At 69.3% G+C, this 44,858-nt stretch carries 44 protein-coding genes, 1 tRNA gene and 1 pseudogene (1 of these 46 cut by a window edge); 24 read left to right on the top strand and 22 right to left on the bottom strand.

Annotated features, from left to right (window positions below; all coding sequences use genetic code 11):
- Positions 1 to 17 precede the first annotated feature (17 nt).
- From BM140_RS19400 to rpsA, 8 genes and pseudogenes are all read right to left on the bottom strand, one after another.
- Positions 18 to 808 (bottom strand): annotated as a pseudogene (locus BM140_RS19400) (IS5 family transposase).
- Positions 809 to 967: 159 nt separating this feature from the next.
- A tRNA-Met gene (locus BM140_RS19395) sits at positions 968 to 1,044 on the bottom strand.
- Positions 1,045 to 1,164: 120 nt separating this feature from the next.
- Entirely contained in the window at positions 1,165 to 2,406 is a 1,242-nt protein-coding gene (gene trpB / locus BM140_RS19390; protein ID WP_091950133.1) for a tryptophan synthase subunit beta, read from the bottom strand.
- A 118-nt stretch (positions 2,407 to 2,524) separates the two neighbouring features.
- Positions 2,525 to 3,172, bottom strand: coding sequence for a phosphoribosylanthranilate isomerase (locus BM140_RS19385; protein WP_091950131.1), 648 nt, complete (start codon positions 3,170 to 3,172; stop codon positions 2,525 to 2,527).
- Between the two features lie 20 nt (positions 3,173 to 3,192).
- Positions 3,193 to 3,558: a LapA family protein gene (locus tag BM140_RS19380; protein ID WP_091950129.1), complete on the bottom strand. Its 366-nt coding sequence runs from the start codon at positions 3,556 to 3,558 to the stop codon at positions 3,193 to 3,195.
- 202 nt (positions 3,559 to 3,760) lie between these two features.
- The gene (gene ihfB / locus BM140_RS19375) at positions 3,761 to 4,069 is read right to left on the bottom strand and encodes an integration host factor subunit beta (RefSeq protein WP_056246699.1); all 309 of its coding nucleotides are present in this window, start codon (positions 4,067 to 4,069) and stop codon (positions 3,761 to 3,763) included.
- A 45-nt stretch (positions 4,070 to 4,114) separates the two neighbouring features.
- Positions 4,115 to 5,083 (bottom strand): signal peptide peptidase SppA, encoded by a 969-nt coding sequence (gene sppA, locus BM140_RS19370; protein ID WP_091950126.1) that lies wholly within the window; start codon positions 5,081 to 5,083, stop codon positions 4,115 to 4,117.
- A 399-nt stretch (positions 5,084 to 5,482) separates the two neighbouring features.
- Complete coding sequence (gene rpsA / locus BM140_RS19365) at positions 5,483 to 7,195, bottom strand: 30S ribosomal protein S1 (protein WP_091950124.1); 1,713 nt, start codon at positions 7,193 to 7,195, stop codon at positions 5,483 to 5,485.
- A 502-nt stretch (positions 7,196 to 7,697) separates the two neighbouring features.
- On the opposite strand from rpsA, the gene BM140_RS19360 reads away from it, so the two are divergent.
- From BM140_RS19360 to BM140_RS19330, 7 genes are all read left to right on the top strand, one after another.
- Positions 7,698 to 8,291: a TadE/TadG family type IV pilus assembly protein gene (locus tag BM140_RS19360; RefSeq protein ID WP_244535512.1), complete on the top strand. Its 594-nt coding sequence runs from the start codon at positions 7,698 to 7,700 to the stop codon at positions 8,289 to 8,291.
- A gap of 107 nt (positions 8,292 to 8,398) precedes the next feature.
- Positions 8,399 to 9,001: a TadE/TadG family type IV pilus assembly protein gene (locus BM140_RS19355; protein WP_425287071.1), complete on the top strand. Its 603-nt coding sequence runs from the start codon at positions 8,399 to 8,401 to the stop codon at positions 8,999 to 9,001.
- A gap of 249 nt (positions 9,002 to 9,250) precedes the next feature.
- On the top strand, positions 9,251 to 10,636 hold the full coding sequence (locus BM140_RS19350) for a pilus assembly protein TadG-related protein (protein ID WP_091950122.1): 1,386 nt from the start codon (positions 9,251 to 9,253) through the stop codon (positions 10,634 to 10,636).
- 193 nt (positions 10,637 to 10,829) lie between these two features.
- Positions 10,830 to 12,161, top strand: a complete 1,332-nt coding sequence (locus tag BM140_RS19345) for a Tad domain-containing protein (RefSeq protein WP_091950149.1) — start codon at positions 10,830 to 10,832, stop codon at positions 12,159 to 12,161.
- Between the two features lie 392 nt (positions 12,162 to 12,553).
- Positions 12,554 to 13,882 carry a Tad domain-containing protein gene (locus BM140_RS19340; RefSeq protein ID WP_091950147.1) on the top strand — a complete coding sequence of 443 codons (1,329 nt, stop codon included), beginning with the start codon at positions 12,554 to 12,556 and terminating at the stop codon, positions 13,880 to 13,882.
- A gap of 121 nt (positions 13,883 to 14,003) precedes the next feature.
- Positions 14,004 to 15,041: an HD-GYP domain-containing protein gene (locus BM140_RS19335; protein WP_091950145.1), complete on the top strand. Its 1,038-nt coding sequence runs from the start codon at positions 14,004 to 14,006 to the stop codon at positions 15,039 to 15,041.
- 16 nt (positions 15,042 to 15,057) lie between these two features.
- A complete protein-coding gene (locus tag BM140_RS19330) occupies positions 15,058 to 17,745 on the top strand; it encodes a hybrid sensor histidine kinase/response regulator (RefSeq protein ID WP_091950120.1) in 2,688 nt (895 codons plus the stop codon).
- 230 nt (positions 17,746 to 17,975) lie between these two features.
- Here BM140_RS19330 and BM140_RS19325 read toward each other — a convergent pair whose 3' ends face one another.
- The 3 genes from BM140_RS19325 to BM140_RS19315 all read right to left on the bottom strand — a co-directional run bounded on the left by BM140_RS19325 (position 17,976) and on the right by BM140_RS19315 (position 20,036).
- Positions 17,976 to 18,383 (bottom strand): hypothetical protein, encoded by a 408-nt coding sequence (locus BM140_RS19325; RefSeq protein WP_091950117.1) that lies wholly within the window; start codon positions 18,381 to 18,383, stop codon positions 17,976 to 17,978.
- A 152-nt stretch (positions 18,384 to 18,535) separates the two neighbouring features.
- Positions 18,536 to 19,195 (bottom strand): 3-oxoacid CoA-transferase subunit B, encoded by a 660-nt coding sequence (locus tag BM140_RS19320; RefSeq protein WP_091950115.1) that lies wholly within the window; start codon positions 19,193 to 19,195, stop codon positions 18,536 to 18,538.
- Between the two features lie 100 nt (positions 19,196 to 19,295).
- A complete protein-coding gene (locus tag BM140_RS19315) occupies positions 19,296 to 20,036 on the bottom strand; it encodes a CoA transferase subunit A (RefSeq protein ID WP_091950113.1) in 741 nt (246 codons plus the stop codon).
- A 403-nt stretch (positions 20,037 to 20,439) separates the two neighbouring features.
- Between BM140_RS19315 and BM140_RS19310 the strand changes: the two genes are divergently transcribed.
- Positions 20,440 to 22,302 carry an AsmA family protein gene (locus tag BM140_RS19310; protein WP_091950111.1) on the top strand — a complete coding sequence of 621 codons (1,863 nt, stop codon included), beginning with the start codon at positions 20,440 to 20,442 and terminating at the stop codon, positions 22,300 to 22,302.
- Between the two features lie 70 nt (positions 22,303 to 22,372).
- Here BM140_RS19310 and BM140_RS19305 read toward each other — a convergent pair whose 3' ends face one another.
- Positions 22,373 to 23,605 (bottom strand): D-alanyl-D-alanine carboxypeptidase family protein, encoded by a 1,233-nt coding sequence (locus BM140_RS19305; RefSeq protein WP_091950109.1) that lies wholly within the window; start codon positions 23,603 to 23,605, stop codon positions 22,373 to 22,375.
- Between the two features lie 177 nt (positions 23,606 to 23,782).
- Here BM140_RS19305 and BM140_RS19300 point away from each other — a divergent pair, with 177 nt between their 5' ends.
- The 6 genes from BM140_RS19300 (at position 23,783) to BM140_RS19275 (ending at position 27,373) form a co-directional block, all read left to right on the top strand.
- Complete coding sequence (locus BM140_RS19300; RefSeq protein WP_425287070.1) at positions 23,783 to 24,133, top strand: hypothetical protein; 351 nt, start codon at positions 23,783 to 23,785, stop codon at positions 24,131 to 24,133.
- A gap of 84 nt (positions 24,134 to 24,217) precedes the next feature.
- Positions 24,218 to 25,378 (top strand): ribonuclease D, encoded by a 1,161-nt coding sequence (gene rnd / locus BM140_RS19295; protein WP_091950107.1) that lies wholly within the window; start codon positions 24,218 to 24,220, stop codon positions 25,376 to 25,378.
- A 155-nt stretch (positions 25,379 to 25,533) separates the two neighbouring features.
- Complete coding sequence (locus BM140_RS19290) at positions 25,534 to 25,821, top strand: hypothetical protein (RefSeq protein WP_091950105.1); 288 nt, start codon at positions 25,534 to 25,536, stop codon at positions 25,819 to 25,821.
- A 28-nt stretch (positions 25,822 to 25,849) separates the two neighbouring features.
- Entirely contained in the window at positions 25,850 to 26,758 is a 909-nt protein-coding gene (locus tag BM140_RS19285) for a DNA-3-methyladenine glycosylase family protein (RefSeq protein ID WP_091950103.1), read from the top strand.
- A gap of 114 nt (positions 26,759 to 26,872) precedes the next feature.
- On the top strand, positions 26,873 to 27,085 hold the full coding sequence (locus BM140_RS19280) for a hypothetical protein (RefSeq protein ID WP_091950102.1): 213 nt from the start codon (positions 26,873 to 26,875) through the stop codon (positions 27,083 to 27,085).
- A gap of 12 nt (positions 27,086 to 27,097) precedes the next feature.
- The gene (locus BM140_RS19275) at positions 27,098 to 27,373 is read left to right on the top strand and encodes a hypothetical protein (protein WP_091950100.1); all 276 of its coding nucleotides are present in this window, start codon (positions 27,098 to 27,100) and stop codon (positions 27,371 to 27,373) included.
- 4 nt (positions 27,374 to 27,377) lie between these two features.
- Here the strand turns inward: BM140_RS19275 and BM140_RS19270 are convergent, their stop codons facing one another.
- The 3 genes from BM140_RS19270 to BM140_RS19260 all read right to left on the bottom strand — a co-directional run bounded on the left by BM140_RS19270 (position 27,378) and on the right by BM140_RS19260 (position 30,298).
- The gene (locus BM140_RS19270; protein WP_091950099.1) at positions 27,378 to 28,295 is read right to left on the bottom strand and encodes a metallophosphoesterase; all 918 of its coding nucleotides are present in this window, start codon (positions 28,293 to 28,295) and stop codon (positions 27,378 to 27,380) included.
- Between the two features lie 44 nt (positions 28,296 to 28,339).
- Entirely contained in the window at positions 28,340 to 28,549 is a 210-nt protein-coding gene (locus tag BM140_RS19265) for a hypothetical protein (protein WP_091950097.1), read from the bottom strand.
- Positions 28,550 to 28,906: 357 nt separating this feature from the next.
- Entirely contained in the window at positions 28,907 to 30,298 is a 1,392-nt protein-coding gene (locus BM140_RS19260; protein ID WP_091950095.1) for an aminotransferase, read from the bottom strand.
- 117 nt (positions 30,299 to 30,415) lie between these two features.
- On the opposite strand from BM140_RS19260, the gene BM140_RS19255 reads away from it, so the two are divergent.
- Positions 30,416 to 30,949 (top strand): CxxCxxCC domain-containing protein, encoded by a 534-nt coding sequence (locus BM140_RS19255; protein ID WP_091950093.1) that lies wholly within the window; start codon positions 30,416 to 30,418, stop codon positions 30,947 to 30,949.
- A gap of 20 nt (positions 30,950 to 30,969) precedes the next feature.
- On the opposite strand, the gene BM140_RS19250 is transcribed toward BM140_RS19255, so the two are convergent.
- Both BM140_RS19250 and BM140_RS19245 read right to left on the bottom strand, forming a co-directional pair.
- Positions 30,970 to 31,338: a hypothetical protein gene (locus tag BM140_RS19250; protein ID WP_091950141.1), complete on the bottom strand. Its 369-nt coding sequence runs from the start codon at positions 31,336 to 31,338 to the stop codon at positions 30,970 to 30,972.
- A gap of 406 nt (positions 31,339 to 31,744) precedes the next feature.
- On the bottom strand, positions 31,745 to 32,548 hold the full coding sequence (locus tag BM140_RS19245) for a response regulator (protein WP_091950091.1): 804 nt from the start codon (positions 32,546 to 32,548) through the stop codon (positions 31,745 to 31,747).
- A gap of 186 nt (positions 32,549 to 32,734) precedes the next feature.
- Between BM140_RS19245 and BM140_RS19240 the strand changes: the two genes are divergently transcribed.
- Positions 32,735 to 32,938: a NepR family anti-sigma factor gene (locus BM140_RS19240; protein ID WP_091950089.1), complete on the top strand. Its 204-nt coding sequence runs from the start codon at positions 32,735 to 32,737 to the stop codon at positions 32,936 to 32,938.
- Between the two features lie 16 nt (positions 32,939 to 32,954).
- Here the strand turns inward: BM140_RS19240 and pdeM are convergent, their stop codons facing one another.
- Genes pdeM through BM140_RS19225 form a run of 3 tightly spaced genes read right to left on the bottom strand, consistent with a single transcriptional unit; the run spans position 32,955 to position 37,242 of the window.
- On the bottom strand, positions 32,955 to 33,668 hold the full coding sequence (gene pdeM / locus BM140_RS19235) for a ligase-associated DNA damage response endonuclease PdeM (protein ID WP_091950087.1): 714 nt from the start codon (positions 33,666 to 33,668) through the stop codon (positions 32,955 to 32,957).
- A 36-nt stretch (positions 33,669 to 33,704) separates the two neighbouring features.
- A complete protein-coding gene (locus BM140_RS19230) occupies positions 33,705 to 36,251 on the bottom strand; it encodes a ligase-associated DNA damage response DEXH box helicase (protein ID WP_091950085.1) in 2,547 nt (848 codons plus the stop codon).
- Positions 36,252 to 36,291: 40 nt separating this feature from the next.
- Positions 36,292 to 37,242 (bottom strand): alpha/beta hydrolase, encoded by a 951-nt coding sequence (locus tag BM140_RS19225; protein ID WP_091950083.1) that lies wholly within the window; start codon positions 37,240 to 37,242, stop codon positions 36,292 to 36,294.
- A gap of 183 nt (positions 37,243 to 37,425) precedes the next feature.
- Between BM140_RS19225 and BM140_RS19220 the strand changes: the two genes are divergently transcribed.
- The 5 genes from BM140_RS19220 to BM140_RS19200 all read left to right on the top strand — a co-directional run bounded on the left by BM140_RS19220 (position 37,426) and on the right by BM140_RS19200 (position 41,788).
- Positions 37,426 to 37,779, top strand: a complete 354-nt coding sequence (locus BM140_RS19220) for a DUF6460 domain-containing protein (RefSeq protein ID WP_091950081.1) — start codon at positions 37,426 to 37,428, stop codon at positions 37,777 to 37,779.
- Positions 37,780 to 37,951: 172 nt separating this feature from the next.
- Positions 37,952 to 39,355 (top strand): heterodisulfide reductase-related iron-sulfur binding cluster, encoded by a 1,404-nt coding sequence (locus BM140_RS19215; protein WP_091950079.1) that lies wholly within the window; start codon positions 37,952 to 37,954, stop codon positions 39,353 to 39,355.
- Between the two features lie 115 nt (positions 39,356 to 39,470).
- Complete coding sequence (locus BM140_RS19210) at positions 39,471 to 39,857, top strand: response regulator (protein ID WP_091950078.1); 387 nt, start codon at positions 39,471 to 39,473, stop codon at positions 39,855 to 39,857.
- 92 nt (positions 39,858 to 39,949) lie between these two features.
- Entirely contained in the window at positions 39,950 to 41,245 is a 1,296-nt protein-coding gene (locus BM140_RS19205; protein ID WP_091950076.1) for an O-acetylhomoserine aminocarboxypropyltransferase/cysteine synthase family protein, read from the top strand.
- A gap of 3 nt (positions 41,246 to 41,248) precedes the next feature.
- Positions 41,249 to 41,788, top strand: coding sequence for a L,D-transpeptidase family protein (locus tag BM140_RS19200; RefSeq protein ID WP_091950074.1), 540 nt, complete (start codon positions 41,249 to 41,251; stop codon positions 41,786 to 41,788).
- 24 nt (positions 41,789 to 41,812) lie between these two features.
- Here the strand turns inward: BM140_RS19200 and BM140_RS19195 are convergent, their stop codons facing one another.
- A complete protein-coding gene (locus tag BM140_RS19195; protein WP_244535511.1) occupies positions 41,813 to 42,682 on the bottom strand; it encodes a hypothetical protein in 870 nt (289 codons plus the stop codon).
- Between the two features lie 341 nt (positions 42,683 to 43,023).
- Here BM140_RS19195 and BM140_RS25955 point away from each other — a divergent pair, with 341 nt between their 5' ends.
- From BM140_RS25955 to BM140_RS19185, 3 genes are all read left to right on the top strand, one after another.
- Entirely contained in the window at positions 43,024 to 43,188 is a 165-nt protein-coding gene (locus BM140_RS25955) for a hypothetical protein (protein WP_165616500.1), read from the top strand.
- A 96-nt stretch (positions 43,189 to 43,284) separates the two neighbouring features.
- Positions 43,285 to 44,304, top strand: a complete 1,020-nt coding sequence (locus BM140_RS19190; protein WP_091950072.1) for a zinc-dependent alcohol dehydrogenase family protein — start codon at positions 43,285 to 43,287, stop codon at positions 44,302 to 44,304.
- A 1-nt stretch (position 44,305) separates the two neighbouring features.
- Positions 44,306 to 44,653, top strand: a complete 348-nt coding sequence (locus tag BM140_RS19185) for a hypothetical protein (protein WP_091950070.1) — start codon at positions 44,306 to 44,308, stop codon at positions 44,651 to 44,653.
- A gap of 3 nt (positions 44,654 to 44,656) precedes the next feature.
- Here BM140_RS19185 and BM140_RS19180 read toward each other — a convergent pair whose 3' ends face one another.
- On the bottom strand, positions 44,657 to 44,858 hold the end of the coding sequence (locus BM140_RS19180) for an RNA methyltransferase (protein ID WP_091950139.1). 533 nt of this gene lie beyond the right edge of the window; 202 of the gene's 735 nt are visible here — the last part of the coding sequence; its start codon lies off the right edge, out of view; it ends in the stop codon at positions 44,657 to 44,659.

The following is a 44,858-nucleotide window of genomic DNA, read 5'->3' as shown; positions in this document are numbered from 1 at the left end:
CTAGGCCGCGTGGACAGTTACCGGAGCCATAGGACGATGGCGGCGAGGGTAACGACGGCGGCGTAGTTGCGGGCGGTCTTTTCGTAGCGGGTGGCCACGCGACGGAACTGCTTGAGCTTGGCAAAGCAGCACTCGACCAGATGGCGCTCTTTGTAGAGCGCCTTGTCGAGGTCGTACTTCGTGGCGCGCGAAGGGTTATTCGGGATCACGGCCTTGGCGCCCTTGTCGGAGATGAGTTTGCGCAGCCGGTCGCTGTCGTAGGCGGCATCGGCCAGGATCACGTCTGCCGGCAGGCCCTTCAGCAGCGCCTCGGCCTGCGGTGCGTCGCCTTTCTGGCCGGCCGTGAGGGCAAACCGCACCGGGCAGCCGAGCCCGCGCACCGCCAGATGGATCTTGGTGCTCAGGCCGCCGCGCGAGCGACCAAGGGCTTGGTCGGGCGCCGGCTCGGACGAGGAGCGATCTCCAGCCCCCCTTTTTTCGCCCCCGCCGCATGTTGGTGGGCACGGACGATGGTGGAATCCACGATCAGGTACTCGAAGTCGGCATCGTCCGACATCGCTTCGAAGATGCGCCACCATACGCCCTTCTGGCTCCAGCGACTGAAGCGGCGGAACACGCTGTTCCACTCGCCGAACGCGTCGGGCAGGTCGCGCCAGGGCGAGCCGGTGCGCACGATCCACAAAACGCCTTCGACGAACATGCGGTTGTCACGCCCGGTCGAGCCGCGCTGGTCGGGCCGGCCGATGATCAGCGGCGCCATCCGCTCCCACTGCACGTCGCTGAGAACCAAGCGATCCTGAATGCTCAAGGCTGCCCTCCAAAAGACAGCCTCGAATCACGCCCGACACCAAACGTGAACCCCAAGAGTCCACGCGACCTAGGCGCTGTTCTAGGATTTAAAGCCGAAGCGCACTGAGAGCAAGGCAAGCAAAAACCCCGCTAAGTGCTTAGCGGGGTTGGATAAATTTGGTAGCGAGGGAGGGATTTGAACCCCCGACACAAGGATTATGATTCCTCTGCTCTAACCAGCTGAGCTACCCCGCCACCGTCGCGGAGGGCGCCTGCGGCGTCCCCCGGTGGGCGGCGGTATAGGGAGAAGGGACCGGGAGTGTCAACGGTCTGCGGCGCCGAGATCCCAGGTTCTTTGCCGGCCCCTCCGTGCGGTCAGAGCGTCTGGCCGAAGATCCTGGCGACCTGCGGGATGTCCTTGTCGCCGCGGCCCGAGAGGTTGAGCACCATCAGGTGGTCGGCGGGCTTGGTGGGGGCCAGTTCCGCCACCTTTGAGAGGGCGTGGGCCGGCTCCAGGGCCGGGATGATGCCCTCCAGCGCCGAGCACAGCTTGAACGCCTCCAGGGTCTCGGAATCGGTCGCCGAAAGGTAGGTGACACGGCCGGCCTCGTGCAGCCACGCATGCTCCGGGCCGATGCCCGGATAGTCGAGGCCCGCCGAGATCGAGTGCGCGTCGGCGATCTGGCCGTCGGCATCCATCAGGAGGTAGGTGCGGTTGCCGTGGAGCACGCCGGGCTTGCCGCCGGTGAGAGACGCCGCGTGCAGGCCACTGCTGACACCATGCCCCGCCGCCTCGACGCCGAAAATCTCGACCTCGCGGTCGTCGAGGAAGGGATGGAACAGGCCCATGGCGTTCGAGCCGCCGCCGATGCAGGCGATCAGCGAGTCCGGCAGGCGGCCTTCCAGCGCCAGCATCTGCTGCTTGGTCTCGTGCCCGATCACCGACTGGAAGTCGCGCACCATCGCCGGATAGGGATGCGGGCCCGCCACCGTGCCGATGCAGTAGAAGGTGTCGGACACGTTGGTGACCCAGTCGCGAAGGGCCTCGTTCATCGCGTCCTTGAGGGTCTTGGTGCCCGACTGCACCGGCACCACCTCGGCGCCCAGCATCTTCATGCGGAAGACGTTCGGAGCCTGCCGTTCGACATCGACGGCGCCCATGTAGACCACGCATTTCAGGCCGAACCGCGCGCAGAGCGTCGCGGTGGCGACACCGTGCTGGCCAGCGCCGGTCTCGGCGATGATCCGCGGCTTGCCCATGCGGCGGGCGAGCAGGATCTGCCCGAGCACGTTGTTCACCTTGTGCGAGCCGGTGTGATTCAGCTCCTCGCGCTTGAAGTAGATCTTGGCGCCGTTCCCCTTCGGCGCTTGACTGCGAAAATGCTCGGTCAGGCGCTCGGCGTAGTAGAGCGGGCTCGGCCGGCCGATGTAGTGGGTGCCGTAGCTCTCCATGTCGGCCTTGAAGGACGGGTCGGCCTTCGCTTCCTCGTACGCCTTCTCGAGGTCGAGGATCAGCGGCATCAGCGTCTCGGCCACGAAGCGGCCGCCGAAGATGCCGAAGCGGCCGCGCTCGTCCGGCCCGGTGCGGAAGGAGTTGGGTGCGGGGTTCACGGTCACGGGATGCGGTCCTTGGCGGGCATCGATTCTCGATCCCGCGTGCTAGACCCATGGGAAGCCGGCTGCAATGCGGCGTCCAGCGCCTTTCGCGGCAACGCTTTACACCCGGAGAGCGCTTTCAGCCCCGGCCGCGGGCGGCGGCGACGAAGGCGGCGATGCGGCCGACGTCTTTCTCGCCCGGGCGGACCTCCACACCGGAGGAGACATCGACGGCGGTGAGCCCCGTGCGGGCGAGCGCCTCGGCGACGTTCCTTGCGTCGAGCCCTCCGGAGAGCATGGTGCCGGCAGGCAGGCTCGCCTGCGCCAGCAGGCCCCAATCGAACGACACGCCGTTGCCGCCCGGCAGGGTCGCACCGGGCGGGGGCTTGGCGTCGAGGAGCAGGCGGTCGGCCACGGCGGCATAGGCGGGAAGTCCGAAAAGATCGTCGGCGGTGGCGATGCCGAGCGCCTTCATCACCGGGCGGCCGGTGGCGCGGCGGATGGCGGCCACCCGCTCCGGGCTCTCGCGGCCGTGCAGCTGGATCAGGTCGGGGTCGACCCGCTCGACCGCGGCGGCAAGCAGAGCGTCGTCGGGATCGACCAGAAGCACCACGCGCGCGGCCCGGCCCCGGGCCCGGCGGGCGAGGCGCCCGGCGTCGTCGAGGGCGAGATGGCGCGGGCTCCGAGCGAAATGCACGAAGCCGACGAGGTCGGCCCCGGCGTCGAGCGCGGCGTCCAGCGTCGCCTCGGTGCCGAGGCCGCAGATCTTGACGCTCACGCGCGACATGGGAGGGCCGTTCTCGCGCCTCAGCGGCCGGCGGGCGCCGGCAGGGCAGCGTGGGTGCCGGCCACGCCGTAGTTCGGTTCGGCGGCGGGGGCGCCGAAGGTCTTGAGGGTCGCGGCCTCCTTGGCGAGGCGGTCGGCCTCGCGGCGATGGTAGCGCGCGCGCTCGCGGGTGCCGCTCTGGCTGAGCCAGCTGCCGATGCCGCCCACCACGACGCCGAGCGCCACCGCGCCGAACAGCACCGCGTAGAGCGGCAACACGGCACTGAACAACGGCTCGGGCGAGAACGGATCGAACGACAGGGTCACGTCCTGCCGGTTGGCGACCGCGAGCAGCACCACCACGACCGCGATCGGCAGCAGCACCAGGGCTTTGAAGAAACGGATCATTCTGACGAGTCTCCGACGGATCGGTCCCGCCGCTCCGGTCGGCCCGATCCGGTCAGGCGCCGGGCCGGGCCGCCGCGGGAGCCAGGACGGCTCGGACGGCGCGATCAAAGATGTGGCGCCTCCGACCGGTACCGCCGGATGCGTTCAAGGGCAGAGGTAGGGCGCGCAACCGCGGCCGTCACGGGGCGAAGACGGCGGAAGGCTACGCCTCCGCGCGCTCCTCGCCGATGCCGGCGCGGTTGAGGCGCAGCCGCATCTCCTTGCCGGTCTTGAAGACGGGGATCGCCTTCTCGGACACGGCCACCGACTCGCCGGTGCGGGGATTGCGCCCGCGCCGGGCCTCACGCCGCTTCACCGAGAAGGCGCCGAAGCCGCGCAGCTCCACCCGGTCGCCCTGGGCGAGGGCGTCGGCGATGGTGTCGAGGATCGCGTTGACGAGGGTCTCGACGTCCCGCTGGTAGAGATGCGGGTTCTGCTCGGCGATCTTGAGGACGAGTTCGGACTTGATCATGCGGCAACCTTCCGGGTGCGAAGCGGGCGCGGCATCCGCGTGGGCTCAGGGAGCCGGGCGCCAAAGGGCGAGCAGGCCCCCCTGCCCCAGGGCCGTCGTCTCGGCGCCGACCGCCCGCAGGCGCGCGGCGAGCCCATCGAACCCGGCGAGGTCCGCGGCGGTGCCGAGCGACGACCACAGGGTCAGCCCGCCCTCGGACTTCGGCTTCCAATCCTTCACCGGGAGCTTCTGCGGGACGTTCCGCTCCTTCTCGAGCCACGCTACCGCCTGCCGTTCGTCGCCGAGTTCGTCCACCAGCTTGAGCGGGATGCTCTGGCGACCGCTGAACACGCGCCCGTCGGCGACCGCGTTGAGCTGCGCGTCGTCCATGCCGCGGCGCTCGGCGACGAGGCCGCGGAACCAGCCGTAGGTGTCCATCACGATCGCCGAGAGCGCGGCGCGGGCCTCCGGCGAGGTCGGGGCGAAGCCCGAGGGCTCGGCCTTGAGCGGCGAGGACTTGACCGTCTCGACCTTCACGCCGACCCGGTCGAGGAGGCCCGAGACTTCGGGGTATTGAAACAGCACGCCGATGGAGCCGACGAGCGCGGTCTCGCGGGCGACGATATGGTCGGCGGCGATGGCGGTGATGTAAGCGCCGGACGCCGCGGTGCCGTCGACGAAGGCCACGACGGGCTTCTTTGCGGCGAGAGCGCGGACGTTGCGGTAGAGTTCCTCCGAGCCCGTCGTGGTGCCCCCGGGCGAGGAGATCGACAGGACGACGCCCTTCACGGAATCGGCCTTGCCGACGCGCTCCATCAGCTTGCGGGTCGCTTCGCTGCCGGCGATGAAGCCGCCGATGGAGATGCGGGCGATCTGATCCTGGTTGGCCGCGAAAAACCGGCCCTCGCCGACACGGGCGCGGTAGCCGACCGCGCCGACCGCGAGGATGAGGGCGCCGACGCCGACCACTCGCCAGACGGTGAGCTTGCGGCGCAGACGACGGCGGTCGATCAGGAACTCGGCGTCTGCGGCCATCCGACGGTCCACTCCCTGGCGCTCGGCCTCGACGGGCCGCTTTTCTTCGATTCGCCACCCGCGAGCCTATGACGGGGGGCGACGAACCGCACTTGGTCCTTCGGGCGAACCGTATCCATTATCGAGGCGCCGGCCCCGGCCGCGTATCGGCCAAGTCCTTGTCGCGCCTGGATTCGGGCGGGTTCGCCAACCTGCGGCCGTGTTTAGACCCGCCGAGCCTGGGGCGGCAAGGGGTTGGGGACGGCAGGCCGGAGGATCGCGGGAAGGCGGACGGCCGGTGTCAGGGGTGCCGAAGCGGCGAACACGCAAAAAAGGCCCGAGAAGCGGGTCTCCGCTCCTCGGGCCTTCGGTCACGCGAGAAGGAAGGTCCCGGAGCGGAAAACTCCGGGGCGCTTCGTCTTACTCCTCGTCGCCACCCTTCTTCTTGTTGAAGGCGGCGCCCAGGATGTCGCCGAGCGAGGCGCCGGAATCGGCCGAGCCGAACTGGGCCATCGCCTCCTTCTCCTCGGCCACTTCGAGGGCCTTGATCGAGACCTGCACGCGGCGGGCCTTGCGGTCGAACTGGACCACGCGGGCATCGACCTTCTCACCGGCGGCGAACCGCTCGGGGCGCTGGTCGGCACGGTCGCGGGCGAGTTCGGCGCGGCGGATGAAGGTCTGCATGTCGGTGTCGACGAGCTTCACTTCGAGGCCCGAATCCTTCACCTCGACGATCTCGCAGGTGACGATCTGGCCCTTCTTGATCTCGCCGGCTTCCGCGAAGGGATCGCCGCCGAGCTGCTTCACGCCGAGCGAGATGCGCTCCTTCTCGACATCCACGTCGAGAACCTGGGCGCGCACGATGTCGCCCTTCTTGTACTCCTCGATCACCTGCTCGCCGGGACGGTTCCAGTCGAGATCCGACAGGTGGACCATGCCGTCGACATCGCCCTCGAGGCCGATGAACAGGCCGAACTCGGTCTTGTTCTTGACCTCGCCCTCGACCTCGGAGCCGACCGGGTGCTTCTCGGCGAAGGCATCCCAGGGGTTCTGCAGGGTCTGCTTGAGGCCGAGCGAGATGCGGCGCTTGACCGAATCGACTTCCAGGATCTGCACCTCGACCTCCTGGGAGGTGGAGACGATCTTGCCCGGATGGACGTTCTTCTTGGTCCAGCTCATCTCGGAGACGTGGATCAGGCCCTCGATGCCCGGCTCCAGCTCCACGAAGGCGCCGTAATCGGTGATGTTGGTCACGCGGCCCTTGAGCTTGGCGCCCTCCGGGTAACGGGCGGCGATGCCCTCCCACGGATCGGCGAGCAGCTGCTTGATGCCGAGCGAGATGCGGTGCGTCTCGTGGTTGATCTTGATGATCTTGACCTTCACCGTCTGGCCGATGGTCACGACCTCGGACGGGTGGTTCACGCGGCGCCACGCCATGTCGGTGACGTGCAGCAGGCCGTCGATGCCGCCGAGATCGACGAAGGCGCCGTACTCGGTGATGTTCTTGACGACGCCGTCGATGACCTGACCCTCTTCGAGGTTGGCCACGAGCTCGGAGCGCTGCTCGGCGCGGCTCTCTTCGAGCACGGTGCGGCGCGAGACGACGATGTTGCCGCGGCGGCGATCCATCTTGAGGATCTGGAACGGCTGGGGCGTGCCGAGCAGCGGGGTCACGTCGCGGACCGGGCGGATGTCGACCTGCGAGCGCGGCAGGAACGCCACGGCGCCGTCGAGATCGACGGTGTAGCCGCCCTTGACCTGGTTGAAGATCGTGCCGGTGACGCGCTCGTTGGCCTCGAACGCCTTCTCGAGCTTGACCCAGCTCTCCTCGCGGCGCGCCTTGTCACGCGAGATGACGGCTTCGCCCAGCGCGTTCTCGATGCGGTCGACATAGACCTCGACCTCGTCGCCGACGGCGAGATCGCCGTCACGGCCGGGGCCGTTGAACTCCTTGAGGGCGACGCGACCTTCGGTCTTGGCGCCGATGTCGATGACGGCGACGTCCTTCTCGATCGCGACGACGCGACCCTTGACGACCGAACCCTCGGTGATCTCGTGATTGAGGAAGCTCTCCTCGAGCAAGCTCGCGAAATCCTCGCGGCTCGGCTGGGAAACGTTCAGACCAGCGGACATTCTCTCTCCTAGATGGCCTCCCTCGGGAGGCCGCGCCGACGGCAAGTGTGGCATGGACCCCCGTCACCGCCGGCCGCCGGATGGAACGATCCGGTCGAGCCAACCTCCTCGCGGAGGGCCGACGCATGCTGGAACAAGCGATGGCCGAGGGCCGACGACCCCGCCGGGAACGAAGGAAGGACCGGGGGTGCGCGAGGCACCGGCGATCCTGCACGGTTACCGAGAGGGAAATCGGGGGCAGCGTTAGCCGATCCGGCCCGCGGGCGCAACGCCGGAACGCGCGTCGCGGCAACGCCTTCCCTCCCGTCTCGGGCCGGGCTTCCGGCAATCGTCGTTTCCGATCCTGTCGCGAGACGCCCCGAAAATCCGGGCATCGGTTTCACCCGGCGTAAAGAGGGTGTCGCTAGGCTGATAAGACGGTCGCGGTGCCCGAAGGCCCCGGCCGTCCCCTCCTCTGCCGCCCCCGACGGGCGGCTGCGAAGCACGACGAAGACCGGACAGCGTGGGAGAGCAGCACACCATAGCAAGCGCCGCCCGCGCCAGGACCGGGATCGCCACGAGGCTCTCGGGCCTGCGCCGCGACGAGCGGGGCATCGCCGTGGTGGAGTTCTCCCTCGTCGCCCTGCCGCTCTTTGCCCTCATCGCCGTCATCATGGAGGCCTCGCTTCTCGTCTACGCTCAGCATCGCCTCGACGTGGCGGTGGAGCGCGGAACGCGGTTCCTGCGCATCGGCGTGATTCAGGGCGGCTCCACGAGCGAAGGCCCGTCCAAGCAGCTTCTCTCGGCAATGTGCGGCGGCGGCTTCAACATGTTCCGCTGCGAGGACGTGAAGATCGACCTCGTCAGCACTCCGAGCTTCAGCCCGTCTCAGATCGCGGCTCCGTACGATTCCGAGAACCACAAATGGGCCGCGGGCTTCGGCACCCGCTTCGACTGTCCCAACGGCAGCAGCGTCGTCAGCCTGCGGGCCGCCGTCGCGGTCCTGCGTCCCTTCTACTTCCTCGACTTCACCGGCCAATCGATGCCCGAGCGGCGCCAGCTGCTGACCTCCACGATGATCTTCCGCACCGAAGGGTTCGAGGGACGCGCGTGCTAGAGCATCGGCCCGGACAGTGGGAGCCGGCTTTCGGAAAGAAGCCGATCCGGCCCGATACGCCAAGCCCTCGGTCCGAGCGCCAACCGCCGACGCGTCGGGCAGCGCCGGTGCCACCGGGCGATCCGGCGCCAAGGCCGCGTCGATGGGCGTTCGCGCGCTTTGCCGTCGCCGAGGGCGGGGCGACGGCGGTCGAGTTCGCCTTCGTCGCACCGATGCTGATGCTTCTCCTCGTGGCGGCGATCGAGATGCCGCGGGCGGTGGCGACGCAGAACCGCCTGTCGCAGGCGACCACCGCCATGGCGGACCTGATCTCCCGCCAGGACCAGACCCGGATCGACGATGTCTACGCCGCAGCCCCCCTCGTGGCCGCCCCCTACAGCGTGGCGGGTCTCGGCATCCGTCTGACCGCGGGCGGGGTCTACCAAGTCGGCCAAGACTTCGTCGCCCGGGTCTGTTCCAGCGTTCAGCAGGGGATGCCGGCCCGCGCGGTCGATTCGGATCTCGGACCGCCCCCCTCCGGCACCGGATTCAAGGGCGATCGCTTCGTCATGGCGGAGACGCAGCTGACCTACCGGCCGCTGTTCTCGTTCTTTCCCATCCTCAACAACCTGACCTTCACCGGCAAGGCGGTCTGGCCGGTGCGCGACGGCGTCTCCTACAACGGGCAGCCCGAAGTGGTGCTGCCCAACGGAAAGCCCTGCCGGAGCTGATCGGCCCGTCGCTTTGTCCGGCCCTCGCGTGAAGCCAATCGGGCCCAGGCCCCATCGCCGATGGAAGCGATCAGACGCCAATCCGCATTTCATGAAGCCTTCATCACGATGAGAATTCGAATGTATCGGCACGGCCCCGAGGCCCGTCTGATCGTTTTCTTATTAGACCGCCTTGAGTAAACTTAAGGCTTGGAGTTCGCGGGGCTGACGGTCGCGATGGCGGCGAAGGTGGTTCGAATTAACGCGAGAATGCGCGAATGGTGGGCGGCCGGCCAGCGTTTGCGCGCTGCGGATCGGGGATCGGTCGCCGTGATCTTCGGCCTGTCGGCCACCGCCCTCGTCGGCATGGTCGGCGGGGCGGTGGATTACGCGCGCCTCGTCTCGTCCCGCAGCAACCTCCAGAGTGCCGTCGATGCCGGCGTGATGGCGGGCGGCAACGCCCTCAAGCTCGTGGTCTCCAACACCGAGTCCATCGTCGGCCTGACGACGCAGACCATCCAGGCCGAGGCCCGGGCGAACCCCGCCTCGCCGGTCGCGATCCAAGTCACCGTCGCGCCCGACAAGACCAGCGTGACGGCGCGGGCGGAGCAGAGCATCAAGTTGATGTTCGGCCCCCTCGTGGGTCTCGGCACGATGTCGATCTCGGCGCAGGCCAAGGCGAGCGTGGTGGGCAAGATGCGCCTGTGCATGCTCGCCCTCGACCCGACCGCCGCCGGTGCCTTCGCCCTGCAGCAGAAGGCCCAGGTCACCGCCAACGACTGCGCGCTCTACTCGAACTCGTCGGACAAGTCCGGCATGATCGGCCGCAACGCCGCGATGGCGCGCGCGCAGACGATCTGCTCGGTGGGCGGCTTCGAGAACCTGAGCGCCAACTTCACCCCCAATCCGCAGACCGGCTGCCCGGTGATCAACGATCCGTTGCGTGACCGCCCGGCTCCGCAGATCGGGCCGTGCACCTCGCTCGCCGCAATCCTCAAGGTAATCGATATCGCCACCGGCCCGAGCAAGGGGCTCAACGTCATTCCCACGAACGTGACCCTGCAGCCGGGCACCTATTGCGGCGGGCTCAAGATCACCAAAAAAGCCGTGGTGACGATGAAGCCCGGCATCTACGTCTTCAAGAACGGCCCGTTGATCGTCGACAAGGAGGCGACGCTCTCGGGCACCGATGTCGCCTTGTACTTCACCGGCCAGAATGCCGGCCTTCTGTTCGACAAGAAGACCACCATCAACCTCGCCGCCCCCACCACGGGGCCGATGGCCGGGGTGCTGATGTCCGAGGACGCCACCGTCTTCGCGCCGATCGACCCGGCCGTCGAGGTCGATACTCTGCTCGGCGACACCATCACGCCGACCCCGCCGCCGATCGCCGCCCCGCAACCGATGCGGATCTACCGCATCATCAGCGACAACGCCCGCACCATGCTCGGCACCATCCACCTGCCGCACGGACGCCTCGTGATCGATGCGCAACGACCGGTCGCGGACATGTCCGCATACACCGTCGTGGTGGCACGCCAGATCAACCTCTACGAGGGGCCGAATCTCTACCTCAACGCCAACTATTCAGGCACCAGCGTGCCGGTGCCGAAGGGGGTCGGTCCGGTCTCCGGACGCCTGCTGCTCAGTCAATGACTTTACGGGAACGCTGCGGTTTTGACGGCCGGCGATAAATATATGTTAGTTTCATTGCCCGATACGTTCCGCTGAGATGGAGGCGGAACGGACAGTGACGATGACGGCACGAACGGACGACGCGCGGGGGAAGGCACCCGCGCGATGGCTTCGGATGCGTCGTCTGCGGAGCGACGATCGGGGATCGGTGGCGATGATCTTCGGCCTGGCCGCGACCGCCCTCGTCGGCATGGTCGGCGGGGCGGTCGACTACGCGCACCTCGTCTCGTCCCGCAGCAACCTCCAGAGCGCGGTCGATGCCGGCGTGATGGCCGGCGGCAACGCCCTCAAGCTCGTGGTGTCCAACACCGAATCCATTGTCGGCCTGACGACGCAGACGATCCAGACCGAAGCCAAGGCAAGCTCCGCCTCGCCGGTCGCGATCCAAGTCACCGTTGCGCCCGACAAGACCAGCGTGACGGCGCGGGCGGAGCAAAGCGTCAAGCTGATGTTCGGGCCGTTCGTCGGCATGAGAACGATGGCCATCTCGGCGCGGGCCGAGGCGCGGATCGTGGGCAAGATGCGCTTGTGCATGCTCGCGCTCGATCCGGCGACCGTCGGCGCCTTCGCGCTCGAGCGGAACGCTCAGGTCACTGCCTACGACTGCGCTCTCTACTCGAACTCATCGAATGCGGGCGGGATGGTCGGCCGAGACAATGCGCTCGCCCGTGCGCAGACGATCTGCTCGGCCGGCGGCTTCAGGAACGAGCGCGCCAACTTCACGCCCAACCCGCAGACAGGCTGTCCGGCCATTCCAGATCCCTTGCGCGATCGCGCGCCGCCGACCGTCGGTGAGTGCATCAAGCTACCGCTGCTGAACAATGTGAAAGCGCTCGGCGGATTGTCCGTCGGCATCAACATCGTGATCGATTCGAGAACCTTGGAGCCGGGGACTTACTGCGGCGGCCTGCTCATCACCGGTAACGCCGTGGTCAACATGAAGCCAGGCATCTACGTGTTCAAGGACGGCCCATTGCTGGTCGATGCAGTGGCTCAGCTGAAAGGAACCGATGTCGGATTGTATTTTATCGGCGACCGGTCTGGTCTCCTTTTCAATCGGGCCACGACGATCAGCCTGAGCGCGCCGAACTCCGGTCCCATGGCCGGTCTGCTGATGTCCGAGGCGTCCAACGTCGGCACGCCGCTCGACCCGGCCCTTCTCTTGAATGCCCTGACATCCGGGGCCAGCCTCGTGACCCCGACTCCTCTGCCGCCCGGCTTGATGCCGCAGCCCCTGCGGATCTACCGGATCATCAGCGACAACGCCCGCAACATTCTCGGCACCATCCACCTGCCCCACGGGCGACTGGTGATCGACGCCTCCAAGCCGGTGGCCGACATGTCGGCCTACACCGTCGTCGTGGCGCGCCAGATCAATCTCTACGAGGGGCCGAACCTCTACCTCAATGCTAACTATTCGGGCACCAGCGTGCCGGTTCCCAAAGGTGTCGGCCCGCTTTCCGGACGGCTGCTCCTGAGCCAGTGACCGCATCGGGTGGCGCAGCGCGTCGCCCGCCCTTCCGCATCGAAAACCCCGCAAAGGGGGCGGACCCTTCCGGAATCACCTTGAGTGCTGCGCCTGCCCTACGACTCGAACCACGCTTTCGAAAGGAGAAAGCGGCGTTTGGGGCGAAGCCAAGAGGAAGGCCGGTGCCCGAAGAGACACCCTCGGCATTCCAGCCATGCGCCGAGGGGACCGAGTTTCACGCTTCCGTGATAACTTACATTAATCCTGTGATCCTTACGGTTTCACCCTGACGCGGGTCGAAATCGGCGGTGGCGATGGCTGTGGGGGCGAACGATGGGGGGGCACGGCGGTCGCCGCGCTGGCGGTGGGCGGCGCGGCGCCTGCCGGGCAACGATCACGGATCGGTCGCCGTGATCTTCGGTCTCGCGGCGACCACCCTCGTCGCGATGGTCGGCGGCGCGATGGATTACGCCCGGCTCGTCTCGTCCCGCAGCAACCTCCAGAGCGCGGTCGATGCCGGCGTCATGGCCGGCGGCAACGCCCTCAAGCTCGTCGTCTCGAACAACGATTCCATCATCGGCCTGACGAGGCAGACCATCGAGACCGAAGCCAAGGCGGGCCAGGATGCGCCGGTCGCGGTCCAAGTCAGCGTCGCCCCCGACAGGACCAGCGTCACGGCGCGGGCGGAGCAGACCATCAAGCTGATGTTCGGTCCCTTCGTCGGCCTGCGCACGATGGCGATCTCCGCGCAGGCCAGGGCCAGCGTGGTGGGCAGGATGCGTCTGTGCATGCTCGCCCTCGAACCCTCGGCAGCCGGCGCCTTCGCCCTGCAACGGGATTCGCAGGTCACGGCGCGCGGATGCGCGCTCTACTCCAACTCCGTGAGCGAATCGGGCTTGGTCGGCCTCGACAACGCGAGGGTCCGCGCCGAAACGATCTGCTCGTCGGGGGGGTATCTGAACGCCCGCGCCAACTTCACGCCCACTCCGCAGGTGCGCTGCCCCGCCATCCAGGATCCCCTGCGCGGCCGTCGCCCTCCCGAGATCGGGGAGTGCCAGGCTCTGCCCGGACATCCCGGACATCCCCACCAGCAGGTGCGGCCGAACGGAGCTGTGCCCAACACGGTGACGACATCGACCACCCTGGAACCGGGGACCTATTGCGGCGGGCTTCACATCTCGGAGAATGCCGTCGTCACGCTGAAGCCGGGCATCTACGTGATGCGGGACGGACCGCTGCTCGTCGAGATGCAAGCGACGCTGCAGGGAACCGGTGTCGGCTTCTATTTCACGGGCGACAGAGGCGGCTTGCTGTTCGACCGCGGCACCACGATCAGCCTCACGGCCCCGACGAGCGGACCGATGGCCGGTATCCTCATGTCGGAAGTGCCTTCGGTCGAGCACCCGGTCGATCCGGCGCTGAACACCTGCCTTCACGATCATAAGCACATCACGCCGACGCCCCCGCCGCTGGGCGCCACGAGTCCGATGCGCATCTACCGCATCATCAGCAACAACGCCCGCACAATGCTCGGCACCATCCACCTGCCGACCGGACGGCTCGTGATCGACGCCGAAAAACCCGTGGCGGACATGTCGGCCTACACCGTCGTCGTCGCTCAGCAGATTAATCTTTATAAAGGACCGAACCTGTATCTCAACACGCAGTACTCGAGCAGCAACGTGCCGGTGCCTGCCGGAGTCGGCCCGGTCTCGGGGCGGCTCCGGCTCACCCAGTGACCAAGCCAGCGACGGGCCGGTTCGCCGGCCGGAGGCGACCATGGACCAGCCGTCATCGATGCGGACCGACGCCCTCCCGGCCGAACTCGGTCATGAGGCCAGCCTCGACGACGGCGAGCCGCTGATCGCGCTCATCCTCGACGATTCGGAGATGAACAACCTGCTGCTGGCCCGCGCGCTCGCTCCGGTGCCGGGTTGCCGCGCGGTGGACTTCACCGAGCCGGCGCTCGCGCTCGCCTATCTGCGCGCGAACGTGGCCCGGATCGGCATCGCCATCACCGATTACGACATGCCGGGCATGACCGGGCTCGAATTCATCGCCGCCGCCCGCGCCGTGCCGGGCTTCACCCACGTGCCGGTGGTGATGGTGACGAGCCTCGACCAGCAGAGTCTGCGCCGCGAGGCGCTCCAGCGCGGCGCCACCGACTTCCTCGGCAAGCCGACCGATCCGGTCGAGATCCGGGCACGGGTGACGAATCTGCTGCGCCTGTCCCGCGCCCACCGCCGGGAGCAGGAGCGCTCGGCGATCCTCGCCCGCGAGGTCGCCGCCGCGGTCGCCGCCTGCGAGGCGCGCGAGCGCGAGATCATCGCGCTGCTCATGCGCGCCGCCGAGCACCGCGACACCGATACCGGGGACCACATCGCCCGCGTCGCCGCCTACGCCACCGTGATCGCCCGTAATCTCGGGCTCCCCTCGGCGGAGGTGGCCCGCATCGGCCTCGCCTCGACCATGCACGACGTCGGCAAGATCGGGCTCTCCGATTCGATCCTCCTCAAGAACGGTCCGCTCTCGGCCGAGGAGCGCCGGGAGATGGAGAAGCACGCCGACCGCGGCCGGCGCATCCTGCAGGGCAGTTCGTCCGAGGTGGTGCAGCTCGCCGCCGAGATCGCCGCGAGCCATCACGAGCGCTGGGACGGCACCGGCTATCCCTCCGGGCTGAAGGGCGAGGCGATCCCGCTCGGCGGACGCATCGTCGCCGTGGCCGACGTGTTCGACGCCCTCGTCTCCGAGCGGCCCTACAAGAAGCCGTGGACGCCGGAAGCCGCGGCGGCCTTCCTTCGGGAGAACGCCGGCAGCCATTTCGATCCGGCCTGCGTGAACGCCTTCCTGGCCGGCTGGGACGACGTGCAGGCCCAGTGTCGCAGCTTCGCGGCTTGACCGGACGGTTCGGTCGATGCGCACCTCCCTCAATCCGCTCCGCTCGCTGGCGGGCCGGCTCGCCCTGATCGTCGCGGGCGCGGTGACGGGAGCGCTCCTCCTCGCCACCGGCCTGTCGGCGTGGCGCGAGGTCGATCGCTACGCCGCCGACAAGCGCGACGCCCTGCGCATGACCGCCCAGGTCATCGCCGCCGCCGCCGCCGAGGCGACCGCACGGAGCGACGAAGCCGCGGCGCTCGCGACGCTCCGCGCGGTCGCGGGTGACGGCGCGGTGATCTACGCGGCGATCGAGGACGGCAACGGAATCCTCGCCGAGCAGGGCATCGGGCTGCGCCTCTCGGACGACATTGATCTCGACAAGGGCTCGGTCTCGCCCCTCGACCTGATGACGACCCGGACGCTCCGCGTCAGCGTGCCGGTGATCGAGACCGCCCGCGCGGTCGGACGCGTCGTCATCGTCTCGGATTCGCGCGATCTCGCGGCCCGCATCGGGGAGGTCGCCCGCACCGCGCTCGTCGCCGGACTCCTGGCCCTGGGCCTTGGCCTCGGCGTGTCGCTGCGGCTGCAACGCTCGGTCACGCGCCCGCTGGCCGCGCTCGCCACCACCATGGACGGCGTGCGCCGGCACCACGACTACACGCAGCGCGCAACGATCCAGGGCGGCGAGGAGGTCGAGGGGCTGGCCAAGACGTTCAACGCCTTGCTCGGCGCGGTCAACGAGCGCGACCGTGCCATCGCCGAGCATGGCGCCGGGCTGGAACGCGAGGTGGCGCTCCGCACCGCCGACCTGTTCGAGGCCAAGCAGAGCGCGGACGCGGCCAACGCCGCCAAGTCCACCTTCCTGGCCACGATGAGCCACGAGATCCGCACGCCGATGAACGGCATGCTGGTGATGGCCGAATTGCTGGCCAACGCCGAGTTGCCGCCGCGCCAGCAGCGCTACGCCAAGGTCATCGCGCGCTCCGGCCAATCGCTGCTGGCGATCATCAACGACATCCTCGACTTCGCCAAGGTCGAGGCGGGCAAGCTGGAGGTGGAGCGTATCCCGGTCAGCCCCCGCGACGTGGCCGACACCGTCGTGACGCTGTTCGGCGAGCGCGCCCGCGTCGCCGGCCTCGACCTCGCCGCGCAGGTAGCGCCGGATGTCCCCGCGACCCTCCTGGGCGATCCGGTGCGCCTCGGGCAGGTGCTCGGCAACTTCGTCTCGAACGCCCTCAAGTTCACCGGCGCCGGCCACGTCCTCGTCCGGATGGCGATGGAAGGCGATGCGCTCCGCATCAGCGTCAGCGACACCGGCATCGGCATCCCGGAAGACAGGCTCGGCCAGATCTTCACCGCCTTCTCCCAGGCCGACCAATCGACCACCCGCCGGTTCGGCGGCACCGGGCTCGGCCTGTCGATCGCCGAGCGGCTGATCGCGGCAATGGGCGGGAGCGTCGGCGTCGAGAGCCGGATCGGCGAGGGCTCGACCTTCTGGGCGCGCATCCCGGTGGACGGCGCCGTACCCGCCGAACCGACGACGCGCCTCGCCACGGGTCTGCCCGATGCGATCAGCCTCGGCGCTGTGGGCAGCGCGACCCGCGCGGTGATGGAAGCCGACCTCTCCGTCGCGGGCTTCCGGCTCGGGAGCGGGGCGGGCGCCCACCGCATCGCGCTCGCCTCCGAACTCGCGGCGCTGGGCCGCCGCCCGGACGCGGCTTCCCGCATCGTCGCCCTGGTGCCGATCGGCGATCCCGCCGGTCCCGACCTTCTGGAGCGCGGGCTCGCCGACGAGCTGATGCGCTGGCCTCTCGTCCAGTCCGAATGGCGCCCGGTACTCGCGGCGTTGTCCAGCGGCACGCCCTTCACCGCGGTCGCACCCGTTCGCGAGGCGGAGGCGCGGACCGCCGCCCTCCCCTCCTTCGCCGGAGCCCGGGTGCTCGTGGCCGACGACAGCGCGGTCAACCGCGAGGTCGCGACCGAGGCCCTGTCGCGGCTCGGCGTCACCGACGTGACCTGCGTGGAGGACGGCGCGGCGGCCGTGACGGTGAGCGCGGCGAACGCGTTCGACCTGATCCTGATGGACGGCAGCATGCCGGTCCTCGACGGCTTTTCCGCATCCGCCGCCATCCGCGCCCGCGAGGCCGAGAGCGGCGCGGCCCGCGTGCCGATCGTCGCGCTCACGGCCCATGTCGTCGGCGACGGCGCGGTCGCGTGGCAGGCGGCCGGCATGGACGGGATGCTCGCCAAACCCTTCACCCTCGCCCAACTCGCCGCGGTGCTGGCCCGTCACGTCGCCCAGCAAGAGGTGACGGCGCAGCCCCCATCGCCCGAGACCGAACCGGCACCGGCCGCCCCCGTCGGCGCGCTGCTCGACGAGCAGACACTGGCCAACCTCGACGAACTCGGCGACCGCGATTTCGTGGCCCATGTCCTGCGCCTCTACGCCCGACAGGCGCCCGGGGCGCTGGCCGATCTGGAAGCCGCGCTCGGCAGCGGCGACGCCCCGGCCGCGGCGCGTGCCGCCCACAGCCTCAAGTCGATGAGTGCCAATATCGGCGCGGCGCGGATGAAGGACACGGCCGGTGCCATCGAGGCCTCGGCCCGGGCCGGCGCGGCGACGGGCGACGCCAAGGCCCTGCCGGCGCTGCTTGCCGAAACGCTGGTGGCGCTGGCGGCCCGGATCGGATCCCCGGAGGTGCGGGCGACCGGAACGGCGGGCTGAGCCCGTTCGGTGCAGCCGGGCCTACGCAAACCATGAAGAGCGCGGGGCCCCTCCCCCTCGGGTGAGGAGAATGCCACATCCTGTTCCCGGGCGATGTCTCGCGGCGATCGCGCCGGGAAACGCGCTCTCGATCCGGTTCGCACGAAACGCATGCGCGGCCGCCGCCCGGCGCCGTGAGCGCCGGCCGACAGCCGCGGAAAGAGCGAGTCAGCGAAAGGGCGGCGGTCCGGTCAGACCGGCATTCCCGTCGGCTCGAACAGGAAATCGTCCACCGACGGGATCGTGACGGCGAGGTTCGCGCCGCCGTAGCTGGCCTTCGACAGGCGCCAGGGGCGCTCGGCGCGAGCGCGGATCGATTCCGAGGGGCGCAGGCGGCGCAGGGCGCCGTCCTCGTCCATCTCCTCGATGATGAGGAAGCCATAGACCTGCAGGCGGGAGGCGATCAGCTTGGTCTCGCGGTCGCCCGCGGGCACCCGCAGGCTGCCGGTGGCGTAGACCGCGTCCATCAGGCTGCGCTGGTCCGCCCGTGAACGGCTGCGCGGCCCGGCCTCAGGCTCGAAGCCTCCGAAATCCGTCGTCCGAACCGGCGCCGGACGGCGGAAAGGAATGACGTTGTCCGTTCCCGCAACGCTACGCATACGCGAAAAGCCTCTCGTCGTTGCAAACTCACGGCCGGGGCGCTCTCGAGGCGCCTTGCCGGCCGGTGCGCAGCATTCGACGAAACGGCTTAATGTCGGCTTAGCCATAGCGACCCGCAGGGTCGCCGGAATCGTCCCGAAAAGGGCCGGCCTCAGGCCAACGCGACCTTGAAGGCGCCCTCGGTCTTGGCGCGGATCTCGTCCTCGGTGACGCCGTCGGCGAGTTCGACCAGGGTCATGCCGCCCTCGCCCTTCTTGTCGATGGTGAAGACGCCGAGATCGGTGATGACCATGTCGACCACCTGTGTGCCGGTGAGCGGCAGGTCGCAGGCCTTGAGGAGCTTGGGCGCCTCGGTACCGTCCTTGTTCTTGGCGACGTGCTCCATCACCACGACGACCTTCTTGACGCCGGCGACGAGGTCCATGGCGCCGCCCATGCCCTTCACCATCTTGCCGGGAATCATCCAGTTGGCGAGGTCGCCGTTCTCGGCAACCTGCATGGCACCGAGGATCGACAGGTCGATATGCCCGCCGCGGATCATCCCGAACGAATCGGCCGAGGAGAAGTAGCTCGTCGTCGGTAGGGCCGTGATGGTCTGCTTGCCGGCGTTGATGAGGTCGGGGTCCTCCTCGCCCTCGAACGGGAACGGGCCCATGCCGAGCATGCCGTTCTCGGACTGGAGCTGCACCGACATGCCGTCCGGGATGTAGTTCGACACCAGCGTCGGAATGCCGATGCCGAGATTGACGTAGAAGCCGTCCTGCAGCTCCTTCGCGGCGCGCTCCGCCATCTGCTCGCGGGTCCAGGCCATTTTTGCGGTCTTTCCTCGTTGGCACCATCGGGGCGACGCGCCCGGCCATCCGGCGGCGGCATCGCGCGAAAAGGCCTCTCGGCCGAATTTCAAGAAAGAATCAGATCTGGCCGCCGCCAGCGGCCGCCGCCGTATCGGGCTCCTTGCGCTTGCGCACTGTGCGCTGCTCGATGCGCTTCTCGCGGGTCGGCACGTGGATGATGCGGCCGATGAAGATGCCCGGCGTGTGGATGTGGTCGGGGTCGATCTCGCCCGGCTGGACGAGGTGCTCGACCTGCGCCACCGTCACCTCTGCGGCGGTGGCCATCATCGGGTTAAAGTTGCGGGCGGTCTTGCGGTAGACGAGGTTGCCCTCCGTATCGCCCTTCCAGGCGTGGACGATGGCGAGGTCGGCGACGAGGCCGCGCTCCATCACGTAATGCTCACCGTCGAACTCGCGCACTTCCTTGCCTTCGGCGACCTTGGTGCCGACGCCGGTCTTGGTGAAGAAGGCCGGGATGCCCGCGCCCCCGGCGCGGATGCGCTCGGCCAGCGTGCCCTGCGGATTGAACTCGATCTCCAGCTCGCCGCCGAGATACTGCCGGGCGAACTCCTTGTTCTCGCCGACATAGGACGAGATCATCTTCCGCACCTGGCGGGTCTCCAGCAGCTTGCCGAGGCCCACGCCGTCGATGCCGGCATTGTTGGAGACGACGGTCAGGCCCTTCACGCCGGATTCCCGGATCGCCTCGATCAGCTCGTCCGGGATGCCGCACAGGCCGAAGCCGCCGCACATGACCGTCATGTCGTCGCGCAGCAGGCCCGCCAGCGCCGCCTTCGGGTCCGGATGTACCTTCTTCATCGAAACCGTCCTTCCGTCGTCGTTCGACGTCGCTCGCCCGGGTTTCGTGGCGCTGGAGCCGGCGCGGTCATGTCCCCGCGGCGGGCCGGGGCCCCGATCGGTGCATATCGGGGGATGTGCACTGCAACAGGGCGTTCGTCAAACCGGCGACGCAATTGCCGGGAAGAGACGGTGGCGGGGGCGCCCGAAGAGGTGTCAGGAAGCTCTGCATATCCGGTCCGTGCCGCCGCACGGCGAGAGACAACCCGCCGATCGACCGCTAGACGTTGATCTCCGACGACCTTCTTCCGCGATGACGCGGTGGCGGTCCTTCGTGGAGACGTCTTCGAGCGGGCGCGGACCCACTCCCTCGCCGATCCGGTCCAGGCCGCACCCGATTCGTTTCCTCCCCACCCGGAGTATCATGTCGCCGCGCCGCACCCTCTCCGCACTCGGTCTCGGATGTGTCGCCGCCGGGCTGATCGCCGCCTGCCTGCCCTGGACCGTCGAAGCGCCGGGCGTCGCCCGCTTCGTCGGCCGCGGTCTGGAAGAGAGCTGGGGCGTGTCGCTGAGCGCGGGCGGTCCCGCCGAAATCGTGCTTCTTCCGCTGCCCCGGATCACCTTCTCCGATGTGCGCCTGTGGGCCGGCAAGGACGAGGGCAAAACGTCCGGGGCCGTGCTCGCGGAAGGCGGGCGGCTCGCACTCCAACTCGACACCGCGGCCCTGCTGACCGGGCGCGTGTCGGTCGAGTCGCTGAGCCTCGACGGCGCCGAGATCCACCTCCCCGAGGGCGACGACGACACCCGTTGGAGCGGGGCCGCCGCGCGTCTGGCCGGGGGGCTCGCACAGAACGGCGCCCATCCCCGCCGCCTCGTCCTGACCCGCACCACCGTGACCGGGCGCGACCCCCGCGACGGTTCCCGTCAGACCGCCCGCGACGTCGAGTTGACGGTGGCGTGGCGCGCGAGCCTCGCGCTGTCCGGCGCGCTCACCTGGAACGGCACGCGGGCGCGGTTCGCCCTTTCCGAGCTTCAGCCGCGGGCCCTGTTCGCCGGCCAGACCAGCCCGTTCTCCGCCAACCTCGCATGGCCCGCCGGCTCGCTCGCCGCGGAGGGCAGCGGCAGCCTCGGTGAGGACGGCCTCAAGGCGACCGGGAACGGTGCCCTCCGTATCCGCTCGCTCGCCCAGACCCTGGCCTGGACCGGAGGCGACATCGCCCTGGCGCCGCTGGCCGAGGACCTCGCCGTGGACGGCACCTTCGAGGCCGCCTCCCGCGAGATCCAGTTCCCCAGAGTCAAGGTGACCACCGGCGGCAACGTGCTGGAAGGGGCGGGCTCGGCGGATTTCGGCCCCGGCCGCACCGCCGTGCAGGCGACGCTGGCGGCCGACAGCCTCAACCTCTCGCCGCTGCTCGCCGGGCTGTTGCGGCTCACCGGCTTCGACGGCAGCGCCGACCCGCAGGCCTGGCGCGCCCAATCGCTCGCGCTCGCCCCGCTCACCAGCGGCGATCTCGACCTGCGGATCTCGGCGAGCAACGCCCGGATCGGCCCGCTCCCCATCACCGACCTCGCCTGCGGCGTGATGGTGCGCGAGAGCGGGATCGAGGCGTCCCTCGGCCGGGCGGCCCTGCGCGGTGGAACGGCGAAGGGCCGCATCGTCCTGGTCTCCGACGAGGACGACCGCGCGACGACCCGCGTGAAGGCGCAGGGTCAGGTGGAGGACATCGATCTGGGCGCCCTCATGGACGATCTCGGCACGACGCCCTGGGTGCAGGGTGCCACCCGCGGCAGCCTCGTTCTGGAGGGGTCGGGCCGTGACGCCGGCAGCCTCGCCGCCAGCGTGACGGGTCGCCTCGCCCTGCGCAGCGAGGACGGCGTGATCACGGGGCTCGATCTCGCCGACACGCTCCAGCGCAGCGGCGCGACCGCCCGCCATAATGCCCGCACCCCCTACGAGCACGCTGCCCTGTCGCTGCTGTTCTCCGACGGCGTCGGCGAGGTGGTGGAGGGAAGCGTCGCCGCCCGCGGGGTTACCGCCTCCCTCAGCGGCCGCCTCGACCTCGCGCGCCGCCGCGTCGAGGCGCGGGCGGAGGTCGCGCCGCGGTCGGTCGGCCAGGGCACGACCCGCACAGCCGCCTCCTTCGCACTGACGGGTCCGTGGGATGCCGTGCGGGTCGGCCCCGCGATCATGGCCCGCGCCGCCGAGACCACCGACGACCGGTTCCGCCGCCCCGGCGCCGACCTGCCGCTCGGCATCCGGGCCTACGCGCCGGCCTCGGCGCAATAACCTTCGCGTCGTCTCCCGGACAGGGGCCTGTCGGTCCCCGCCGTTGGCGGGAGCGAGGCGTCGACGGAAATCAGGAATTCCCGTTCGGCGTCCCAGCCTGCGAGCCGCCCTTCGCCTTCTCGAATGCCTTGCGGATCAGATCGGTGCCGACTTCCATGGCCGCGTCCATCGCCCGCTGGGTCAGCGTACCCTCGGCCACCGCTTCGCCCGCATAGAGCGGCTGCTCGAGCGCCAGCGTGTCGCCGCGGGTGACGCGCAGGCGGGCGACTTCGCGGCCCTGCTCCACCGGCGCGGCGAGCGGTCCCTGATAGACGACGCGGGCCGAGACCTTCTCCGAAGAGCCGCGGGGCAGCAGCAGGCGCACCGGCTTGTTGGGAACGACCGGGACCGAACCCTTTTCGCCGCCGAACACCGACACGTCGGCCACCGTCTCGCCCTGCGCGAAGACCTGCCGCGGCTCGAAGGCACGGAAGCCCCACTCCATCAGCTTGCGCGTCTCCGAGGCACGATCGCGGGCGGTCTTGAGGCCGGACACCACCATGATCAGGCGCTGGCCGTTCTGCACCGCCGAGCCGGTGAGGGCGTAGCCGGATTCCTCCAGATAGCCGGTCTTGAGGCCGTCGGCGCCGATGTCGAGGGTGAGCAGCGGGTTGCGGTTCTGCTGCTTGATCTTGTTCCAGGTGAATTCGCGCTCGGAATAGATCTTGTAGTATTCGGGATAGGTGTCGATCAGGTGCTGGGCGAGCCGCGCCATGTCGCGGGCGGTGACCTTCTGGTCCGGCGCCGAGTAGCCGGTGGCGTTGCGGAAGGTCGAGCGCGTCATGCCGATCTCCTTGGCACGACGGTTCATGATGCCGGCGAACGCCTCCTCGGTGCCGGCCATGTTTTCGGCGATGGTGATCGCCGCGTCGTTGCCCGACTGGACGACCAGGCCGCGCAGGAGGTCCGACAGCTTGATGCGGCTGTTGACCTGAGCGAACATCGACGAGCCGCCGCCGCCCGCGCCGCCGCGGCGCCACGCGTCCTCGGTCACCGTGAACTCGGTGTCCATGGTGAGCCGGCCCTCCTTGAGGGCGCCGAACACGATTTCCGCGGTCATCAGCTTGGCCATGCTGGCCGGGGAAAACGGCTCGTCGGCGGCCTTCTCGAACAGGACCGAGCCGGATTCGGAATCGACCAGGATCGCGTGCGGCGCCGCCGTCTGGAAGCTCTGGGCGGAAGCCGAGACGGCCCCGAGCCCGAGCAGCAGCGCCAGCATTGCCGGAACCGCGAGGAACGCCGTCCGGAACCGTCGCGTCACCATGGTCGCCTCTCGAAAGGGTTCGGGCCCCCGCCGCGGGAGCGCACCCTCCATTAGAACAAGCGTGACCATAACTTGGTTCGATGACGATTTCGAAGGGCAAAAGCGCGCGCCGCCCCTGCGGGAACCCGGCTGTCCACGGCGCCGGCTCCGCTTGTTGCCGGACGAAGCCGATCCCATATGAAGCTCATGGATTTCCACAACTTTTCTCGCCCGCCGACGGCGCCTTCGGCGTGGCGGGTCGTGCCGCTTTCCGGCACCTTCGAGGTTGTCTACGAGGATGCCCGCGGCGCTTGGACGACCCGCACGCTGGATGCGCGCGAGCTTAAGCTCGGGCCCGGCCGCACGCTGCTCGGCGGCACCGACCGGGCTCATGGGCTCTACCGGGGGCTGCGCGCCGACCGTATCCGGCGCCTCGTCGACGTTCGAACCGGCCAGCGGATCGAGACCGGCATCCTCGACTGGCTGCTGACGCGGGCCGAGGCCCAACGGCGCGCCGACCCGTCCCGTGCCTCGCGCCGGGCCGCCTGAGATCGGTTCATAGCCGTGAAATCGGCCGGAAAATCCGCCTAGCCTCGTCTCGCGGCGGCGGCGGAGGTTCGGTATAGCCGTGCAATGGAATTGATCGCCACCACTCAGGCCCTCGCCGAGACCTGCACCCGCCTCGCCGCTCAGCCGTTCGTCACGGTCGATACGGAGTTCATGCGCGAGACGACCTATTACCCGAAACTCTGCCTGATTCAGATGGCGGGGCCGGACGGCACGGCCTGCCTCGTCGATCCGCTCGCCCAGGGCATCGACCTCCAGCCCTTTCTCGACCTGATGGCCGACGAGAGCGTGGTGAAGGTGTTCCACTCGGCGCGCCAGGATCTCGAAATCATCTGGCTGATGGGCGGGCTGCTGCCGCACCCGTTCTTCGACACGCAGGTCGCCGCGATGGTCTGCGGCTACGGCGATTCCGTCTCCTACGAGCAGCTCGTGAACGACGTCGCCAAGGCGCGCATCGACAAGTCCTCGCGCTTCACCGACTGGTCGCGCCGCCCGCTCTCGGAGGCGCAGCTCGCCTACGCCCTCTCCGACGTGACCCATCTGGTCACGATCTATCAGGTGCTGGCCGCCGAGCTGCTGCGCACCGACCGCGGCCTGTGGCTCGACGAGGAGATGGCGGTGCTGACATCGCCGGAGACCTACCGGGCCGATCCGGCCTTCGCCTGGAAGCGGCTCTCGGGCCGGATGCGCAAGCCGCGGGAGATCGCGGTGCTGATGGAGGTGGCGGGCTGGCGCGAGGCCGAGGCGCAGAGCCGCAACGTGCCGCGCGGGCGCATCCTCAAGGACGAGGCGGTGATCGACATCGCCACCGCCGCCCCCCGCAGCGTCGAGGCGTTGGGGCGCCTGCGTACGATCCCGGCCGGCTTCGAGCGCTCGCGCACCGGCGGTGAAATCCTGGCGGCGGTCGAGCGGGGCTTCGCCCGCGACCTGTCGCAGATCGCCATTCCCGAACGGGCCCGCACCCGCGGCGGCAACAACGGCGCCCTGGTCGATCTCCTCAAGGTTCTGCTGAAGGCGGTGGCCGAGGCCGAGGGCGTGGCGCCCAAGATCATCGCCACCGTCGACGATCTGGAAGCGCTCGCCGAGGACGGGACCGACGACCTGCCGGTGCTTCAGGGCTGGCGCCGCGGCCTGTTCGGCGACAAGGCGCTGGCCCTGAAGGCCGGGCGCATGGCGCTCTCGGTCGAGCGGGGCCGCGTCGTCGTGCGGGACGTGCCGGCCCCCTAGGTTCGACGCAGGCGTGTCGACCGCGCCGGACATTCACCGAAAAGCCACGCACGCCGTCGCCTCCCCCTTGGCGGGACTGGTCCGATGCCGTACCTCGGGATTAACAGGCAATTCCGTTTGCCTCTTGATCCCGTTTTGCGTAGCGGCACGCGCCCATGTTCGAGCCGAACGAAGTCCTGCAGGTCGCAAGCGGACGCGGCACGGTCTCGGCCGAGGGCGTGGCGACGGCCAAGGTGCGCTACAAGCTGGTGATCGAGCGCCGCTCCGGCGCGGTCGCCGCGCACGGAACGCTGACCGGCACCTACGCGGCGCTCCGCCCGATCTGGCTGGTGCCGGACTCGGTGCTGACCCTCAAGAACGGGCGCGCCGTGGCTATCTCGGTCACCGACCTCGTCGGCGACACCGCCGAGTTCGAGGCGACGGAGCCGGTGGCGCTGGTCTGAGGTTTCTTGGGGCAGCCGTCCTGTGCCGATGACGGTCCACGCCCTCCCCTTCCGTCCGCCCTACGATGGGACGCGGCTCGCGGCCTTTCTGTCCGACCACGCGAGCCCCGGCGTCGAGACCGTGGCGGGTGGAGCCTACCGTCGTACGGTCCGCTTCGGCGGCGGGTTTGGAATCCTGCACGTCGAACCGGCCGCGGAAGAACCGGCCCTGCACGTGCGCCTCGACGCACCGGGCTTGGACAGGGGCGCCCGCGACGCAGCGCTGGCGCGGCTCCGGACGATGTTCGACCTCGATGCCGATCCGGCCGCCCTCTCCGACGGCCTGGGCGACGACCCGTTCATGGCCGATCTCGTGCGGAGGCGACCGGGCCTGCGGATACCGGGCGCCTTCGATCCGTTCGAGCTGACCGTGCGGGCGATCCTCGGGCAGCAGGTCTCGGTCGCGGCGGCGACCCGGCTCGCCGGACGCCTGGTGGCCGCCTTCGGCACGCCGCTCCCCGGGGAAGTCTCCGCGCCCGGGCTGACCCACGCCTTCCCCGAGCCGGCGCAACTCGTCGATGCGGACGTGTCGCTCATCCTCAACATGCCGCGCGCCCGCGGATCGGCGATCCGACGACTCGCCGCCGCCGTCCTCGATGCGCCCGACCTGTTGGCGCCGGGGCCCGATCTCGAGGCGAGCGTGGCGCGGCTCACGGCGCTTCCCGGCATCGGCCCCTGGACGGCGCATTACGTCGCCATGCGGGCGCTGGGCCAAGCCGACGCGTTTCCGCCGGGCGATGTCGGCCTGATGCGCGCCCTCGATTCCGGAGCCGGGCGCCCGAGTCGCGCCGGGCTGCTGGCGCGGGCCGAGGCGTGGCGTCCGTGGCGGGCCTACGCCGCGCTCCATCTCTGGGCGGAGGATGCGGATCGCCGCGGTGCGCCAGCCGTCCAGATCTGATTTTTTTCAAGCACTTAGCGGAGATTGTCCGCCCCGCTTGTCGTTCGGGAGCGGCCTCGGTTAACGTGCCGTTTACCATGGGCCGGGCACATTCTGCCGAGCGCAGGAGGAGCCATGACCCGACGAGCCGGCCGTAGTTTCGATGTCCTCAGCGAGGCGCAGATCGTCGCCGGCCGCACCGCCGGCCGCCGCGTCGCCCCGCAATCGCTCACCCCTGCGGACGGCCCGCGGCCGATCGCGCAGCTGCTCGACACGATCCAGCACGTCGCCGAGGCGGCGACCGGCGAGCGCAGCTTCCTGCACGTCCCGCCCCACGGTCGGCGCTGAGGTTTTCGCGGCGTGGCGGTCCTCGTCTTCACCCGGCTGCAGGACCATCCGCGGGAGACCTATTTCGCCACCAGCGGCGCGCTCATCGTCGGGCGCATCGACTGCATCAGCGCCGCGCCCGGCGCGGAACAATGGTCCTGGGGGATGAATCTCGACATCGGCGGGCTGCCGTTCCGCCGCGGCGGCGTCGCCGGGGACAGACCGGGCGCGGTCGCCGCGCTGAACGAGGCCTGGGGCGACTGGAAGACATGGGCGGGGCTACGCGACCTCGACGCCCTGGAATCGTAGGGTCTCAAGCCGCCGGCGCGGCCTGCCCGAGAGTGAGCAGCACGATCTCCGGCGGCACGCCGAGGCGCACCGCCACCTTGCTGACCCCGAGGCCGCCCGAGACGATGAGGTGGCGCCCGTCCTCGACCACATGGCCGTAGGCATAGCGCTCGCGGGACGAGCCGAGCAGAGCCGGCGACACGCCGAACAGGCGAATCTGCCCGCCATGGGTATGGCCCGACACCGTCAGCGACACCCGCTTCGGCACCGTCGGAAAGATATCGGGCTCGTGCGCCATCAGCAGGACGGGCGCGTCGTCGGTGACCTTCGCCAGGGTTGCCGGGATGTCCGCGAGGCTGCGCCGGTCGCCCATCGGCAGGAACGGCTCTTGGTCGGCCAGCCCCGCGAGCCAGAACGGATGCCGGTCCTTGGTCAGACGCAGCGCGTCGTTCTCCAGCACCGGAATGCCCCGCGCCTCCAGCAGGCGGCGCGATTCGACCGGTCCGCGCCGCGCTTGCATCGCGTCTCGGTCGTCCCACCAATCGTGGTTGCCGAGCACCGCGTAGGTGCCGAGCGGCGCGCGGAGCCCCTCGAACAGGCGGACGAGATCGGGCAGCGGCACCCGCTTCCACGTGACCGTGCGGGAAGCCGGATAATCGCCGAGCAGCAGGATGAGATCGGGCGCGAGCGCATTGGTCGCGTCGACGATCTCGGCGGCGCGGTCGAGGGGCATCCACGGCTCGCAGACATGGATGTCGGCGATGATCGCGATCCGCAGGGCGAGCCCCGGCGTCCAGCCCGGGGGCGTCAGCGCATAGGGCGTGACGGCGAGCCGAAAGCGCGGCTCGATCACGAAGGCGTAGGCGCCGGTCGAGGTACCGAGGCCCAGCGCGGAGGCGCCCAGGCCCGTCAGCACCTGACGCCGTGTCGGGAGGATCAGCATGCCGCCAGAGCCACCGGGCCGGCGGCGGCGTCAAGCCCCGCTTCTCAGTCTACGGGCTCGTCCTCGTGGACGATCCGAAACACTTTCCCGGCAGCCTTGGCGCGAGCCGCCTTCACGGCGGCGGCGTTCACGTGCACGGCGGCGGCGAGCGCCGGCAGGGCCACGGGGCGGAAGCTCTCGCGATCCTCGGTCACCGACACGCGGGCGGTGCCCGACTGTATCGCGAACGACGAGGTGCGGCTGGGGGCGTACATGTGTCCTGTCCTGGTTCGATGGCGGGACGGCCGGGCGCGGCCGGTTCGGCTCGAAATCCGCCCGGCATCAGGGCCGGGCTCGGGCCCACTCAACAATCCGTTTTTGGCAAGATTGCGAAGTCGGCGACATAGTGATCGATCCCTTCACCTGAACGGAAGCTTAAGGTTCCGGTGGAGGCTGATTTTCGAGCAGGCTGCCGAAATGAGCAGGACTCCGCTGTGCCTTTTTTCCCGGCCTGATACTGCCCTGCAACATTCGCGGTCTTGCGGCGCACTCAGCAGAATTTTACCGGATGAAGGCGCAGCTTCGACCGTGTCGTCCGCGACACGCAGAATTCAAAATTCAATTGTGACACCTCAGGCGGGCGGCATCGACTCCAGGCCCTCATGGGCGATCCAGGCGGCGGTGCGGTCGAGGGCGCGGCGCAGGCGCTCGAACAGGGTGTCGATCTCGTCGGTCTCGATGACGAGCGGCGGGCAGACGGCGATGCGGTCGCCCATGAGGAAGCGCACGATCAACCCCTCGTCCTGGGCGAAGGCGACGCAGCGGGCCGCGACCCCGGCCTTGGGAGCATATTGCCGCTTGTCGCCCTTGTCGGCCACGAGTTCGATGCCGCCGATCAGGCCGATCCCGCGGGCCTCGCCGACGAGCGGATGGTCGGCGAGCGACGCGAGTTTGGCCTGGAAATGCGGGGCCTTCTCGGCGGCGCGCTCGACGATGCGGTCGCGCCGGTAGATGTGGAGCGCGCGGTTGGCCACCGCGCAGGCCACCGGATGCCCGGAATAGGTGGTGCCGTGGCCGAAGCCGCCGAGCTTGACGCTCTCGTCGAGCATGGCGCGGTAGAGCGGCTCGTCGATGCTGATGCCGCCAAGCGGCAGGTAGCCGGAGGTCAGCGCCTTGGCAAACGACAGGGTGTGAGGCCGGATGCCGAGCGCCTCCGAACCGAACCACGTGCCGAGGCGGCCGAAGCCGCAAATCACCTCGTCGGCGACGAGGCGCACCTCGTAGCGCTCCAGCACCGGCTGGATCGCGGCGAAGTAGCCGGCCGGCGGCACGATGGCGCCGCCCGCCCCCATGACCGGCTCGACGAAGAAGGCCGCGACCGTCTCCGGGTCTTCGGCGAGGATCTGCGCCTCCAACTCGGCGGCGAGGCGTTCGGAAAAGGCTTCCTCGCTCTCCCCGGGCTCGGCGCCGCGATAATGGTGCGGGCAGGCGGCGTGCAGGAAGCCGGGGATCGGCAGATCCCAGTCGGTGTGGTTGGCCGGCAGGCCGGTGAGCGAGGCGGTCGCCACCGTGACGCCGTGATAGCCCTTGCGGCGGCCGATGATCTTCTTCTTGAGCGGGCGCCCCAGCGCATTGTTCATGTACCAGAGCAGCTTGATCTGCGCGTCGTTGGCCTCGGAGCCCGACGAGGTGAAGAAGATCTTCGAGGTCGGGACCGGCATCAGCTCCTTGAGCGTCTCGGCCAACTCGATCGCCGGATCGTGGCTACGGCCCGAGAACAGGTGGGCGAAGGGCAGCTTGCCCATCTGCTCGGCGGCGGCCTCGACCAGTTCCTCGTTGCTGTAGCCGAGCGCGGTGCACCACAGCCCGGACATGCCTTCGAGGTACGGGCGCCCGTCCGAATCGTAGACCCAGACCCCATGCCCGCGCTCCAGCACCAGCGAGCCGGTCTCCCGGAAGGTGGAGAGGTTGGTGTAGGGGTGGATCAGGGTCTCGACGTCGCGGGCGGCGATGTTCGACAGCATGGCGGCGGACCGGCGGCTTCGCCGACGGGAACGGCCGGCACGCCCGCCACACTAACGACCGCAATCCCGCTCAGGAAGGCGCCGCCCCCGCGCACGCCGCCCGGAATTTCTAAATCGATGCTCGACCCCGCCGCCATCGTCGCGACGCCCGCCGCGGGCCGGGAATGCGGCCCCTGCACCCTCTGCTGCAAGGTCTACGAAGTGCCCGCGGTCGAGAGCCCGGCCGGACGCTGGTGCCGCCACCTCAAGCCGGGCGCCGGCTGCGGCATCCACGCGTCGCGGCCGGACCATTGCCGGGCGTTCCACTGCCTCTGGATGACGGAAAGCTGGATGGGGCCGGAATGGCGCCCGGACCGGGCCAAGATGGTGCTCAGCCTCGATCCGGTGACCCGGTTCATGAACGTGCAGGTCGATCCGGGTCAGGCCAATGCCTGGAAGCGGGCGCCCTACCACGACCAGCTCCGGCGCTGGGCCGCCTCGTCCCTGCCGCTACAGCGCTATGTGCTCGTTCATGTCGGCAGCTTGACCACCGTGGTGCTGCCGGACCGGGACGTGCCGCTCGGCCCCTTCGGCCCTGGCGACCGGCTGGTCGCCCGCGAGCGGATGGGCCCGGGCGGTCTGACGGCGGATGTCGAGAAGGTGTCGGGCTGAGGCCGATCGGGCCAGACAGCTCAGGCCATGCAGCGGCCGGGCACCATGCGGCGGGCCTCGGGGCCGGCGAGCGAGCTGATCGGCGTCTCGCAGCCCTCGCGGGTCAGGCGCTTGGGCTTCACCGGCATCTCCTGCACTTCGCGGGTCGATGGGGTGGGCTGGAGGCGGTGGAGCGGACGCGGCGCGGTGGCGACGTGAATCGGGCTGATGGCGGTGTCGTAGGGGCGCAGACCCGGCAGCGGCGTGGCCGCCGGCGCCTCCAGGGCGAGCCGCGGCGCGGAGGCCGGTGCGGCCAGGGCATCGGCGCCGTGGCGTACCATCGGCAACACCAGAAGGGTGAGGATCGCAGCAGGACCAGTCACGCCGAGAACGAAGCCGGGCCGAAGCATCTTTGCGATCTCCGAAAGGGAGCTTGACAGGATGTCGGCACAACGCGGCCACGCGTTCTGCGGTTCCTTCACTGTGCCGCTTCGATGCAGGACAGTATTGCGCGCGTTAACCGATTGGCGATTCGCGGGGTGCGGGGTCGCCTCACCGGCCTTGAAGCGTTGCCAAAATGCCGCGCGCTTGAAAAAAGCGACTGATCCGGAACCCTGCTCCCGGCGAACCGTTGAGACAGCAACCCGGCCATCTGGTCCTCCCCGCATTCCCCTTGTGCATCGGCCGGAACCTTCCCAACGGGTCGGACAGCAGTCCGGCCCGTTTTTTCGTGCCTGCCTTCCGCCGATCCAGAACGCGAAAAGGGCGCCGATCCGGCCGGATCGGCGCCCTTTTCGTTTGAACCCGGAAGAGAACTCAGGCGCTGCGGGCTTCGCGGCGGCGGGCGCTCTGCTGGAAGAACAGCGCTTGGCTGATGACCGCCGAGACGTTGGCGGGCTGGAACGGCTTGGCGATGAGGAAGGCCGGCTCCGGACGCTCGCCGGTGAGGAAGCGCTCGGGATAGGCGGTGATGAAGATCACCGGCACCTCGAAGGTCTTGAGCAGGTCGTTGACGGCGTCGAGGCCCGACGAGCCGTCGGCGAGCTGGATGTCGGCGAGGATCAGGCCGGGGCGGTTGCCCTCGGACGCGATCTTGATCGCCTCGGTGCGGGTGCGGGCGACGCCGATGACGTTGTGGCCGAGGCCCTCGACCAGGGCTTCGAGATCCATGGCGATCAGCGGCTCGTCCTCGATGATGAGGATCTCGGTCGCCATGTCGGCGGCGAGTTCGCGGCCGGCCTCGTCGACGAGGTCGCGCACCTTCGCGACGTCCACGTCGAGGATCACGCCGGCATCCTCTTCCGAAAACCCTTCGAGGCAGGAGAGCAGGAAGGCTTGGCGCGGCAGCGGCGTGATCTGGCCGAGGCGGACTTCCGCCGGGAGATCGTGCTGCACCTGCTCGCTGTGGCCGTTGACCGAGAGCGAGTTCCAGATCCGGGTGAAGACGCGGAACAGGTCGGCCTTGACGTTGGTCGAGCGGCCGAGCGTCTCGGGCTCGTTGACCAGGGTCTCCAGGGTCGCGGCCACGTAAGCGTCGCCCGCCACCTGGCTGCCGGTGAGGGCGCGGGCGTAGCGGCGCAGGTAAGGCAGGTGCTGCACGACCAGTTGTGCTGTCGACATGGATTCCCCTGAGCCTCTGCGCTCTTCGTCGTTATCGATGCGCCGCTAACGCGGCGGCGCCCCGTCCGTTCCTGACCCTGCCCGGAACCGAACCCGTGTGGCGGCGTTGCTGCCGAAGCCATGACTCATGTCAAGCCGCAACACAATCGCGGCGAGTCACTGCGGCGCCAAGGGGATCGACGACGGATGAACGAGGACGAGCCGGCCGGCGACCTTACCGGCGACCGGCCCGCTGCGACGCGCGGTGGGTTGAACGATCAGACCCAGCAACGCATCGGCCATCAGCTGCGCGCCCTCTACGATACCGTCCTCCAGCAACCGGTTCCGGACCGCTTCCGCGATCTGATCGCCCGCCTCGACGACACGCCGGATCCGGCCGGATCCGAATGACGCGGGCGGCGCCTGATCAATCCCGGCCGAGCATCGACTTCCCGATGGCGAAGACCCGCCCATCACCCAGCAGGTAGGCAGTGAAACCCTTCGGGAACAGGGGCTCGAAGGCGGTGTCCCGCACGTTGAGCCCACCGGCATAGGCGCCGAAGGCCGGCATGACGAGGCGGTGACCGTCGCTCACGAAACAGCGGCGGCGCACGGACCGCCCGCGCATCGAGACCTTGCCGCAGGGATGAAGATGGCCGGCGACCTCGCCCGCCTCCGCCCCGGCCAGGGGCTCGTGCCGCAGGGTCAGGCCGCCGACCGAAACCGTCTCGCAATAGCGCCCGCCGACGCCCTCGCTCACCGCGGCATCGTGGTTGCCGGCGATCCAGACCCAGTCGCGCCCCTCCTGCAGGGCGGCGACCAGGGCGCGGTCGCCGGGCTCCATCCGCTCGGGGCCGCGGGCGTCGTGGAAGGAATCGCCGAGCGCGACGACGCAGGCCGGATCGAGCCGCTGCACCGCCTCGTGCAGTTGCGCCAGCGTCTCCCGTGTATCGTAGGGCGGCAGGAACTGGCCGGAGCGGGCGGCATAAGCCGAGCCTTTCTCCAGATGGAGATCGGACACGACCAGCGTGCGGTGTTCGGGCAGCCACAGGGCGCCGCTGCGGTCGAGGCTCAGCGCCTCTCCGGCGAGCGACAGGTCGGTGCCCTTCACGGTCTTCTCGAGTCGTTGGCTCTGGGCCAAGGTCGCATCCTCAAACGGGTTGGGAGGGGCGAGCCTTTAGCCGAGCGCCTCTTCGAGCAGCGCGGCTTCGGCCTCGGCCAGGATGTCGTCGGCCCCCTCCCCGTAGACCCGCTCACGCCCGATTTCGAGCATGACGGAGACGGAGAGCGGCGAAACCCGGTCGAGGGATCGGTGGATGATTCGCCCCCGGATGCGCCTCAGCATCATGCCGAGGCGGGTCACGTCGAGGAGTCCGGTTGCCGCATCCTGCCGCGCGGCGCGCAGCAACAGGTGGTCGGGCTGGTGGCGGCGCAGCACGTCGTAGATCAGGTCGGTCGAGATCGTGACCTGCCGTCCGGTCTTCTTCTGCCCCGGAAACCGCCGCTCGATCAGCCCCGCGATCACCGCGCATTGGCGGAAGGTGCGCTTCATCATGGCGGATTCATCGAGCCAGGCTTCGAGATCGTCGCCGAGCATGTCCTCGTCGAACAGGGCCTCCACGAAGTCCGGCGAGAGGGCGATGCGCTCGCTCACGTCCTTCGTCATCCAGATGGCGATGCCGTAATCGTTGGCGGCAAAGCCCAGCGGACGCAGGCGGGCGCGCTCCAGCCGGCGGGTCAGCAGCATCCCGAGGGTCTGGTGGGCGAGCCGTCCCTCGAACGGGAAGGCGGTGAGATAGAAGCGGCCGGCGCGCGGAAAGGTCTCGACCAGAAGATCGCGCTCGCCGGGTAGGATCGAGTGGCGGCGCTGCTGCGCGAGATAGGTGGCGAGTTGGGGCGGCAGCCGGTCCCACTCGAACGGGTCGGCGATGATCGCCCGCACCCGCGCGGCCAGGAAGGTCGAGAGCGGAAATTTCGAGCCGGCATAGGAGGGAATCGCCGGATCGGTGCCGGGGCCGGCGCGGGTGGCCATGCACTCGTCCTCGGCCAACCCCTCGAAGCGCAGCACCTCGCCGGCGAACAGGAAGGTGTCGCCGGGCGTCAACGTCTCACAAAAATCCTCCTCGATCTCGCCGAGCACCCGGCCGGTCTTCGGCAGGACCGTGCCGGGCTTGCCGCGGAGCTGCCGCGCCAGCCGGACCTTGACGTGGGTCGATTCGACGATGGTGCCGACATTCATGCGGTATTGCTGCGCGACCCGCGCGTCGCGCACCCGCCATTTGCCGTCGGCTCCTTTAAGGATCTTGGCGAAGCGCTCGTAGGCCCGCAGGGCGTAGCCGCCGGTCGCGACGTAATCGACCACCGCCTCGAAATCCTCCCAGGACAGGCCGGCATAGGGGGCGGCGGAGACGATCTCGTCGTAGAGATCGAGTGGATCGAAGGCGTCGGCGCAGGCCATGCCGAGCACGTGCTGGGCCAGCACGTCGGGGGCGCCGATGCGGGCATCCGGCGTGTCCTGCGCGGCCTCCTCGACGGCGTCGAGGGCAGCACGGCATTCCAGCATCTCGAAGCGGTTGCCGGGCACCAGATACGCCTTGGACGGCTCGTCCATGCGGTGATTGGCCCGGCCGATGCGCTGCATGATCCGGCTCGCCCCCTTCGGCGCGCCGACATTGACCACGAGATCGACATCGCCCCAGTCGATCCCGAGATCGAGCGTGGCGGTGCAGACGATGGCCCGCAGCTGCCCCGCCGCCATCGCGGCCTCGACCCGGCGGCGCTGCGAGGCGTCGAGAGAGCCGTGATGCAGGGCGATGGGGAGGGTGTCGTCGTTGAGGCGCCAGAGTTCCTGGAAGGTGTACTCCGCTTGAAGGCGAGTGTTGACGAAGACCAGCACGGTCCGGTGGGAGCGGATCAGGTCGTAGATCGCCGGCATGGCGTGCTTGGCGGTGTGGCCGGCGAGCGGCAGCGTGCGGCCGATGTCCAGCATGTGCAGGTCGGCCTTGGCGCCGCCGGTGGCGACGACGAGGTCGGCCATCGCCGGGGCTCCAACCCCTCCCTCCCCCGCAGAGGGGGGAGGGCTTTGGCGTTGCGCCACGAGGTACTTCCGCAGTTCATCCGGCTCGCGCACCGTCGCCGACAAGCCGATGGACCGTAGCCCCGGCGCCAGCCGGCGCAATCGCGCCAGCGCCAGCGCCAGCAGATCCCCCCGCTTCGACGTCACCAGCGCGTGAAGCTCATCGAGCACCACCGTCCGCAAACCGGCAAAGAATGCCTCGGCCTCGCGATGCGCCAACAGCAGCGACAACTGCTCCGGCGTGGTCAACAAAATATCCGGCGGGCGGGCGATCTGGCGGGTGCGCTTGTGGGCCGGGGTGTCGCCTGTGCGGGTCTCGACCGTAACCGGCAGGCTCATGCCGGCGATCGGCGCATCGAGATTGCGGGCGATGTCGACGGCGAGGGCCTTGAGCGGCGAGACGTAGAGCGTGTGGAGCCCGCGCTTGCCTTGCCCCTTGTCCTGCCCCTTGCCCCGCCCCGCCTCGGACAGCTCGACGAGGCTCGGCAGGAACCCGGCCAGCGTCTTGCCCGCTCCGGTCGGGGCCACGAGGAGCGCCGAGCGGCCGGCCCGTACGGTTGCCAGAAGTTCGAGCTGGTGCGGGCGGGGCTGCCAGCCGCGCTCGGAGAACCAGTCGGCGAAACGCGGCGGGAGATCGGAAGGGGGCACACCGCTCAGGTAAGGCGCCGGGCCCGGCCCGCCACCCGCCTCACGCCAGCGCCATCAGGAACCGGTCGATCAGCTCCAGGGCGCGCTCGGTAATCTGCCCCGGATAGCGCACGAAGACGTGGCAGCCGCCGGCATAGACCGCCGTGTGGCCACCGTTGCCGGCCGCCGCCCAGCGGGCCGACATGTAGAGCGTGTCGTCGAGGAGCGGGTCCGCCGTGCCCACGGTGAAGAGCGCGGGCGGCAGACCCTTGAGATCGGCATAGAGCGGCGACACGTCGGGCCGGCGCCGGTCGATGCCGTCGCGGACATAGCCGTCGGCGAAGCGCTCCAGATCGGTGCCGTTGATGACGAGGCGCTCGCTCCCCCAGAGCCGCACGCTCGGGGTCAGGCCGAGATCGTAGAAGCCGGCATTGAGGTTGGCGCCGCGGAAGGCGCGGGTGAGGTTGTGCCGGTCGCGCAGGCGCAGCAACACCATGACGGCGAGATGCGCGCCGACCGATTCGCCGCCGATGGTGAGAGCGGTGACGCCGAGCTCGGCCCGGCCCGGGCCGGCGAGCCAGAGGGCGGCGGCTTCGCAATCTTCGAGGGCGGCCGGATAGGGATGCTCGGGCGCCAGCCGGTACTCGACCGAGAGGCAGACGAAGCCGCAGGCGTCGGCGATGCGCTCCAGCCACGGATCCTGCTCGTCGGCCGCGCCCCACACCCAGCCGCCGCGGTGGATATGGAGATAGGCGCCCCGCGCCTTCCCCTTCGGCCGGATGACGCGCAGCGCCAGCGGACCGCCGGGGCCGTCGATGGTGAGCGTCTCGGCGCGGGCGCTGCGCGGCATGGCCGGCGAGGCCTTGGTGCCCTCGCGGCGGCGGGCGCGCACCTCCGCGATCGGCAGCGACCACGGGTCGGGCTGCGCGGCATGGGCGGCCACGATCTCGGCGTTGAGGGCCTTGGTCTCCGGATCGATCGTCGCCGGGTCGAACAGGGCGTGGTCGATCATGGGCCTTTCTCGGGTTCGGGCGTGCCAGCAGCCCGCCATCTTGAGCGGAACGCGCCCCGGTGCCATCTGGCAGAGGCCGCGAAAGCATCCAACGACGGATCGGGGCGCGCGGTTTCACACGGCTGTGGCGGCGGAGCAACGCTCTCACGGACCGGCGGGTGGGGATTGAGGGACCGGAACGGCATGATCGGCGATCACGACACGCGGCGCGGCTTGCCCCCGGGACAGGGCGGCTACGTCGATCCGCGCTACGGTGCCCCGCGCCATCGCTCGGCCCTCCACCGCTTCCTCGGCGGCTCGCCCGCCGCGGTGGCGATCAAGCTGCTGTTCCTGTCGGTGCTGGTCGGCGCCGTGATGGCGATGCTCGGGCTCACCCCCGGCCTGCTGTTCTGGCAGCTCTACGACCTGTCCCGGCAGCTGATCGATCTCGGCTTCGACACCTTCCACGATTTCGGCCGCTGGGTGCTGGCCGGTGCTGCGGTGGTGGTGCCGATCTGGTTCGTCGCCCGGCTTCTCTCGTCGTCGCGCGAGCGCTGAGGCTCCAACGACACGCCGCATTCCGGGTTCGCCTGCGGCGCCCCGGAATGACGGTGGCGGGTGTGGCCGCGCCTGCGACGCGGAACCGATTGCGCGGCGATCTGGTACGGTTCTAAGAACGACGCCCTAACTAGCCGCCAGCCTCAAAGAAAAATCAGTCCGAGGACGCGCCGTGCAGACCAGCTTCTCCCCCGAGCAGCTCGCCGATCCCGCCATGGCGGCCTCGGAGAAGATCCTGCGCACCTGCGTGCATTGCGGCTTCTGCACCGCGACCTGCCCGACCTACCTGCTGCTCGGCGACGAACTCGATTCACCGCGGGGCCGCATCTACCTCATCAAGGACATGCTGGAAGGCGGAAAGGCGGCGACCCGCGAGGTGGTCAAGCACGTCGATCGCTGCCTCTCCTGCCTGTCCTGCATGACGACCTGCCCGTCGGGGGTGCATTACATGCACCTCGTCGATCACGCCCGCACCCACATCGAAAAGACCTACAAGCGACCGCTCAGCGACCGGTTGCTGCGTTCGGTGCTGGCCTTCGTGCTGCCCTATCCGAACCGCTTCCGCCTCGCCCTTCTCGGCGCCAAGATCGGCGCGCCGCTGCGCCCGCTGATGGCGAGGGTGCCCCGTGTGGGCAACCGGCTCGCGGCCATGCTCGACCTCGCGCCGGCCGAGTTGCCGAACCGCAACCGCTTCGACCGGCCGGGCGTGTTTCCCGCCGACACCTCGGCGCAGGAAGTGAGCGACCTGTTCCAGACCGGCCGCGATGCCGGCCCCGTCAAGCCCCGCGGCCGGGTCGCGCTGCTGCGCGGCTGTGCGCAGAGCGTGCTGCGGCCGGACTTCAACGAGGCGGCGATCCGCCTCTTGAACCGCCACGGCGTCGAGGTGGTGCAGCCCAAGGGCGAGGGCTGCTGCGGGGCGCTGACCCACCACATGGGCAAGGAGGAGTCCTCCCACGCCCACGCCAAGCGCACCATCGACGCCTGGATCGCCGAGATGGATGGCGGCGGCCTCGACGCGATCATCGTGACGGCCTCGGGCTGCGGCACGACGATCAAGGATTACGGCTTCATGTTCCGCGACGATCCGGCCTATGCCGAGAAGGCCAAGCGGGTGTCCGGCATCGCCAGGGACGTGACCGAATACATGGCCGAGATCGGCCTCCTGCCGCCGGTGGAGGACACCGACCTCGTCGTGGCCTACCACTCCGCTTGCTCGATGCAGCACGGCCAACAAATCCGCACCGAGCCGAAAACACTTCTCAAGAAGGCGGGCTTCACCGTGAAGGACGTGCCGGAGGGCCATATCTGTTGCGGCTCGGCCGGCACCTACAACATCCTGCAGCCGGAGATCGCCGGACGCCTGCGCGAGCGCAAGGTCGCCAACATCGAACGGATGCAGCCCGACCTGATCGCCACCGGCAATATCGGTTGCGCCACCCAGATCGGGAAGGGCACGGACATCCCGATCGTCCACACCGTGGAACTGCTCGATTGGGCGACCGGCGGCCCTCGGCCCGAAGCGCTCGACCGGATGCGTCCGGTTTCGGCGCCCAAGCCGGTGCCGGCACACGCCTGAGACGACGCTCGGCGCGGCGCTTTCGCTCAGGGATGGCGGCCGGGGTTTCCTTGACCTCGCTGCAGGTGCGAATTAGGCCGCAACCTCCCCCGGCCCGAGATCGTTTGCGTTCCTGATGACCGAAGAATCTTCAGCACCGCCTGTCGTCCTCCTCGTCGAAGACGATGGCCTGTTGCTGATGGAGGCCTCGGACACGCTCGCCGAGGCCGGCTTCGACGTGCTGGAGGCGCCCCACGCCGACAAGGCGCTGGCCGTTCTCAAGGACCGGCCCGACGTCGAGATCCTGATGACCGATGTCGACATGCCGATGGGTTCGATGGACGGCTTCGCCCTGGCCCGCGTCGTCGCGCACCGCTGGCCCGAAATCCCGGTGCTGATCGTTTCCGGCATGGGCACGCCCGGCCCCGGCGACATGCCGGAGGGTGCCCGCTTCATTCCCAAGCCCTACGCGCCGACCATGCTGGTGCGTACGCTCAAGGCCTGTCTCAAGCGCGCGGCGTGAGTTTTCGGAGGGCCGGCATCGACTGAGCGGGGTTTCACCGAACCGCGTTTCGCGGCAGAAGACCGGCCAAACCGCGATTGTCAGGTCGATCCATGAGTTCGGAGCCCAAAACCTACCGTCTCGCCACGCAGGCGGTCCATGCCGGGGCCGCCCCCGATCCCGCCACGGGCGCGCGGGCGCAGCCGATCTACTTCACCAACGGCTTCGTGTTCGACTCGACCGAGCAGGCCGCCGACATCTTCGCCATGCGCAAGACCGGCTTCTCCTACTCGCGCGGCTCGAACCCCACGGTCGCCGCGCTGGAGCGCCGGGTCGCCGCGCTGGAGGGTGCCAAGGCGGCCGTCGCGGTCTCGTCCGGCCAGTCGGCCGTGCTCCTCGTCATGATGACGCTGATGCAATCGGGCGACGCCTACGTCGCCTCGCCGCGCCTGTTCGGCGGCTCGCTCGGCCTGATGCGCCGGTTGGAGGGCCGTTACGACCTGACGCCCCACTTCGCCGCCGACCTGACGCCGGAAGCGTTCGAGGCCGCGATCACGCCCGACACCAAGGCGATCATCTGCGAGTCGATCGTCAACCCCTGCGCCACGGTGATGGACATCGAGGGGATCGCGAAGGTCGCCAAGAAGCACGGCCTGCCGCTCGTAATCGACAACACGCTCGCCTCGCCGGCCCTCATCCGCCCGATCGAGTACGGCGCCGACATCGTCGTCCACTCGACCTCGAAGTTCCTGGGCGGCTCCGGTCAGGTGATCGGCGGCATGATCTGCGATGCCGGCACCTTCGATTGGGCGTCCAAGGGTTCGCGCTACAACCTCATCAACGATCCCTGGCCCGACTATGACGGCCTGATCGTCAGCCAGCGCTTCCCCGAGATCTCCTTCGCGGTGGCCTGCCGCCTGTTCGGCCTGCGCGACCTCGGCCCCGGTCTGTCGCCGATGAACGCGTTCCTGACGCTCACCGGCATCGAGACCCTGCCGCTGCGCATGGCGCGCCACTGCGCCAACGCGAAGCAAATCGCCGCCTTCCTCAAGGACCATCCGGCGGTGGAATGGGTGAGCTACCCGGCGCTGCCCGGCCAGTCCGGCGAGGCTCTGGCCAACCGCTATTGCCCGCAGGGACCGGGCTCGATCTTCACCTTCGCGCTGAAAGGCGGCGAGCCGGCGGCGCTGAAGTTCATCGCAGGCCTCGAACTCGTCTCGCACCTCGTCAACATCGGCGAGATCAAGACGCTCGCCATCCACCCGGCCACCACCACCCACCGGCAGCTCCGACCCGAGGAGCGCGCGGCGGCATGCGTCGGCCCCGAGACGGTGCGCCTGTCGATCGGCCTCGAAGATCCCGAGGACCTGATCGCCGACATCGAGCAGGCGCTGGCCAAGGTCGCCTGAGCCATGCGCCGACGCCTCCTCGCCGGGCTCGCCCTCATCGGGCTCGGCGCGGGCGGCGTCGTGGCCGCGGACTTCCTCCAGATCGGCCGCACCGAGCCGCCGCTGGTGCCCGAGCCGGAGCGGGCCGACCGCATTCTGGTCGAGAAGGCAGCCCGCCGCCTGACGCTGCTGCGGGGCGAGACCGTGCTCGCGACCTATCCGGTCTCGCTCGGCTTCACGCCGACGGGCCACAAGACCCGCGAGGGCGACGGGCGCACGCCGGAGGGCAGCTACGCCATCGCGTATCGTAATCCGCGGAGCGTCGCCCACCTCTCGCTCAAGGTCTCCTACCCCTCCCCTGCCGACAGTGCGGCGGCGCAGACGCGCGGCGAGGCGCCGGGCGGCGACATCATGATCCACGGCCTGATGAACGGGTTCTCCTGGGCCGGCCGGCTGCACCGGATGATGGACTGGACGCAAGGCTGCGTCGGCGTCACCAACGCCGAGATGCGCGAAATCTATGCGCGCGTCGATGTCGGCACGCCGATCGAGATCAGGCCGTGATCCGGCAGGGCGCGAACCCGCCTCTCAGAAATGCGTGCCGATCCTGAGCCGCACCTGATGCCGGTCGAAATTCGTCAGGTCACGGTCCTCGCCCGCGCCCGCCTCGCTGCCCGCGAGCTGCGTGCCCCAGGTGAAGGAGATCCAGGTCTCCTCCGTCAGCGTCTTGTACAAGGTGGGCCCAAGATAGACGGCCTGACCGGCGAAGCGGTCCAGACCGAGGCCGGAATAGGCGCGTAGATATCGGGCCTCCAAGCCCAGGAAGAGGCCCGGCCCGAAGCGCTTCGCCACCGCGCCCGAGATTTCGACGTTCGAGGCCTGCTGATCGCCCGCGATCCCGGCGAGCCGTGAACGGCCCAGCGCGTAGACGACGTTGAGGCCCGCCACGACCTCTCCGGGTACGATCTCGCGATCCATCAGCAGACCGGCCTCGACCGAGAGACCGCTGGCGGCAAGTCCCGTCGCCGGGTCCAGGCGGCTGCCGCCGATGACGGTGTTGAGGGTCAACCCGAACGGCGCCTCGTCGCGGGTGAAAATCCGCGCCCGCGTCTCGATGAAGCCGCCGGCCAGTGCCGCGACCTCGCGGTCGTCGAGGCCCGGCACGCCGCGCATGGCGTAGCCCGCGAACGCCAGTCCCGGCGCGAGGCGGAAGCGGTCGCTCAGCGGCACCTTCAGCACCAGGGCGGAATCGACAGCGCGAAAGGCGCCCCCGCGCTTGCCCAAGCGAGCTGTGGTCTCGGATTCCAGTTCCTTCTCCGGCGGTGCGCCGATGTCGGAGCCCTCGGTGAAGCCGAACAGGTGTTCGGTATCGACGCCGTGATCGGAGGCCGAGGCCGGCGCGGCGACCATCATGCAAACCGCGAGCATCGGTGCGAACCGGTGGAGAGGGCGTTTCACGGCGAGCTCGCATCAATCATTATGCGTTATGCTATACCTAATAGATTGAGCGCAAACATACAGTCAAGGCTGATCCGCCGGATCCGGTGGCTCCCCGTTTCACCTCACGGCATCGGGCGGAATGACGCGCCGAAAAATCTTTCCCCGCGTCCGACTCGGTCGGTGCCGGACAGCGTGTCGTCATCGCTCTGGCCCAGTTCGAGAAATTCCGAATCGAGACGGCGCAACGTCGCATCTGAGGCTAAAGCCTGAGTCGATTTTCGCCAGGAACAGGTCCTTCCGAACCCGGTTTTCCGATCAGCGATCACAACCGATCGTCGGACAAGTCAGAGGATGATCTTATGACCCAGCCGAACCAGCACACGAAGGGCAACAGCTCGCGCAATGCTGATCAGGACACGTCGAAGAACTCTGGCCAGCCGCATAAGGGCAGCGTTCAACATTCGGACGACGGTCGCCTGAAGGAAAATCGCGATCAGGGCGTGCATCGCGGCGACAAGGAATAAGCCGGGCTCGGCGCCACTGGGCTCCTCCGGAAGAGGTCGCCTTCGGGCGGCCTCTTCCCATATGGCCTCGCGACACCGAGACGAGGGAGACGCCTCATGCGCGCATACGAGATGTCCGCCGCCAAAGGGCTCGACAGCTGGAGCCTCGCCGAGCGTGAAAAGCCCGAGCCGGGGCGCGGACAGGTGCTGGTGCGGATGCACGCCGCCTCGCTCAATTACCGCGACCTGCTGATCGCCCGGGACCGTTATCCCTTCGCGGTCGCCCTCGACCGCCTGATTCCGGTCTCCGACGGAGCCGGCGAGGTGGTCGCCGTCGGCGAGGGCGTGCGTCGCTTCAAGGGCGGCGAGCGGGTCGCCGGCATCTTCTCGCAGAGCTGGCTCGGCGGCGCGCAGGTGGACGACATGTGGCACACGGCGCTGGGCGGTGCCATCGACGGGGTGCTGGCCGAGTATCAGGTGTTCGACGCCGACGGCCTCGTGCGCCTGCCCGACCATCTCGGCTTCGAGGAGGGTGCCACCCTCCCCTGCGCCGCCGTCACCGCCTGGAACGCGCTCTACGGCGTCAAGCCGCTCAAGGCGGGTGAGACCGTACTGGCGCTCGGCACCGGCGGGGTCTCGGTCTTCGCGATTCAGTTCGCAAGGGCCGCGGGTGCGCGGGTGATCGCCACCTCCTCCAGCGACGCCAAGTTGGAGAAGGCCAAGGCGCTCGGCGCCCACGAGACCATCAACTACCGCACCCATCCCGACTGGGAGCGCGAGGTGCGCCGCCTGACCGAGGGCGTGGGCGTCGATCACGTGGTGGAGGTCGGCGGCACCGGCACCCTGCCGCGGTCCATCGCCTCGACGCGGCCCGGCGGTCATATCGGGCTGATCGGCCTGCTCGCCGAGGGCGAAGCGATCGATCCGCTGGCGATCCTCGGCGCGAGCTGCCTCGTACGCGGCGTCGCGGTCGGCTCGCGAGAGATGTTCGAGGACATGAACCGGGCCATCGCGCTGCACGGGATCGAGCCGGTGATCGACAGAAGCTTCGCCTTCAAGGAAGCGCCGGCCGCGCTTGCGGCGCTGGCCGAGGCGAACCACGTCGGCAAGATCGTGATCCGCATCGCGGAGGCGTGAGATGCGGCCGTCTACGATCTCGGGATTGGGCGTGTTCCTCGCTGCCCTGCCGGTTGCCGCGGCGGCGGAGGCAATCACGGTGCGCACCGAGAACTTCGCCCGGCCGCCCTATTCGGGCGCGACCTATTACGTCTACGAGCGGGCCGGGCAGACGGTCTGCACCAAGCTGTCAGTCTGCAACAAGTTCAACGCCTGCGACGTCACCTACAAGCCGGGCGCCTACAAGGACCCCGAGGACGCCGAGGCTGGGGCGCCGTTCGCGACGACACCAGCGGTGGCGATCCCGCCGGCCTCCCTGTCGAAGCATGTCTGCCTGACCCGGTTCGGACTCCCCGGGCAATCTCGATAGGGGCTACTCGGCGCCCGTGCCTGTCTTGCGGTCGAGCGCCCGCAGGGCGCCCCGAAACGTCCGCACATCCTGCTCGGTCATGCTCATGCGATGCAGCATGTCGCGCATGTTGCGGGCGATGATCTCGCGCTTCTCCGGCGGGTAGAACCCGGCCCGCTCCAGCGTCGCCTCCAGACTGGTGAACAGCGACAGCAGCGCCTCGCGC

The organism is Methylorubrum salsuginis, assembly GCF_900114375.1.
GTDB lineage: Bacteria > Pseudomonadota > Alphaproteobacteria > Rhizobiales > Beijerinckiaceae > Methylobacterium > Methylobacterium salsuginis.
This window is presented reverse-complemented; position numbering and strand designations above follow the sequence as displayed.

What these genes read in the sequence shown, in the direction of transcription:
- rpsA (WP_091950124.1), bottom strand. Translation starts at nt 7,195, where the DNA reads ATGTCCGCTGGTCTGAACGTTTCCCAGCCGAGCCGCGAGGATTTCGCG.
- BM140_RS19210 (WP_091950078.1), top strand. Translation starts at nt 39,471, where the DNA reads ATGACCGAAGAATCTTCAGCACCGCCTGTCGTCCTCCTCGTCGAAGAC.
- BM140_RS19260 (WP_091950095.1), bottom strand. Translation starts at nt 30,298, where the DNA reads ATGCTGTCGAACATCGCCGCCCGCGACGTCGAGACCCTGATCCACCCC.
- BM140_RS19270 (WP_091950099.1), bottom strand. Translation starts at nt 28,295, where the DNA reads ATGCTGATCCTCCCGACACGGCGTCAGGTGCTGACGGGCCTGGGCGCC.
- BM140_RS19300 (WP_425287070.1), top strand. Translation starts at nt 23,783, where the DNA reads ATGAAGCTCATGGATTTCCACAACTTTTCTCGCCCGCCGACGGCGCCT.
- sppA (WP_091950126.1), bottom strand. Translation starts at nt 5,083, where the DNA reads ATGGCCGCAGACGCCGAGTTCCTGATCGACCGCCGTCGTCTGCGCCGC.
- BM140_RS19290 (WP_091950105.1), top strand. Translation starts at nt 25,534, where the DNA reads ATGTTCGAGCCGAACGAAGTCCTGCAGGTCGCAAGCGGACGCGGCACG.
- BM140_RS19200 (WP_091950074.1), top strand. Translation starts at nt 41,249, where the DNA reads ATGCGCCGACGCCTCCTCGCCGGGCTCGCCCTCATCGGGCTCGGCGCG.
- BM140_RS19285 (WP_091950103.1), top strand. Translation starts at nt 25,850, where the DNA reads ATGACGGTCCACGCCCTCCCCTTCCGTCCGCCCTACGATGGGACGCGG.
- BM140_RS19265 (WP_091950097.1), bottom strand. Translation starts at nt 28,549, where the DNA reads ATGTACGCCCCCAGCCGCACCTCGTCGTTCGCGATACAGTCGGGCACC.
- rnd (WP_091950107.1), top strand. Translation starts at nt 24,218, where the DNA reads ATGGAATTGATCGCCACCACTCAGGCCCTCGCCGAGACCTGCACCCGC.
- BM140_RS19225 (WP_091950083.1), bottom strand. Translation starts at nt 37,242, where the DNA reads ATGATCGACCACGCCCTGTTCGACCCGGCGACGATCGATCCGGAGACC.
- BM140_RS19310 (WP_091950111.1), top strand. Translation starts at nt 20,440, where the DNA reads ATGTCGCCGCGCCGCACCCTCTCCGCACTCGGTCTCGGATGTGTCGCC.
- BM140_RS19385 (WP_091950131.1), bottom strand. Translation starts at nt 3,172, where the DNA reads ATGTCGCGCGTGAGCGTCAAGATCTGCGGCCTCGGCACCGAGGCGACG.
- BM140_RS19245 (WP_091950091.1), bottom strand. Translation starts at nt 32,548, where the DNA reads ATGTCGACAGCACAACTGGTCGTGCAGCACCTGCCTTACCTGCGCCGC.
- BM140_RS19345 (WP_091950149.1), top strand. Translation starts at nt 10,830, where the DNA reads ATGATCTTCGGCCTGGCCGCGACCGCCCTCGTCGGCATGGTCGGCGGG.
- BM140_RS19330 (WP_091950120.1), top strand. Translation starts at nt 15,058, where the DNA reads ATGCGCACCTCCCTCAATCCGCTCCGCTCGCTGGCGGGCCGGCTCGCC.
- BM140_RS19315 (WP_091950113.1), bottom strand. Translation starts at nt 20,036, where the DNA reads ATGAAGAAGGTACATCCGGACCCGAAGGCGGCGCTGGCGGGCCTGCTG.
- BM140_RS19220 (WP_091950081.1), top strand. Translation starts at nt 37,426, where the DNA reads ATGATCGGCGATCACGACACGCGGCGCGGCTTGCCCCCGGGACAGGGC.
- BM140_RS19240 (WP_091950089.1), top strand. Translation starts at nt 32,735, where the DNA reads ATGAACGAGGACGAGCCGGCCGGCGACCTTACCGGCGACCGGCCCGCT.
- BM140_RS19325 (WP_091950117.1), bottom strand. Translation starts at nt 18,383, where the DNA reads ATGCGTAGCGTTGCGGGAACGGACAACGTCATTCCTTTCCGCCGTCCG.
- BM140_RS19320 (WP_091950115.1), bottom strand. Translation starts at nt 19,195, where the DNA reads ATGGCCTGGACCCGCGAGCAGATGGCGGAGCGCGCCGCGAAGGAGCTG.
- BM140_RS19205 (WP_091950076.1), top strand. Translation starts at nt 39,950, where the DNA reads ATGAGTTCGGAGCCCAAAACCTACCGTCTCGCCACGCAGGCGGTCCAT.
- BM140_RS19185 (WP_091950070.1), top strand. Translation starts at nt 44,306, where the DNA reads ATGCGGCCGTCTACGATCTCGGGATTGGGCGTGTTCCTCGCTGCCCTG.
- BM140_RS19305 (WP_091950109.1), bottom strand. Translation starts at nt 23,605, where the DNA reads ATGGTGACGCGACGGTTCCGGACGGCGTTCCTCGCGGTTCCGGCAATG.
- BM140_RS19280 (WP_091950102.1), top strand. Translation starts at nt 26,873, where the DNA reads ATGACCCGACGAGCCGGCCGTAGTTTCGATGTCCTCAGCGAGGCGCAG.
- BM140_RS19255 (WP_091950093.1), top strand. Translation starts at nt 30,416, where the DNA reads ATGCTCGACCCCGCCGCCATCGTCGCGACGCCCGCCGCGGGCCGGGAA.
- BM140_RS19250 (WP_091950141.1), bottom strand. Translation starts at nt 31,338, where the DNA reads ATGCTTCGGCCCGGCTTCGTTCTCGGCGTGACTGGTCCTGCTGCGATC.
- ihfB (WP_056246699.1), bottom strand. Translation starts at nt 4,069, where the DNA reads ATGATCAAGTCCGAACTCGTCCTCAAGATCGCCGAGCAGAACCCGCAT.
- BM140_RS19380 (WP_091950129.1), bottom strand. Translation starts at nt 3,558, where the DNA reads ATGATCCGTTTCTTCAAAGCCCTGGTGCTGCTGCCGATCGCGGTCGTG.
- BM140_RS19350 (WP_091950122.1), top strand. Translation starts at nt 9,251, where the DNA reads ATGCGCGAATGGTGGGCGGCCGGCCAGCGTTTGCGCGCTGCGGATCGG.
- BM140_RS19190 (WP_091950072.1), top strand. Translation starts at nt 43,285, where the DNA reads ATGCGCGCATACGAGATGTCCGCCGCCAAAGGGCTCGACAGCTGGAGC.
- BM140_RS25955 (WP_165616500.1), top strand. Translation starts at nt 43,024, where the DNA reads ATGACCCAGCCGAACCAGCACACGAAGGGCAACAGCTCGCGCAATGCT.